Raw genomic sequence first — 44,928 nt, 5'->3', positions numbered from 1 at the left:
ACTCCCCATAATCTGCCAGGATCCTGCAAATGCATCAACCACTTTCGGCTTCAAATCCTTGCTGCACAGGGCCCTTCGAATTTTTCAGACCCGACTTCGTAGTCACTTGTGGGTGTTTTTTATTTGTGGCGGCGTGAATCTGTCCAGTGCGGTCGAGTTTCTTGCGCAGGCGGTCGCGAAGCCCGTCGTCACGCAATACTTTCGGCGGTAGCTTGCTGGGCTCGCCTCGGGGGCGGTAGCTTGCTCCGTGTGTGAAGAAGCGATGTAGACGGCCGCGCAGTTTGTTGTGGGCGTGACTGTACAACCTTTGGCGCGGACACGAAGGCTGACATGGCGTCTCTGACACTTGTTGACAGTACCGGAAAGTCAACGGGCATAACATGGAGTCATGTAAGAATTCGCTTAATCAACATGATTCCGCTACCCGCCGTTATCGTGGCTTCGATCTTTTTGAGCGCCGCCCTTTGCGTGCTCGGTCTGTTATTAATCGGCTGTCACCTGTAGGGAATCCTGGTCGCGCTCATCCCCGGATTGGACCTGAAGCGGCCAACGCGTACCCTTCGCCATCCAAGGGCAGTGCGGATTGCTCGCGAAAGCGTAGACGGGCCAGTCTGTCATTTGAGGCTGAATGTAGATTCAATCAGCGTGGCGACTTGATCCCAATAGACTCTGTCCTTAGCTGGATAAGAGAGGATAAAGAGCGCATCGTAGTCGCTGCCCTTGATCTGTTCTCGATACAGAATGGTGTCAGGTGACGTTGCTTCAACGCACGATAGCACCACCCAATCGGATTTTATAACTTTATAGGGATCGGTTCCTTGGAGGCAGGAGGCACGCCAAATTTCCAAAATTTTGCTAGTGGACTCAGGGCTGGTTTCCTTCTTCCAAACTGAAAAGCTGCCACCCTCGAATGCGGAGGTGGCGTTATATCCCGAACCCTCTTTGAAGCCAGGCATTTTGGTGAAACTAAAAAGCTCGTTCGGATACTGGAATTTAAATCCATCACCGTCTTCGAAAGCTACGGCGGGAGCCATTACGGAAGGTGGTGGGCGGGGTGCAGGCTGGGTAGCGGCTTGAGCCGGATTGACCGGGGCTGGGACAACAACGCGGAACAGCATCGCCAATGCGGCGATTGCGGCGAGTGCAAACGAGAAATAGGCCAGAACTCGTTGACCTTTGGCAAGTGAATACGCAATCAACAACGCATATGCGATAAGCGCATACGGGTTAGTGATGTACTTAAGAAAGTCCATAAAGCCTCCACGCGTCGGCTTACGTGGCTGCGATTCAATCGGCGCGATCTTCGGTTTTTGATTTTATATTTTGATGCGCACGCTAGCGGCCTTTTATCATTTCATATGTTCGGTTCTTAATAGATGTGAAGATAGGACAACGCGCGGCGCATCCGTTACGGTTTGCCGCTGCTCTGAGCAGTCTACTTGCGCACGTGAATCTGGCCCCAATTTGGCTGGGAAGGGCGGCTTGATTCGTCGCTTCGCGGACAACCTGACAAGACCTGCGCAGAAGCAGGCGAGGTAACTTCGGGCACCCCAGAAGGCAGATGCTCGGCCAGCCGACCCAGATCGGCCGGTTGCTGTGCGTCAGGCAGAAAAGTCAGGTGGCTGGATAGCATCGCTGCGCCAGGTTAACAGCTCGGCGCGTCGTTTATCACCACTTCCTGCCGCACAAACAAAAAATGCCGTTCAGGCTTAACTGAACGGCATTACCCTCGTAAGGGGCGTTACGACATCGGCAAGCGAGCGGTCTTTACCTGACCCGCATGCCCGGTTTCGCGCCGCTATGCGGTTCGAGGATGTACAGGCCCGGCTCGGCCTTCTCATCGGCGGCAGAAGCCGCGAGCACCATGCCTTCGGACATGCCGAACTTCATCTTGCGCGGTGCGAGGTTCGCGACCATCACCGTGAGCTTGCCCTTGAGGTCTTCCGGCTTGTACGCCGAACGGATACCGGAGAACACATTGCGCGTCTTTTCCTCTCCCACGTCGAGCGTGAGCTGCAGCAGCTTGTCCGAACCTTCGACGATGTTGCAGTCGACGATCAGCGCCACGCGCAGGTCGATTTTCGCGAAGTCGTCGATGGAGATGACTTCCGGCGTTTCGTCTGCGGCCGGTTTCTTCGCTTCCCTGGCAGCCTTCGACTTCCTGGTTGCCTCCGCAGCCGCGGCGGCAGGCGCTTCGGTTGCCTGCAGCGAATCGCGATTGGCGGCGAGCAGCGCTTCGATCTGCTTCGGATCGACGCGCGTCATGAGGTGCCTGTAGGCGTTGATCGGTTGCTGCGACGAGAGCGCCTTGCCTGCATCGGCCCAGGTCAGCGGTTCGATTGCCAGGAACTGTTCGACGCCTTCTGCGAGCGCGGGCAGCACCGGCTTCAAGGCGAGCGAAAGCAGGCGGAACGCTTCGAGGCTCACGCTACAGGTCTCGTGCAGCGCCACCGGGTTGGCCGGATCCCTGGCCTGCTCCCACGGCTTGGCCGTATCGACGTAACCGTTCACGGCGTCGGCGAGCTCCATCGTCTGGCGCAGTGCGCGGCTGTATTCACGTGCTTCGTAGTGCGCAGCGATTTGCGCAATGGCGGCGCGCAGTTGCTCGAGCAGCGGATGATGCATCGCGCTGTCCTGCACGCGGCCGTCGAAGCGCTTGATCAGGAAGCCCGCCGCGCGGCTCGCGATGTTGATGTACTTGCCGACGAGGTCGCTGTTCACGCGCGCCTGGAAGTCTTCGAGGTTCAGGTCGAGGTCTTCCATCGTGCTGTTGAGCTTCGCGGCGAAGTAGTAGCGCAGCCACTCTGGATTCAGTCCCGTGTCCACATAGCTTTGCGCCGTAATGAACGTGCCGCGCGACTTCGACATCTTCGCGCCGTCCACGGTCAAAAAGCCGTGCGCGAAGACGTTGGTCGGCGTGCGGTGGCCCGAGAACTGCAGCATGGCCGGCCAGAACAGCGTATGGAAATACAGGATGTCCTTGCCGATGAAGTGGTACTGCTCGGTCTTCGAGCCGGCCTTCACCCATGCCTCGAAATCGAGCCCGCGCTTCTCGCACAGGTTCTTGAAGCTCGCGTAATAGCCGACCGGCGCGTCGAGCCACACGTAGAAGTACTTGCCGGGCGCGCTCGGAATCTCGAAGCCGAAGTAGGGTGCGTCGCGCGAGATGTCCCAGTCGGCGAGCTTCGATTCGCCCGATTCGCCCAGCCACTCGCGCATCTTGTTGGTCGCTTCCGGTTGCGCGAGGCCGCTCACCCAGCCGCGCAGGAAGTCTTCACAGCGCGCATCGGAGAGCCGGAAGAAATAGTGCGTCGAGGTCTTGCGGATGGGGGTTGCGCCCGAGACCACCGAGTACGGATTCTTCAGGTCGGTCGGCGCGTAGGTCGAGCCGCACACTTCGCAACTGTCGCCATATTGATCCTTCGCGCCGCACTTCGGGCACTCGCCCTTGATGAAGCGGTCCGGCAGGAACATGTTCTTGACCGGGTCGTAGGCCTGCTCGATGTCGCGCGTCTCGATGAAGCCCGCTTCCTTGAGCGCCAGATACACCGACTCGGAGAGCACGCGGTTCTCTTCGGAGTCCGTCGAGTAGTAATTGTCGAACGACACGCCGAAGCTGTCGAAGTCGCGCTTGTGCTCCTGCCACACGCGGGCGATCAGCTGCTGCGGCGTGAGGCCTTCCTTTTCCGCGCGCAGCATGACGGGCGTGCCGTGCGTGTCGTCGGCACCGACGTAGTAGACCTCGTGGCCATGCATTCGCAGCGCGCGAACCCAGATGTCCGTCTGGATGTACTCGACCAGGTGGCCGATGTGGATCTGACCGTTGGCATACGGCAGAGCAGACGTAACGAGAATCTGGCGGCGGCCGCTTTGATTGGCATGCGCGCCGGCTGCTGCGAGGTCGGTGGCGGGTGCTGACATAAGTGAGGGGAAGTCCGATGTTGCGGGGGGAAAGCGCGATTTTAGCAGGGCAGGCGCACCGCCGTTCGGGGAGTCGGTGGACGCTCGCATGCGCAGTGCCTCGAGCGAGCGCGGGCTGCGCGGGCAACGGCCATGCTGTGTTGCACAAATCGGGGTCAAAAAAAACCGGGGCAAGAATGGCCCCGGAGCAACAACGACAAGAGGAGAATGGTGACGCGGCGGCGTTGCCGCACACGTACCGTAAAGACAGACAGCACGCTTTCCCGAGAGTTCGAAAATTTTTTCGATTCTCTGCAGGCGTTTTGAAGAGGGCGTCCGATGGCTGTCCAGCAAGGGATTCGGGGCGCGTCTTCAGGCCGCCCGAATTGCAAACGGGACGGCATGATGGCCGTCCCGTCGATGTGTCGCTGTTTTTACTGCGCAGTCGCTGGCTTAGCCGCCCTGGTGCTGCGCCGTGGCGCGCAGATAGATTTCCACGCGGCGGTTCGCGGCGCGGCCGGCTTCCGTGCTGTTGTCGGCGATCGGCTGGGTGTCGCCGCGGCCTTCGGCCGACATGCGCTGCATCTGGATGCCGCGCGAGGCGAGGTAATTCACCACGCTCTGCGCGCGGTTGGCCGACAGCGTCTGGTTGTACGCGGGCTGGCCGGTGTTATCCGTGTGGCCCACGACTTGCGCAACGACTTCCGGGTTCTGCTGGAGCGTCTGCGCGACCTGGTCGAGCACCGGCGCGAACGACGGCTTGATCGCGTAGCTGCTGGTGTCGAAGGTCACGTTGCTCGGAATGTTGAGCTTGAGCGAGCCGTCCGGTTGCTCGGTGATCTGCGTGCCCGTGCCCTTGGTGGAGCCCGAAAGCCTGTTCTTGATGTTCTGCCAGTTGTAGCCGGTAATGCCGCCGACCAGCGCGCCCGCACCCGCGCCGATTGCCGCGCCCTTGCCGCCGCCGAAGATGGCGCCGATCGCCGCGCCCGTGCCCGCGCCGACACCGGTGCCGAGGGCCGTGTTGGTGCCCTGCTGCGTCGCGCAGCCGGCGACGAGCGCGCCGGCAACGGCGAAGACGGACAGACGAGTCAGAATTCTTGTGTTCATTTGCTTTCCTTTCTTGAGTGGAACGGACGCTGCCCGCGGCGTTTGCGGCCCCGCATGCGAACAGGGTCTTCGAACGGCGCGCGGCGGCAGCTACTACAATGACGCCCTGAGGTTCGCGCCGCCAGGCGAAAAGCCGCTGGGTCGCGGCTTCGAGACCGCCTGGTCGGCACACAAAATCGATGCTGCCGCGAAGCGTGCCCTGTCGGGCAATTTTGCGCAATGCAGCTTAACAATTTTTTTCGATTTCCGGCGCGTAGGCGAGCAGTCTTCACTCGGACAGGCGCTAACGCAGACCGGCATTCTTCCCACGGAGCTTCAATGAGCATAGATCGGGCTTTGGTCGACACCGCGCTCGCGGCCTTGACGGATCCGAATACGGGCCATCCCTACACGATGGCCAAGGGCGTGCGCAACGTCACGGTCGAAGCCGATACGGTCGATGTCGAGATCGTGCTCGGCTATCCGGCGAAGAGCCAGTTCGACGCGGTGCGCACGCAGGTCGAAGCGGCGCTTGCCGCCGTGCCGGGCGTGAAGGCGAGCCGCGTCGCGCTCAGAAGCGAGATTACCGCGCATACGGTCCAACGCGGCGTGAAGCTGCTGCCCAACGTGAAGAATATCGTCGCCGTGGCCTCGGGCAAGGGCGGCGTGGGCAAGAGCACGACCGCCGTGAATCTCGCGCTCGCGCTCGCGGCCGAAGGCGCTTCGGTGGGCGTGCTCGACGCGGATATCTACGGCCCCTCGCTGCCGATGATGCTCGGCATCGAGGGCCGCCCCGAGTCGCCCGACGGCCAGTCGATGAATCCGCTCGAAGGCCACGGCGTCCAGGCCAACTCGATCGGCTTTCTGATCGAGCAGGACAACCCGATGGTCTGGCGCGGCCCGATGGCGACCTCCGCGCTCGAGCAGCTGCTGCGTCAGACCAACTGGCGCGAGCTCGACTATCTCGTGGTCGATATGCCGCCGGGCACCGGCGACATCCAGCTCACGCTCTCGCAGCGCGTGCCCGTCACAGGCGCCGTGATCGTCACGACGCCGCAGGACATCGCGCTGCTCGACGCGAAGAAGGGCCTCAAGATGTTCGAGAAGGTGGGCATTCCGATTCTCGGCATCGTCGAGAACATGGCCGTGCACATCTGCTCGAACTGCGGCCACGCCGAGCACATTTTCGGCGCGGGCGGCGGCGAGCGCATGGCGAAGGAATACGGCGTGGAAGTGCTCGGCAGTCTGCCGCTCGACATCGCCATTCGCGAGCAGGCCGATTCGGGCAACCCCACCGTGGTGGCCGCACCCGAGGGGCCGGTGGCGGCAATCTATCGCGCGATCGCGCGCCGCGTGGCGATCCAGATCGCCGAGCGCGCCCGCGACATGACCTCGAAGTTCCCGACCATCGTCGTGCAGAACACCTGATGTCCGGCGCGCGCCGCCGCGCTCGCGGCGCCCCGCGCATGGGGACAGATAGGCGCGCGCCGCGCCGCGTGCGCGGTATCATGTGGGCTTCATCGGGTCCGGCATGGCGGCAGCAACGGGGCGGCCGCCGCCCGGCAAGAGGATCGCATGGATAAAGGACACGACAGGCAAGCGGGGAATGCGCAGGTCGTCTCGAGGATCGCCCTCGTCGTGCTTTGCGGCTGCACGCTGCTGGCGGGCTGCACGAGCTTCATGGGCCAGCAGGACAAGCGCGCGGCCGCACAGCTGCTGCCCACCGTCGGCAGTCAGGCGCGCGGCACGGTTTCGTTCGTCGAACACTCGGACGGCGTGCAGGTGAGCTACAACCTTGCGGGCCTGCAGCCCGATAGCGATCACGCCTTGCAGGTGCACGAGCGCGGCGACTGCAACGCCACCGACGCCTCGAGCGCCGGCGCCGTGTTCGCGCCCGCCGCGGAGCGCCTGAAGGCCGGCGCGCGCGTGGAAGGCGATCTCGGCAATATCCATGCGGATTCGAACGGCGTGGCGTCGGGCTTTATCGTCGCCCCCGACGTCTCGCTCGACGGCGTGCGCTCCGTGCTGCAGCGCGCGGTGATCGTGCACCGGGACGCCATCGATCCCTACGCGTACCCGCAGCGCGGCACCGGCCCGGCGCTCGCCTGCGGGGTGATCCGCGCCCAATGAGCATGGCCGGACGTTGCATTTGCAACCGCGCGAAACGCAGTTCCAGGCATGCCGATCCACATCGCGTAAAATAGGCGCCTTTCGCACGCGGCGCCCGCCCGGTGGGTCCGTCCGCATGCTTTCCCGACCCGATTTTCTCGTTATCAAGTAGCGAACATGGCAATCAAGTCCGACAGGTGGATCCGGCGCATGGCCGAAGAGCAGAAGATGATCGAGCCGTTCGTGCGCGATCAGGTCCGTATGTCGGAAGACGGCCGCAAGATCGTGAGCTATGGCACGTCGAGCTACGGCTACGATATTCGCTGCGCCGACGAGTTCAAGATCTTCACGAACATCAACTCGACCATCGTCGACCCGAAGAACTTCGACGAAAAGTCGTTCGTGGACTTCAAGGGCGACGTCTGCATCATCCCGCCGAATTCGTTCGCGCTGGCGCGCACGGTCGAGTATTTCCGCATTCCGCGCAACGTCCTGACCGTGTGTCTGGGCAAGTCCACCTACGCGCGCTGCGGGATCATCGTGAACGTCACGCCGTTCGAGCCCGAGTGGGAAGGGTACGTCACGCTCGAATTCTCAAATACGACACCTTTGCCTGCGAAAATCTACGCGAACGAGGGGGTGGCGCAAGTGCTGTTCTTCGAAAGCGATGAGATCTGCGAGGTCTCGTACGCGGATCGCGGCGGCAAGTATCAAGGCCAGCACGGCGTCACCCTGCCGAAGACCTGACGCAACAGATCCTGGCACCGGACACAACGACATACGGGGACCGCTGCGCGTCATATGCAGCGGTCGTTTCTTTTGGAGAATCGCCCATGAAGTTTCGTTTTCCCGTCGTCATCATCGACGAAGACTTTCGCTCCGAGAACATCTCGGGTTCCGGCATCCGCGCGCTCGCCGAAGCCATCGAGAAAGAGGGCGCGGAAGTCCTCGGGCTGACGAGCTACGGCGACCTCACGTCGTTCGCGCAGCAGTCGAGCCGCGCGGCGTGCTTCATCCTCTCGATCGACGACGACGAGCTGCTGCCCTACGTGGAAGGCTCGGACGAGGAAGCGCCCGAGCACGCCCCCGCCATCGTCGCGCTGCGCGCGTTCATGGAGGCGGTGCGCAAGCGCAACTCGGACATCCCCATCTTCCTGTACGGCGAGACGCGCACCTCGCGCCATCTGCCCAACGACATCCTGCGCGAGCTGCACGGCTTCATCCACATGTTCGAGGACACGCCGGAGTTCGTTGCGCGCCACGTCATTCGCGAAGCGCGCGTGTATCTCGACGCGCTGGCGCCGCCGTTCTTCAAGGAGCTCGTCAAGTACGCCGACGAAGGTTCGTACTCGTGGCACTGCCCGGGTCACTCGGGCGGCGTCGCGTTCCTGAAGAATCCGCTCGGCCAGATGTTCCACCAGTTCTTCGGCGAGAACATGCTGCGCGCCGACGTCTGCAACGCGGTCGAGGAACTCGGCCAGCTGCTCGATCACACCGGCCCGGTCGCGGCCTCGGAGCGCAACGCGGCGCGCATCTTCAGCGCGGACCACGTGTTCTTCGTGACCAACGGCACGTCCACGTCGAACAAGATCGTCTGGCACGCAACGGTCGCGCCCGGCGACATCGTGCTGGTGGACCGCAACTGCCACAAGTCGATCCTGCACGCGATCACGATGACGGGTGCGATTCCCGTGTTCCTCACGCCTACGCGCAACAACTTCGGCATCATCGGCCCGATTCCGCGCGACGAGTTCAAGCCGGAAAACATCCGCAAGAAGATCCTCGCGAATCCGTTCGCGCGCGAGGCGCTCGAGAAGAACCCGAACGTCAAGCCGCGCATTCTCACGATCACGCAGAGCACCTATGACGGCGTGATCTACAACGTCGAGATGATCAAGGATCTGCTCGGCGACATGCTCGACACGCTGCACTTCGACGAAGCCTGGCTGCCGCACGCCGAATTCCACGCGTTTTACCAGGACATGCATGCGATCGGCGCGGGCCGTCCGCGCACCAAGGCGCTGGTGTTCGCGACGCACTCCACGCACAAGCTGCTCGCCGGCATCTCGCAGGCTTCGCAGATCGTCGTGCAGGATTCGCAAGACAGCGCGTTCGACCGCCACCGCTTCAACGAGGCGTATCTGATGCATACGTCCACGAGCCCGCAGTACGCGATCATCGCGTCGTGCGACGTGGCGGCCGCCATGATGGAAGCCCCGGGCGGCCCGGCACTGGTGGAAGAGTCCATCGCCGAAGCGCTCGACTTCCGCCGCGCCATGCGCAAGGTGGACGCCGAATACGGCGACGACTGGTTCTTCCAGGTCTGGGGGCCGGACGAACTGGCCGAAGAAGGCATCGGTTCGCGCGAAGACTGGATGCTGCGCCCGAACGATCACTGGCACGGCTTCGGCGCGCTGGCGGAAGGCTTCAACATGCTGGATCCGATCAAGGCGACCATCGTCACGCCGGGTCTGGACGTGGACGGCGAATTCGGCGAGACCGGCATTCCGGCCGCGATCGTGACGAAGTACCTGGCCGAGCACGGCATCATCGTCGAGAAGACGGGTCTGTACTCGTTCTTCATCATGTTCACGATCGGCATCACGAAGGGCCGCTGGAACTCGATGGTGACCGAACTCCAGCAGTTCAAGGACGACTACGACAACAACCAGCCGCTGTGGCGCGTGCTGCCCGAATTCGTCGCGCAGCATCCGATGTACGAGCGCGTGGGCCTGCGCGACCTGTGCCAGCAGATCCACAGCGTCTACCGCGCCAACGACATCGCGCGCCTCACGACCGAGATGTACCTCTCGAGCATGGAGCCCGCCATGAAGCCCTCGGACGCGTTCGCGAAGCTCGCGCACCGCGAGATCGACCGCGTGCCTGTCGACGAACTCGAAGGCCGCGTCACCTCGATCCTGCTCACGCCGTACCCGCCGGGCATTCCGCTGCTGATTCCGGGCGAGCGCTTTAACAGGACGATCGTGAATTATCTGAAGTTCGCGCGCGAGTTCAACGAGCGCTTCCCGGGCTTCCATACCGACATCCACGGGCTCGTGGGCGAGACCATCAACGGCCGCATCGAGTATTTCGTGGATTGCGTGCGCGACTGAACGCGCGAGGGAGGGGAATGTTGGGGGGTTCATCGGCGCGGCTAGCGCGTTATTTTGCTGCGATGGTGTCGGGGCTGTCCGCGGCCACGGTGCTGTTCGCCGTGGCGCCGGCAGCGCGCGCCGAGGTTGCGGCGGCCGATCCGATCGACACGGCCATGCGCACGTGTCTCGCGCGCGCGGACCGGTCAACGACGGCCGGACAGATCCAGTGCATGGACGACGCGCGCACCGCGTGGCGCAAGGCCGCCGACACCGCGCTCATGCAACTGCTCGCGAAGTTGCCGGCTGCGCAGCAAAAGCGCTGGCAGCTGAGCCAGCAGAAGTGGGTGGCCTGGCGCGACGCCGAGGACACCATGCTCGGCGCTGCGTTCGCCACCACGAGCGGCAGCACCTACCAGCTGTACGAGGCGGACATGCGCCTGCAGCCGGTGCGCGAGCGCGCGCTCGCGCTGCGCAACCAGGCGGCCGCGTACGACGGCGACACGCCGAAGGCGCGCGTCTGCAGCGCCGACGCGCGCTGCGAGCACGTGAGCTACGACCTCAATCGCTACTACCGTCAGCTCTATGCGCGCATGCCGAGGCACGCGCGGCCTACGGTCTCGCGCGCACAAGGCGACTGGCGCGCGTATCGCGATGCGACCACGCCGCTCATCGACGAGCACGCGCGGCTCGATCTGCTAGGCGCGCGCCTGGCGACCTTGAAGCGCCTCGCCGAAACGGTGAACAACCACTGAGGCTACGCCTTCAGTCGAGGATGAACTGCTCCGGTGCGCGCGCCGGCAGCGACGTGGGCTCGCCCATCAGGTCGCGCAACGCGACCTCGATGCCCGCCGACATCAGGTTGAGCGCGAGGTCGTTGTCTTCGGTGCCGAACGGGTCTTCGAGCTGCGAGGCGATCGCCTCGTGGGCCATGAACGCGTAGGCCACGAACACGGCGAAGATCGGCGTCAAGCCGCCGATGCTGTCGACGAGACCGAACGGCAGCATCGCGCAGAAGAAGTAGACGGTGCGATGAATCATCACCGTATAGGCGAACGGCAGCGGCGTGGAGACGATACGTTCGCACCCGCCGATCACATCCGAAATGCCATTGAGATTGTGCTCGAACGCGAGCACCGCGTAGCCGTCGAGGCGGCTTTCGTGCGTCTCGCGCCGGACCCATTCCGAGGCGCAGAGCATGAGCGTGGCCGGGCGGTAGCGCGAAGCCATCACGCGCTCGAACAGTGCGGGCGGCAGGCGGGGCTCGAGATCGGCGCGCGGGTCGGTATGGCGCAGTTGATGGCGCAGCGCGTGCGGCAGCGCAGCGAGCAGGCCGGCCAGTTCCCGCGCCCGCTCGCGCGTTGCGGCTTCGTCGCCGCCGCGCGGGAGCGTCAGCGCTTGCCGCACCAGCGAGCGCGTCTCGTTGAGCATTTGCCCCCAGAGCTTGCGGCCTTCCCAGTAGCGGTCGTAGCTCGCGCTGTTGCGAAAGCCGAGAAACACCGCGAGCGCAATGCCGATCAGCGAGAACGGCACGGTGCTCAGGTTGACCGTGAGCTTGAGGATGTGATCGTGCGCGGCCACTGCGATGATCGAGAGGACCAGCACGATGAAAAGGCGCGGCAGAAGCTGCGGCAGCACGGAACCGCGCCACGCGAGCAGCATGCGGAACCAGTGGAGATGCGGGCGGACGATCATGGGGCGGGGGTGCGGGCGCTTTGCGCCCGCTACGCTGCGCTTACCTGAGCGCTGCGCGCGCCGCCGCGATGGCCGCACGCACCTGCTCGGGCGCGGTGCCGCCCGGATGGTTGCGCGCCGAAACCGAGCCTTCGAGCGTCAGCACTTCGAACACGTCCTCGCCCAGCAGGTGTGAGACGGCCGGCAGTTCGCGGCGCATCTCGTCGAGCGTGAGGTCGGCGAGATCGCAGTTGCGGTCCACGCAGATACGCACCGCGTGCGCCACGGCTTCGTGCGCGTCGCGGAACGGCAGGCCCTTCTTGACGAGGTAGTCGGCCAGATCGGTGGCCGTCGAGAAGCCTTGCAGCGCCGCCGCGCGCATTGCCTGCTCCTTGACCGTGATGCCCGCGACCATTTCCGCGAAGATGCGCAGCGTGTCCGCCACGGTATCGACCGTGTCGAACAGGGGCTCCTTGTCTTCCTGGTTGTCCTTGTTGTAGGCGAGCGGCTGGCCCTTCATGAGCGTGAGGAGCGCCATGAGATGGCCGTTCACGCGGCCGGTCTTGCCGCGCGCGAGCTCCGGCACGTCCGGGTTCTTCTTTTGCGGCATGATCGACGAGCCCGTGCAGAAGCGGTCGGCCAGATCGATGAAGCCCACGCGCGGGCTCATCCACAGCACCAGCTCTTCCGAGAAGCGCGAGACGTGCGTCATCACGAGCGCGGCCGCCGCCGTGAATTCGATGGCGAAGTCGCGGTCGGAAACGGCGTCGAGCGAGTTTGCGCAGATGCCGTCGAAGCCGAGCGTCTTCGCCACGGCGAAGCGGTCGATCGGGTAGCTCGTGCCCGCGAGCGCCGCCGCGCCGAGCGGCAGACGGTTCACGCGCTTGCGGCAGTCCGCCATGCGCTCGGCATCGCGCGTGAACATTTCCACGTAGGCGAGCAGGTGATGGCCGAAGGTGACCGGCTGCGCCACTTGCAGGTGCGTGAAGCCGGGCATGATCGTGCCCGAGTGCTGTTCAGCGAGGTCGAGCAGCGCGCCGCGCAGGCCGCCGAGCAGCCCGCCGATGCGGTCGATCTCGCCGCGCAGCCACAGGCGGATGTCGGTCGCGACCTGGTCGTTGCGCGAGCGGCCCGTGTGCAGGCGCTTGCCCGCGTCGCCGATCAGGGCGGTCAGGCGCGCTTCGATGTTCAGGTGCACGTCTTCGAGGTCGAGCAGCCATTCGAATTCACCGCGCTCGATCTCGCCCTTGATCTTCGCCATGCCGCCCTGGATGGCGGCGAGGTCGTCGGCGGAGATGATCTTCTGCGCGGCCAGCATCGACGCGTGCGCGAGCGAGCCCTCGATATCGACGAGCGCAAGGCGCTTGTCGAAGAAGACCGACGACGTGTAGCGCTTGACCAGCTCCGACATGGGTTCGGAGAAGCGAGCCGACCAGGCTTCGCCTTTTTTGTGCAGTTGGGACGTCATGGTGATGGGGCGTGAACGAGCAAGCGGTGAGAAGGCGTGCCGCGCGGCGCATTGCGGTGCATTACGTCAGGCACGGCGGGAAAGATCCCGATTTTAACATTGGCGGTCTGCCAGAACGCCGCCAGGCGGACCGCGCCGCTCAGAGCCGCACCAGCACCACGAGCTTGAGATCTTCGCGGTGCGCGGGCTTGAAGGTGATCTGGTCGTAGGCGATGCGGCCGTGGCGCGGATGGTTGAACTCGCGCCGGCCGCCCTCGCGTTCGAACACGTCCTGCGAGGCCCAGAAGCGCGCGAACGCGTCGCTCGCGGCGATCAGCGAGTCGATCAGCGCGCGCGTGGGCGCGTCGTTCAGGTGGCGGATGGAGTCGGCGCGGAACTCGGCGGCGAGGCGCCGCGCGCGCGTTTCCCAATCCAGGATCAGCTCGCGTCCGAGCGGCTCGGTGAACGTGAAGCGCAGCAGGTTGCGGTCGTGCCCGCCGTCGAGCCAGCCCGTGAAGAGGTCCGCCGCATGCGCGTTCCAGGCGAGCGCGGTCCACTGGCGGTCGAGCACGTAGGCGGGGGCGTCCACGAGCTTCACCGTTTGCAGCAGCGTGGCCGGCGCGTCCGCGGCGGCGGCCGGATCGGGTTCGGCGGGGTCGCGCTGCGCGGCCAGCTCGAACAGATAGGCGCGCTCGGCGCGCGAGAGCCGCAGCGCGACGGCGATGCGCGCGAGCGCGTCCGCCGAGGCCGAGACGGGGCGCCCCTGCTCGATCCACGTGTACCAGGTCGGGCTCACGCCGCACAACTGCGCGACTTCTTCGCGTCGCAGGCCCGGCGTGCGGCGGCGCGGGCCCGGCGGCAGGCCGACCTCCGCGGGCGAAAGCCGCTCGCGATGGGCGCGGATGAATTCGCCGAGCGCGCGGGCGGGCGTCGCGTCGAGGGTTTTGGCGGAGCCGCTGGCGGCGGCAGGCGTGTCGAGGCTCATTGGGCGTGGGGCGGGTGGCGGCGATACCAGAATAATCGCTTAACTTGTACTGGTACAAAACGGCCTCTATTGTAGCGTCTGACGCAGCGACGGGCCGCCGCGTCAGACAGCCCGGAGATGGCCGAATCCGCGGCGCGCGGCGCTCGACGCTTCGCGCCCCACATAGAGCACTGCATAAGAACCCGCAAAAGGAGCATGCGATGAAGCATCACGATCAGGTCGCCGACGCATTCGGCTCGACCGCCGCCGCCTACCTCACGAGCCAGGTCCACGCGAGCGGCGCGGATCTGGAGAACCTCGCCGCGACCTTCGCGGCCACCTGCGGCAATGCGACGGTGCTGGACATGGGCTGCGGCGCGGGCCACGCGAGCTTCGCCGTCGCGCCGCACGTGCGCGAAGTCGTGGCCTACGACATTGCTCCGCAGATGCTCGCGACGGTCGAGGCCGCCGCGAAGGAGCGCGGCTTGACGACCGTGCGCACGCAGCAGGGCGCGGCGGAAGCGCTGCCGTTCGCCGACGCGAGCTTCAACTGGGCCGTGAGCCGCATGAGTGCGCACCACTGGCGCGATGTGCCGCGCGCACTGGCCGAAGTGCACCGCGTGCTCAAGCCGGGCGGGCGGCTGAAGTTCATCGATATCGCGGGCATCGACGATCCGCTTTACGACACGCATATTCAGGCGATCGAACTGTTGCGCGATGCGTCGCACATCCGCGACTACCGCGCCGACGAGTGGCTCGCGATGCTCGACGCCGCCGGCTTCGATGCGAAGGTGAGCGAGCGCTGGCGCATCGCGCTCGATTTCGATTCGTGGGTCGCGCGCATGCGTACGCCGCCCGAGCGCGTGAGCGCGATCCGCTCGATGTGGGAGCGCGCGCCGGATGAGGTGCGTGGATACTTCGATGTGCAGAGCGATTTGTCGTTCAAGCTCGATGCACTGATGATCGAGGCGACGCGGCGCGATTGAAGCCAGGCTGCGGCAACAAAAAACGGCGTCGTGCCCGCGAGGTCACGACGCCGTTTGCACATCAGCCCAGCGCGAACGCTCAACCCGTATTGCGCAGCCCCGCCGCAATCCCGTTGATCGTCAGATGAATACCGCGCCGCACGCGCGGGCTCGGGTCACCGGCGCGATAGCGTTTGATCAGCTCCACCTGCAAGTGATTCAAAGGATCGAGATACGGGAAGCGGTTCTTGATCGAGCGCGCGAGCAGCGGGTTATCGGCCAGCCGACCGGCTGCGCCCGTGATCTCGCCGAGCACCTTCGTCGTGCGCTCCCATTCGGCCACGATGCGCTCGAACACGAGCTTGCGCAGTTTCTTGTCCGCGACAAGCTGCGCGTAGCGCGAGGCCACCGCGAGGTCGGTCTTCGCGAGCGTCATGTCCATGTTCGAGAGCAGGTTCGAGAAGAACGGCCAGGTCTTGTACATCTTCTTGAACATCGCAAGTCGGCGCGCGCGCTCGGCGTCGCTGCCCGCGTCGTCGAGATACGAGGCCACCGCGCTGCCAAAGCCGTACCAGCCCGTGAGCAGCAGGCGGCATTGGCCCCACGAGAAGCCCCACGGAATCGCGCGCAGATCGTCGATCTTGCGGTTCTTCGGGTCCTGCAGCTTGCGCGAGGCCGGGCGGCTGCCGATGTTCAGCTCCGCGATTTCCGTGATCGGCGTCGAGGCGAAGAAGTAGTCGGTGAAGCCGGGCGTCTCGTACACGAGCGAGCGGTACGCGGCCATCGCGGCGTCGGAGAGATGCTGCATCGTCTCTTCGAACGCGGGCAGTTCGTCGGGCGCGTTGCTCGCGCCCCCCATCGGCAGCAGCGTCGCTTCGAGGGTCGCGGCGATCACCGTTTCGAGGTTGCGGCGGCCGATCTCCGGATTGCCGAACTTGCTCGCGATGACTTCGCCCTGTTCCGTGAGGCGGATCTGGCCTTCCACCGTGCCCGGCGGCTGCGAGAGGATCGCGTTGTAGGTCGGGCCGCCTCCACGGCCCACCGTGCCGCCGCGGCCGTGGAACAGGCGCAGCGTGATGCCGCGCTGCTTGTAGAGCGCGACGAGCGCCAGCTCCGCGCGGTACAGCTCCCAGTTCGAGGTGAGGAAGCCGCCGTCCTTGTTGCTGTCCGAGTAGCCGAGCATGATCTCCTGCTCGTTGCCCTGGTGCTCGACGATGCCGTCGATGCCCGGCAGCGCGAGCAGGTCGCGCATGATGCCCGGCGCGTGGCGCAAGTCGGGAATCGTCTCGAAGAGCGGGATCACCATCAGCGCGGCCTTCGCGGGGTCCTCCGCGTGGCCGAGGCGCCCGCGCATGAGGCCGGTTTCCTTCTGCAGCAGCATCACTTCGAGCAGGTCGGAAACCGTTTCGGTGTGCGAGATGATGTAGTTGCGCACCGCGCGCGCGCCGAACTTCTCGCGCGTCACGCGCGCCATTTCCAGCACGCCCAGCTCGCTCTTCACGAGGTCGGAATAGTCCAGGTACGGCGAGCGCAGCGTGCGCGGATCGGCGAGCTGCGCGAGCAGCACGATCTGCTTGTCCTCTTCGGACAGCGCCGCGTAGTCGGCCTCGACACCGGCGCGCGCGAGCAGCTCCGCAATCACGGCTTCGTGGATGTCCGAGCTCTGGCGCAAATCGATCGAGGCGAGATGGAAGCCGAACACGTCGACGGCGCGCATGAGCGGCGCAAGCCGCGTGGTGGCGAGCGACGCGCCGTGATGCTCGGCGAGCGAATCCATCAGGATATGCAGGTCGCGCGAGAATTCGTCCGCGTCGGCGTAGGGCGTGGCGCGCACGGGCGCGGCGTTGCGGCCCGCGCTGCGCACGGCCACCACGCCTTCGCCCAGACGCACGCGCGCGCTGGCGGCAAGGCGCGTGTACACGCCGATCAGCGCGCGGCGATACGGCTCGTCCACGCGATGCGGCGACTGATCGGGCGAGGCTTCGGCCAGCGCCTTCAGCTCGGCGCTTGCGCCCGCGAGCAGGTTCGACACCGAAAGCTCGGCACCCAGGCGATGCACTTCGTCGAGGTAATGCTGCAGGATCACCTGCGCCTGGCGCTCGCTCGCTTCTTCGAGCGTGGCGGCCGTGACGTTCGGGTTGCCGTCGCGGTCGCCGCCGATCCAGCTGCCCATCTGGAAGAAAGCGGGCAGGCGCGCCGAAAGGCCGTGCTCTTTCAGCTGCGTTTCGATCTCGCCGTAGAGTGCCGGGATCTCGGTGAGGAAGGTCGTGTGGTAATACGAAAGCGCGTTTTCGATTTCGTCGCCGACGGTCAGGCGCGACTCGCGCAGCATGCGCGTTTGCCAGAGCGAGGTCACGCGCGCGCGCAGGAGCGATTCGTTGTGCTCGAGTTCGCGATGCGTGAGCGGCTGGTCGCGCTCGGCGAGCAGGCGCGCGATGTCGTGCTGCGAGTCGAGCGTGCTCTTGCGCTGCACTTCCGTGGGGTGCGCGGTGAGCACGGGGACGATCAGCGCGTCGTTGAAAAACTGCTGGAGCACCGGTGTCGCGGCCGCGCCCGCAAGCGCGAGACGTTCGAGCGAATGCGCGATGGTGCCCGCCTGCGGCGCCGACCCCGCGAGGTCGTGAATGCGGCGGCGGCGGTTGCGGTGGCGGTCTTCAGCGATGTTCGCGAGATGCGAGAAGTAGCTGAACGCGCGCACGACGCTTACGGTCTGCTCGGGCGAGAGCGCGCGCAGCTGCTTTTCCAGGGCGAGCGCGTCGGCGTTGTCGTCTTCGCGGCGAAAGCGCACGGCGGTCTGACGAATGGTTTCCACGATGTCGAACACGGCGTCGCCTTCCTGCTCGCGCAGCACCTCGCCGAGCAGGCGGCCCAGGTACCGGATGTCTTCGAAGAGCGGCTGGTCCTTGTCGTCGCGCGCGCGGCCATTGCGCGAAGCGCCGGCGCCCGCTTTCGGCGCCTTCGCCGCCCGCGTGGCCTTCGTCACTTTCTCGGCCTTCGGCGTCTTCGCCGCCTTTGCAGCCTGGGCGGCCGGCTTGGCCGCCGTGGATTTCGTGGATTTCGTGGTCTTCGTCGTCTTCGGCGGTTTCGTGGACGGCGTGGCCGATGCGGCCTTCGAGGATGCGTTCTGCGATGCGGTGTTGCGGCGCTCTGCGCGCGCCGAGCCTGAAGACTTCACGATGTTTTCCTTGAGGCTTGCCAGGATATGGGCAGGTTAGTCGGAGAACTGCCAACTGCGCGGCCGCGGCGCGTGCCGGGCCGTGTACTGCGGGTGCAACCTGGGGAGGGTGGAAGGTGCCACCCTGTGCGAGCCGTGCGGATAATGCAGAGGCGGCGCGGCTCGCCAATGGCGGTGCGCCGGGTGCAGGCCTTGCTGGAGAGTGCGCCGCTGCGAAGGCGGACGCAAGCCGAAGCGGCGCCGCGGCGATGGCCGGGGCTGCGCGGGCCGTCTACATGCCACGCACGTGCCAGGCGCGCCAGTGTGCCTACGATGGGTACGGTAAGCGCCGCTGCAACGCCCGAGTCTCTTCCTTGCCGCCGCCCGCGCCTTGCCGGCCTGTCCCTGCGGGGAGGCGGTAAAAAGGGCGCGTGCTAACATTGCCTGTTATCCGATCCTGCTTTTCATCCCGTCATTCGATGTCCTTGCCATGAACTCCGAGACGTTATCCGCGCCCATGCCCCGCACCCTGGTGATCGCTTCGCGGGAGAGCCGCCTCGCGATGTGGCAGGCCGAGCATGTGCAAGCTGCGCTGCACAAATTATATCCAGCCTGCGACGTAAAAATTGTTGGAATGACGACACGCGGCGATCAAATTCTCGACCGCACGCTCTCGAAGGTGGGCGGCAAGGGTCTTTTCGTGAAGGAACTGGAGCAGGCGCTCGCCGAGGGCCGCGCCGATCTCGCCGTGCACTCGCTCAAGGACGTGCCGATGGAGCTGCCCGAAGGCTTTACGCTCGCGGCCATCATGGAGCGCGAGGACCCGCGCGACGCGTTCGTCTCCAACGACTACGACTCGCTCGCCGTGCTGCCGGCGGGCAGCGTGGTGGGCACGTCGAGCCTGCGCCGCGAGTCGATGATCCGCGCGCGCTATGCGCATCTCGACGTCAAGCCGTTGCGCGGCAATCTCGACACGCGCCTTTCCAAGCTCGACCGCGGCGACTACGCGGCCATCATTCTCGCGGCCGCGGGCTTGAAGCGCCTGGGCCTCGGCGCGCGTATCCGCGCGCTCATCGAGCCCGAGGACAGCCTGCCGGCGGCGGGCCAGGGCGCGCTCGGCATCGAGATCCGCGCCGATCGCGCCGATCTCGCCGCATGGCTCGCGCCGCTGCACGACGACGCGACCACGAAGGCCGTCGAAGCCGAGCGCATGGTTTCGCGCGCGCTGGGCGGCAGCTGCACGGTGCCGCTGGCGGCCTATGCGCAGTGGCGCGACGGCAAGCTCGCGCTGCGCGGCACGATCGCCACCCCTGACGCGAGCCGCGTGCTCGCCGCGCAGGAGGCCGCCGCGGCGGCCACGATCGACGATGCGGTGGCGCTCGGCCGCCGCGTTGCCGACGACCTCATCGCGCAGGGCGCGCTCGAGATCGTGCGCGCACTCGCGGACGCGGCCCAGGCCGCGGACGGTCCCGATGCGGCGCCCGCCAGGCGCGCCGCCACCCACAACCCAACCGGCGCGGGCAAAGGCCCGGCCTCCAGATGATGGCCGGCCCCTGGCAACCGCGCGGCAACGCAGGCCAGCCCGACGAGTGGGGCGGCCCGGGCGGCGCCTCAACCGGCGCGCAGCGCGCGTCGACGGCAAGCGGCGATAACGGCCATGGTGGCCATGGCGACGGTAATCCATTCACCGTCGTCATTACCCGGCCGGCTGGTCAGTCGGATGGTCTCGCCGCGCAACTCGCGCGGCACGGCATGCGCACGTTCGACTTCCCGCTCATCGCCATTGCGCCCGTGACCGACGAAGCGCCGCTGCGCGCTGCGCTCGGCGCGCTCGAACGCTACGCGCTGGTCGTGTTCGTTTCGCCCAACGCCGTCGATCGCGCGTTCGCATGCTACGGCTCGGTCTCGTCGATCTGGCCGCCCGCGCTGCCCGTGGCCGTGGTTGGCCCGGCGAGCGTGGCCGCACTCGGGCGGCACGGCGTGGCGGCACCCGAGCATCGCGTGGTGAGCCCCGCGGGCACGGGGGACGAAGAGCCCGCGCGCTTCGATTCGGAATCGCTCTACGCCGCGCTCGAAAAGACCTTCGGCGTGGACGCCTTCGCGGGCAAGTGCGTCCTGATCGTGCGCGGCGACGGCGGCCGCGAGTGGCTCGCCGAGCGTCTGCGCGAAGCGGGCGCCGAGGTGCAGACCGTGGCGGCCTACCGCCGCGTCGTGCCCGAGCCGCCCATCGCCGCCTGGACCCAGGTGCATGGGTTGCTCGAAGGCGCGCCGCACGCGTGGCTCGTCACGAGCTCCGAGGGCGTGCGCAACCTCGACGAACTCGCGCGCGAGCACCTCACGGCGGGCGAGATCGTCGAGCTGCGTCACGCGCCGCTCGTCGCGCCCCACCCGCGGATCGCCGAGACGGCGCGCTCAATGGGTTTTGATAGGATTACGGTGTCCGGCGCGGGCGACGAACGCATCGTCGAGACGCTGCTGGGCCTCGCTTCTTCCGTTGTTCAACCGGTTCAGAACACTCCGGCCCAGGCGCCGGCCAACCCACGCATGACAGATTCGAACAACTCGAGCAGCACAGTTAACCAGGGCGCCGTCGCGACGGGCGCGTCGGCATCGGGCGGCGCATCGGCGCGGCCGTCGTATGCTTCGTCGGGCGCAGGGTCTTCTGCGCCGCTGACCCCGCCGCCGGGCGCGGGCAACGGGCGGCGCGGCGCGGGCACGGCGCTGTTGTGGCTCGTCGTGGTGCTGGTCGCGGCGGGCTCGGGCGCAGGCGGCTATTTCCTCAATCGCAAGGTCGACAGCCTCGGCATGCAGGCCATTGAACGCCAGCAGGCGAGCGAGCAGCAGACCGCCGCGCTGCGCGCGCGCGCCGACCAGGCCGTTGCGGGCGCACAGCAGATCGACAAGCAGATCGCCCAGCTCGAAGGCAAGATCGCCGACGCGCAGAATTCGCAGCAGGCGCTCGCGCAGCAATACGCCGATCTGTCGAAGAGCCGCGACGACTGGACGCTCGCCGAAGTCGGCCAGATGCTCTCGAGCGCGAGCGAACAGCTCCAGCTTACGGGCAACACGCAGCTCGCGCTCTTTGCGCTGCAAAGCGCCGACACGCGCCTCGCCGCCTCGGAGAACGCGCAGGCCATCGCCGTGCGCAAGGCGATCGCACAGGACATCGACAAGCTCAAGGCCGCACCGTCCACGGACCTCACGGGTCTCGCCATCAAGCTCGACACCGCGCTCGGCCAGATCGACTCGCTGCCGCTTTCGGGCGAGGCGATCGTCGCGCATACGAAGCCGGAGGCTGCGCAACCCGCCGATATCGACCAGCTTGCCGCCGCGACTAACCAGCCGAAATGGAAGGTATGGATCGGCACGTTCGTCGACGGTGTGGGCAAGCAGATCGCGAGCCTCGTGCAGGTGCGCCGCATCGACAACGCGGACGCCATGCTGGTGTCGCCCGATCAAGGCTATTTCGTGCGCGAGAACCTGAAGCTGCGTCTGCTGTCGGCGCGCCTGTCGCTGCTCTCGCGCAACCAGGAAACGCTCAAGTCCGATCTCGCGGCCGCCGACGCCGCGCTCGCACGCTACTTCGACGGCGCCTCGAAAGACACGCAAACCGTGCGCGGGCTGCTCAAGGAAGTGAACGACGGCTCGGCCGCCGTCGCGCTGCCCACGCTCGACACGAGCCTGAAGGCGATCCAGCAATACCGGAGCCGGGGGTAAGACATGGCGATCCGTGGACTCCTCTGGCTCGCGCTTCTCTTCGCGATTGCCGTCGCACTCGCGACCGTCGGGCGCTTCGACACCGGGCAGGTGCTGCTCGTCTATCCGCCGTATCGCGTGGACGTCTCGCTCAACCTGTTCGTGGTCGGCATCGTCGTGGCCTTCCTGCTGCTTTACGCGATCCTGCGTTTCGCCCGCAATATCGTGACGATGCCGCGCCGCGTGGCCGCCTACCGCGCGCGCATGCGTGCCGAGAAGGCGAACTCGGCGCTGCGCGACGCCGTGGGCAATCTCTACGCGGGCCGCTTCTCGCGTGCCGAGAAAGCCGCGCGCGATTCGCTCGCCGACGCGAAGAATACGAGCGCTGCGGGCCTGATCGCCGCGACGGCTGCGCATCGGCTGCATGAATACGCGCGCCGCGACGAATGGCTCACCCGGGTCGACGACCCCGACCTCCAGGAAGCGCGCCTCATGGCGACTGCCGACATGCGCGCCGACGGCCGCGACGCCGATGGCGCGCTCGCCGCGCTCACCGAAATGCGCACGCAGGGCGGCCGCCGCATCCACGCGCAACAGATCGCGCTGCGCGCGCAGCAGCAGCTCAAGAACTGGAGCGAAGTGCTCAAGCTCGTGAAGACGCTGGAAAAGCGCGAGGCGTTGCACCCGGCCGTGGCCGTGCGTCTGCGCCAGCTCGCGGCGGAAAATCTGCTGCGCGACCGCCGTCACAACGCCGATGCGCTGCTCGAGCTGTGGCAGTCGCTCTCGAACGTCGAGCGTCACTCGCCGCGCCTTGCCGACTGCGCCGCCGAACTGCTGATCGCGCTCGGACGCCCGGCCGACGCGCGCAAGATCGTCGAGGAAGCGCTCGCGCAGAACTGGGACGCGCGCTTGCTGCGCCGCTATCCGGACACGGCGGGCAGCGATGCGTTGCCGCTCATCCAGAAGGCCGAAGCGTGGCGCAAGGAGCGCCCCGAGGACGGCGACCTGCTGTTCGCGCTGGGCCGCCTGTGCCTGAAGCAGCAGCTGTGGGGCAAGGCGCAGTCGTTCCTCGAAGCCGCGCTCAAGTCCGCCGACGCCACGCAGAACGAGCCGCTCAAGATCCGCTCGCATCGCGCGCTCGCGCGCCTGCACGAGCAGCTAGGCGACGGCGAGAAGGCGGCGTCGCACTACCGCGAAAGCGCACTGTCGATGAACGTGGTGTAAAGACGCTCGCCACGAATCCGAAGCCGCAAAGGACAAACGGCCGCCTGCAAAACAGGCGGCCGTTTGTCTTTGCCGAAGCCGTCATGCGTTTAGCGGTTCACGAGCTTCGCCGGTGCCGAAAGCGCGAGCAAACCGCCCAGGACCATGAACGCCGCGAGCATGTACATGCCCGAATCGTTGGCCTTCGTGGCCTCCTTGAGCCAGCCCACCGCATACGGGCTCAGGAAGCCCGCGAGATTGCCGATCGAGTTGATGAGCGCGATGCCAGCCGCCGCGCCTGTGCCCGCGAGCCAGGCCGTGGGCAGGCTCCAGAACAGCGGCAGCGTGGTGAGAATGCCCATGGTCGCGATGGTGAGCGCCGCCATGGCGAGCGTGGTGTCGTGCGCCCATGTGACCGACAGCACGAGGCCGAGCGCGCCGATGGCGGCGGGAACCGCGATGTGCCAGCGGCGCTCGCGCGAGCGGTCGGCGCTCTTCGCGAAGAGCACCATGCCGATCACGGCTGCCGCGAACGGGATCGCGGAAAGCAGGCCGATCGTGAGCGCGTCCTTCACGCCCGTCGCCTTGATGATGGTCGGCAGCCAGAAGCTCACGCCGTAGAGGCCCATCACGAAGGAGAAGTAGGTGAGACTCATCACCAGCACGCGCGCGCTCGTGAGCACGGTCATGAGCGGCGGGTCTTCCTTGGTGGCGTCCTCCATGGCGATGTTGCGTTCGAGCAGCGCGCGCTCTTCCTGCGTGAGCCACTTCGCTTTGCCGATGCGGTCATCGAGCACGAAGAACACCAGCACGCCGACGATCACCGAAGGCAGCCCTTCGAGCAGGAACAGCCACTGCCAGCCTTGCCAGCCGTTTGCGCCGTCGAAGGACTTGAGAATCCAGCCCGAGACCGGACCGCCGATCACGCCCGACAGCGCAATGGCCGTCATGAACCACGTGGTTACGCGCCCGCGGCGGTACGCCGGATACCAGTAGGTGAGATAGAGGATGATGCCGGGGAAGAAGCCCGCTTCGCACAGGCCGAGCAGAAAGCGCATCACGTAGAACATGGTCGGCGTGGTCACGAACATCGTCAGGATGGAGACGAGGCCCCACGTGACCATGATGCGCGCGATCCACACGCGCGCGCCCACGCGATGCAGGATCACATTGCTTGGCACTTCGAAAAGAAAGTAGCCGATGAAGAAAATACCCGCGCCGAAGCCATAAACCGCATCGGAGAGATTGAGCGCCGAACTCATCTGCAGCTTGGCGAAGCCCACGTTGACGCGGTCCAGGTACGCGACCACGTAACACAGCATGAGAAGCGGAATGAGGCGCCACGCGACTTTGCGGTAGGTGGCTTCTTCGAAGGCGGAGGGCGGGGCGCCCGCTCCCGCTTGCGGCAGATGATTCGCTGGACTGGCCATGGTGTCTCCAAGTCAGATCGGTCGTGCTTGTTGTATTGCCGCCTCGTGATGGCGGGTATTCGACGCGAAAGCACGATCATTCTATACGCGCCGCCGCGGCGCGACGGCACGCAAATCTCGGGGAAAACACCGATCAGTCAAGGGCTTGTTGAACGCCCACGACAGCCACGACAGCTACACGCAGCGCCCGCCATCCACTTCGATGCAGGTGCCGGTGATGAACGCCGCCTCATCCGAGGCGAGATAGAGACACGCGTTGGCCACGTCCTGCGGCGTGGAAAAGCGCCCGAGCGGAATGGTCGCGACGAAGCGCTGGCGGTTCTCGGGCGTGTCGGGCACGCCCATGAACTCCGCCGTGAGCCCCGTATCGCCGATCACGGGATTCACGCAGTTCACGCGGATCCGGTCGGGGCCCAGCTCGGCGGCGAGCGCCTTGCTGGCCACGATCATCGCGCCCTTGCTGCCGTTGTACCAGACGAGCCCTGGCCGGGGGCGGATGCCCGCAGTCGACGCGATATTGACGAATGCGCCGCCGCCGTGCTCGCGAAAGTGCGGCACGAACGCGCGCACGCTCCAGTAGAGGCCCTTCACGTTGACGGCGTACACGCGGTCGAACTCCGCTTCGCTCACTTCGAGCACGGGCTTGTTGCGATGCGTGGTGCCCGCATTGTTGACGACGATCTGCACGCTGCCGAAGTCTTCGATGGCCGCTTCGTGCAGCGCGTGCCAGTCGGCTTCGCGCGTGATGTCCCCCTGCACGGCGATGGCCTTGCCGCCTGCGAGCGCGATCTCGCTCGCCACGCGCCCGGCGGCGTCGCCGTTCAGATCGTTGATGACGACGTTCGCGCCTTCGCGCGCATAAGTCTTTGCAATGCCTTCGCCGAAGCCCGAACCGGCGCCGGTCACGACGGCCGTCTTGCCTTTGAGTCGCATGGTGTCTCCGTTCATGGTTATCGACAGGGTTCAGCCGTGCCGGATGGCAATGGTCTTGAGCACCGTGAAGCCATAGAGCGCTTCGAAGCCTTTTTCGCGCCCGTGTCCCGAGTGCCGCGTGCCGCCGAACGGCAATTCGACGCCGCCGCCCGCGCCGTAGTTGTTGATGAACACCTGGCCCGCGCGCACGCGCCGGGCGAGACGCATCTGGCGCGCGCCGTCGCGCGTCCAGATGCCGGCGACGAGGCCATATGGCGTGCCGTTGGCGAGCGCGAGCGCTTCTTCCTCGCTCTCGAAGGGCATGGCCGCGAGCACCGGGCCGAACACTTCCTCCTGGGCGAGGCGGCTTTGCGGCGGCACGTCGCGCAGGAGCGTCGGGACTTCGTAGAAGCCGCCGCTTGGCGCATCGGCTTCGAGCCTGCCGCTTGCCGCCGTGGCGATGCGGCTCGCGGCCGCCTCGTCGAGAAAGCCGCGCACGCGCTGGCGCTGCTTCTCGTTGATGAGGGGGCCGCAGTCGAGATCGGCACTGGCCGGTCCCACGCGCAGCTTGCCGAACGAAGCGGCGAGCCGGTCGATGAGCGGCTCGTAGGCGCCGCGCTCGATCAGCACGCGGCTGCCCGCCGAACAGGTTTGCCCCGCGTTCTGCACGATTGCGGCGACGAGCACGGGCAGCGCGGCGTCGAGATCGGCATCGGCGAAGACGATTTGCGGCGACTTGCCGCCCAGCTCGAGCGTGACGGGCACATGGTGTTCGGCGGCCATCTGCGCGACGAGCTTGCCCGTGTGCGGCGAGCCCGTGAACGAGATGTGGTCCACGCCGGGATGCGCGCTGAGCGCCGCGCCCGCCTCATGCCCGAGCCCGGTGACGAGGTTGAGCGCGCCCGCGGGCAGACCGGCAACGCGTGCGAGTTCGGCCACGCGCAGCAGCGACACGCAGGCGTCCTCGGCGGGCTTCACCACGCACGCGTTGCCGGTGGCGAGCGCCGCGCCCACGCTGCGGCCGAAGATCTGCATCGGGTAGTTCCAGGGCACGATGTGGCCCGTCACGCCGTGCGGCTCGCGCACCGTGAGCACCGTGTAGCCGCTCTGATAGGGCAACGTTTCGCCGTGCAGCTTGTCGGCGGCGCCGGCGTAGAACTCGAAATAGCGCGCGAGCGCGGCGGCGTCGGCGCGCGCCTGCTTGAGCGGCTTGCCGGTGTCGCGCGCTTCGAGTTGTGCGAGTTCCTCCTTGTGCTGGCCGACGAGGCTCGAGAGCGCGAACAGCACGCGCCCGCGCTCGGCGGCGCTCAGTGCGCCCCAAGGCCCCTCGAAGGCTTTGCGTGCGGCCGTGACAGCCGAGTCGACGTCGGCGGCATTGCCGCGCGCAAGCTGCGCGAAGGGCTGGCCGGTGGAGGGATCGATCGCGGCGAGCGTCTCGCCGCTGGCGGGCGATTGCCATGCGCCGCCGATGAAGTGCTTCGCTTCTTCCATGCATGCGCCTCGTAAATGGGGTGAAACGAGGGAGAGGGAACGCAAAACGGGAAACGCCGCCGGCGCGTGTCTCGAAGCGCCCGGCGATGGGCCGCGGCTGCAGGTCGATTATCGCGCCAATTGCAGGCGCTACGCGCAGGAATTCAGCAGGCGCTTCATCTGCGTGCGGGAAAGCCCTGGGCCGAACTGCCGGCCGCCCTGGCCGATTGGCTATAATGGCGTCCATCCTCCAACGTCCGGTTCTGCGCCGATTTTGCGCGCGAACCGCCGGTTTTCCCTTCTCAACAGAGAGCGCTCATGAGCTTTGCAAATGTCCCCGCCGGCAAGGATCTGCCGCAAGACTTCAACGTGATCATCGAGATTCCCGCGCAAAGCGATCCGGTGAAATACGAAGCCGACAAGGACCTGGGCCTGCTCGTCGTCGACCGTTTCGTCGGCACGGGCATGCGCTATCCCGTGAACTACGGCTTCATTCCGCAGACGCTCTCCGGCGACGGCGACCCGGTCGATGTGCTCGTGATCACGCCGTTCCCGCTGCTGGCCGGCTCGGTGGTGCGCTCGCGCGCGCTCGGCATGCTGCAGATGACCGACGAGTCGGGCGTCGACGCGAAACTGATCGCGGTCCCGCACGACAAGGTCTGCCCGATGACGGCCAACCTCAAGTCGCTCGACGACGTGCCCGAGTACCTGAAGGACCAGATCAAGCACTTCTTCGAGAACTACAAGGCGCTCGAAAAGGGCAAGTGGGTCAAGGTCGAAGGCTGGGTCGGCATCGAAGCCGCCCACAAGGAAATCACCGAAGGCGTGGCGAACTTCAGGAAGTAAATCGCGCATCCGGTTTGATCGAAAACCGCACGTGCCCGCGAGGGCCGTGCGGTTTTTTCATGGAAGCTCGATCAGGGCCTGTGATTAGCGTGAACACGCCCTAACCCACTTCGGCGACGTCGCGCAACTGCGGCCCGCGCAGCATGTCGAGCCGCGCGGGTTTGCCCACGCCGTAGCCCTGCGCGTAGTCCACGCCCATCGCTGCGCGGCGTTTGCTCAATCCGGCGCCGCGGCTTCCGGGGGCGTATCCGGGGACGCTTCCGGGGGCACATCCGGGGGCGTATCCGGGGGCGGCGGGGGCAGGACCGATTCGAGCGTGCGCGCGCCGGCCGCGAGCGCGCGCTTTTCGCGCGGGGTGAGGCGCTTGACCCAGTACTCGGCGCTCGAGGCGCACGCCCGGTCGGCGAACTCGAATTGCGCGAGCACCTGCACTGGCTTGCGCGAGCGCGTGTAGCGCGCGCCCGTGCCGCTCGCGTGCTGGGCGAAGCGGGCGGCGACGTCGATGGCGATGCCCGTGTAGACGCTGCCGTCGGCGCATTCGAGCATGTAGAGGAACCACGGCATAGTTCTGGAAGCGATGATCATGATGGGCGACGGTGTTTCAGGACACACCGCGCACGAGTTTTACGGATGAGTCATGACAACGCGCGAATCACGCACGAAAAGGATTGCGCTCATTGAGCTCGTGCATGTAGGCGTGAATATGGTTCGTCTCGCTTTCGAGAAAGCGCGCGACGGCATCGGAGAATGCCGGATGGGCGAGCCAGTGCGCCGAGCGCGTGGCGGTGGGCAGGAAACCGCGCGCCATCTTGTGTTCGCCTTGCGCGCCGCCTTCGAACACGTCGAGCTTTTCCTCGATGCAGAATTCGAGCGGTTGATAATAAGCGGTCTCGAAGTGCAGGCAGGGCACGTGTTCGAGCGCGCCCCAGTAGCGGCCATAGAGCGTGCCGCCTCGGCCATGCTCACCGCGCTGCCAGACCACGAGCGAACTCGCGATCGGCTTGCCTTCGCGCTCGGCGATCACGAGCAGCAGATTCTCCGGCATCGTCTCGCCGATCATGCGGAAGAAGTCGAGATTCAGGTATGGCGAAGAGAAATGCTCGCGGTAGGTCTGCCGGTAACAGCGGCTAAAGAAACGCCACTCGGTGTCGCTGATGTCTTCGCCGCGCACACGCCGCATCGTGACGCCCGCCTCGTGCACCTTGCGACGCTCCGCGCGGATGTTCTTGCGCTTTTTCTGCTCCAGCGTGGAAAGGAAGTCCTCGAAGTCGCGATAGCCGTCGTTGAGCCAGTGAAACTGCACGCCTTCGCGCTGCATCATGCCGAGGTCGGTCAGCGCCTCGGCGTCTTCGGCGGTCGGAAAGAGCACGTGCAGCGACGAGACATCGGCCTGCTCGGCGAAGGCGAGCAAGGTGGCGGCCAGATGGCGGCGCGCGGTGGCGTCGGCGGCGATCAGGCGCGTGCCCTGCACCGGCGTGAACGGCACGGCGCACAGCAGCTTCGGGTAGTACTCGAGACCGTTGCGCTTGTACGCATCGGCCCAGGCCCAGTCGAACACGTACTCTCCGTACGAGTGGCCCTTGAGATACACCGGCGCGGCGGCGGCGAGGCGGCCCGTGCGCGTGTCGGTGAGCGTGACGAATTGCGCGGCCCAGCCCTCGTTGGGCGTGGTGCAGCGCGTGGCGTCGAGCGCTGCGAAAAATTCGTGGCGCAAAAAGGGCGTGGGCTGCGCCTGGCGTGCGAGCAGCGCGTTCCATTCGGCGGCGTCGACCTCGGACGGTGAGCCGAGGATGCCCGTGCGATAATCGAAATGTTCCTGTTTCATGCGTGCCCGTTGGCGTGGGATGCGGCTTGGGTGGGTCAGCAGCGCCTGCCGCGGCAAACGGTCATGGTAAAGCAAACGTCCCGGGCGGGTGAGGACCGCCGCGTCTCGTTCAGCACGTCAGCCGGGCAGCATCGAGCCGTATCAAGCGATGTCAAGCGGTATCAAGCGGTATCAAGCAGCCCGAACGTCAGAGCGCGCGCTTTCGTGCGCAGCGCGCCCGCCTCAAGGTTATCGAAATGAAAGAGCGCTTCTTCAATCTCTATACGCACGGCTTTGCGCGCGTGGCCGTGGGCGTGCCGCGCTGCCGTGTGGCCGATCCCGCATTCAACGCCGCCCAGACGCTCGCGCTCGCGCGCGAGGCCGCCGCGCAGGGCGCGGCGCTCGTCGCGTTCCCCGAGCTCGGGCTTTCGGCCTATACCTGCGACGACCTGTTCCATCAGCAAGCATTGCTCGACGCCTGCGAGCGCGCGCTCGCGCAGATCGTCGAAGCGTCGGCGGCGCTGCCGCTCGTGATGATCGTGGGTCTGCCGGTGCGCGCGGGGCATTCGCTCTTCAACTGCGCCGCGGTCGTAGCGGGCGGGCGTGTGGCGGGCGTCGTGCCAAAGAGCTTCCTGCCGAACTACGGCGAATTCTACGAGCCGCGCCAGTTCAGCGCCGCCGATAGCGCGAGCACCGACACTGTGCGCCTTGCCGGCGCGGACGTGCCGTTCGGCGCGTCCCTGCTGTTCGAGGTGCCGCAGGTCGCGGGTCTGCGCTTTCACGTGGAGATCTGCGAGGACGTCTGGGTGCCGATTCCGCCGTCGTCGTTTGCGGCGCTCGCGGGCGCTTGCGTGCTCGTCAATCTTTCGGCGTCGAACGTCGTGGTGGGCAAGGCGGGCTACCGGCAGCAGCTGGTGTCGCAGCAGTCGGCGCGTTGTCTCGCCGCGTATCTGTACACCTCGGCGGGCAAGGGCGAATCGACCACCGACATGGCCTGGGACGGCCACGCGCTCGTGTGCGAAAACGGCGAACTGCTCGCGCAATCGGAGCGCTTCTCCGACGACTCGCACCTCATCTTCGCCGATGTCGATCTCGCGCGGCTGCAGCAGGAGCGTATCCGCCAGACCACGTTCGGCGATTCGATCCGCCGCCACGCCGATGAAGTCGCGAAATTTCGCGTGATTGCATGCGAGCTGGCGGGCGAGGGCGCCTGGCAGCGCGATACGCTCGCGCTCTCGCGCCGCGTGGAACGGTTCCCTTATGTGCCGGCCGATCCGAAACGGCGCGACGAGCGCTGCAACGAGGTCTACAACATCCAGGTGCAGGCGCTCGTGCAGCGGCTTTCGCAGGCGGGCATCCAGAAGGTGGTGATCGGCGTTTCGGGCGGCCTCGACTCCACGCATGCATTGCTCGTATGCGCGAAGGCGATGGATCGCCTCGGGCTGCCGCGCGCGAACATCCTCGCGTACACCATGCCCGGGTTCGCCACGAGCGAGCGCACGCTGCGCCAGGCGCGCGAACTGATGGCGCTCGTGGGCTGCACGGCGCGCGAAATCGACATTCGCCAGAGCTGCATGCAGATGCTCGAAGACCTCGGCCATCCGTACTCGGAAGGCAAGGCAACCTACGACATCACTTTTGAAAACGTGCAGGCCGGCGAGCGCACGAATCACCTGTTCCGCCTCGCCAACTTCAACCATGCGATCGTGATCGGCACGGGCGATCTCTCCGAACTCGCGCTCGGCTGGTGCACATACGGAGTGGGCGACCACATGTCGCACTACAACGTGAATGCGAGCGTGCCGAAAACGCTCATTACGCACCTTGTGCGCTGGGTGGCTGAAACGGGCCAGATTGGCCAGAACGGCGAGAGCGGCCGCGACGTGCTCGAAGCGATTCTCGCCACCGACATCAGCCCGGAGCTGATCCCCGGCAAGTCCGATGGCGCGCCCGAGCAGAAAACCGAAAGCACGATCGGCCCCTACGAGTTGCAGGACTTCAACCTGTACTACACGCTGCGCTTTGGCTTCGCGCCTTCGAAGGTCGCGTTCCTCGCGCGCCACGCGTGGGGTGACCGCGAAGCGGGCGCATGGCCCGAGAATGCGAAGGTCGCGCGCAATCAGTACGATCTCGCGTCGATCAAGCGCAATCTGCGAATTTTTCTCGACCGCTTTTTCCGGCAGAGCCAGTTCAAGCGCACCTGCATTCCGAATGCGCCGAAGATCGGCTCGGGCGGCTCGCTCTCGCCGCGCGGCGACTGGCGCGCGCCCAGCGATTCGGAGTCGGCGGTCTGGCTCGCCGATCTGGAGCGCGTGCCCGATGAAGCGGGCGCGGCGCCTGCGGGCAAGCCCTCGGCGTGAGCCCGGGCCGCACAGCGTAGAATCCCGATAGGTTCCGAAATTTCCGACAAATCCGATAACGAGACGAGGTTCGCCATGAAACGCATTACTGCCGTGATCAAACCGTTCAAGCTCGACGAAGTGCGCGAGGCGCTCGCCGAAGTGGGCCTCACGGGCCTGACCGTCACGGAGGTCAAGGGCTTCGGCCGCCAGAAGGGCCACACGGAGCTTTACCGCGGCGCCGAATACGTGGTCGACTTTCTGCCGAAAGTGAAGATCGAGGTGGTGGTCGCAAGCGGCCAGGCCGACCAGGTGATCGACGCGATCGTCGGCGCGGCGCGCACCGGCAAGATCGGCGACGGCAAGATCTTCGTGACCGACGTGGAGCGCGTGATCCGCATCCGCACGGGCGAGGAAAACGAAGCGGCGGTTTGAGGCCGCCTGCGTTGCACGACCGGCCCCCGGAGTCCACGCAGCACCGCATGCACCAATAGAAAAGGGGACGGCGCCGCTTGCGCGGTCCGTCCCCAGCATAAAAAACGGTGCGATACCCTTTCGGACATCGCACCGATACGCGCCTCTCGCAGCAGCGTGAAAACGTCGATGTAGCTGTTCTTTCTACACTCGCTTCGAATTAGAACGAGTGCTGGATACCTGCGTACACGCCCACCTGGCTGTGGCCCGGGAGCGGGTTGGTCGTGCTTGCAGCCGTACCGAAGTTGTTGGCGTTCAGACCGAAGTTGGCCGTCTTGCTGTTCTGCACCGTGCCAGCCTGGATGTCGAGCAGCGTGCGCTTGGACAGGTTGTACGAGCCGCCGATCGTGTACAGCGTGGCGTTGCCGCCGCCGTTGTTCGCATTGACGTGGTAGACCGCTGCGATCAGCGCGGCAGCCGGCGTCATTTGCCACGTCACACCGCCCCATTCGTGGTCGAGCGTGGTCGGCTGGCCGATGATGCCAGGGTTCATGCCCGACGAACGGATGGCTTCGTAGCCGCCCTGGATCTTGAACGCGCCGAGGAACACGTTGAACATGGCCATGTAGTCACGCGAGTACGCGAACACGCCATTGCCGTTAGCTTGCGTCGCGCCGATCGGCTTCGTGCTGCCGTCGAGCGGGCTGTAGATGCCGCCCAGCTGACCGTTGTCCGGATTGCGGATTTCGTCATACAGACCGCGGATCTGGAACAGCGAGCTCGTGTACGTGAGCTGCAGACCCGCTTCGCGGCCCTGGTTCGTCGAGCCGTTGCCGTTCCAGTTCGTCGCGTTCGAGAACGCGTACTGGCCGTACACGTCGAAGCCCATCCAGTTCGGCGACTGGTACGAAATGTTGTTGCTCGATTGCGGCCAGTTGCGGCCACGGACCATCGAAGCCGACGACCAGTTCGACTGACCGAACGGGTCGAAGTCCCAAATGCCGTTGGAGATGAACAGCATGCGGCCAGCGAGCAGCGTACCGAACTGGTCGTTCGCGATACCGACAGTCGCCCAGCGATTCCAGAGCGAGCCGGCCGAGCCGAGCGAGCCGTTCGCGGTGCTGAAGCTGCCTTCCAGGTGGAACAGAACCTTGTTGCCGCCACCGATGTCTTCAACGCCCTTCATGCCCCAGAGGCTGGTGCCCCAGTAGCCGCTTTCGAGCTGAACCTGGCTGGAGCCGTGGGTGGCCTGACCGTTCGCGCCGGTGCCCGCACCGATGCCGTTCATATAGGCCACACCGATGTCGAGGCGGCCGTAGAGCGTGACGCTGCTTTGCGCATGCGCGATCACGCCAGCCGACATCAATGCTGCGGCGAGTAATGCTTTCTTCATCTTCTCCTCCATACCCTGTCAAAGAGTCAACCTTAGTACTGCGAAAGACGTCCGTGCGCTTGGCGGCGCTGCGAACAGAAATCGTCGCGTGAGGGAGAATTACCCCGAGGACCGGCGTACGGGCTGGTGCCGCTGCATAACCCGGGCTGGGTCGTCTTGCAGATCCCCTGGTTGACTGGCATCTCCCGTTCTTTTTGAAGTGAAACTACTTTTAATGAACTTTGTTTTGCTACTTTGGTTACTAATTTAGCAAAAAAGGTCCGCGCTGGCGAACTAATTCGTGCTCGCACCCCAGGGTGTCGTCAAATTGCAATATGGCCTTCCTGGATGGTGGTCAGAGAGGTACTACAAATAGGTCGGAAGCCTGACGGAATAAGGGACTCACGTCGATTGAATGGCCGGGTTCAGGATTGCCACTATTGACGAGAGATTTCACAAGGAGTAATGCAAAAAACGCCGTTTTTGGGCATAAACGGGCGGCTTTTCGCGGGTAAAAGGCGAAAAAGGAAAAGGCGCCGTAAGCGCCTTGTAAAACTACTTTTACTACATCGCCGAAAGGCGGCGACTCGATGGGTCGTCTTACTTGAGGCTGCCTGAAAGAAACTGGCGCAGGCGCTCGCTTTTCGGATTGGCGAATACCTCGGCCGGCTGGCCTTCCTCCTCCACGAGTCCCTTGTGCAGGAACATGACGTGGTTCGAAACGTTGCGCGCGAAACCCATTTCGTGCGTGACCACGATCATCGTGCGGCCTTCCTCGGCGAGCTTCTGCATGACCTTGAGCACTTCGCCCACGAGTTCGGGGTCGAGCGCCGAGGTCGGCTCGTCGAACAGCATCACGTCGGGGTGCATGGCGAGCGCGCGGGCAATCGCCACGCGTTGCTGCTGACCGCCCGAGAGGTGCGAGGGATACTGCTTTTCCACGCGCGGCGCGAGCCCGACCTTCTCCAGATAGGTGCGCGCGCGATCTTCGGCTTCCTTGCGCGGCAGACCCAGCACGTGCACCGGCGCCTCGATCACGTTTTCGAGCACCGACATGTGCGACCACAGGTTGAAGTGCTGGAACACCATGGCGAGCTTGGTGCGCACGCGCTGGAGCTGCTTCGCGTCGGCGGGGTGCAGCGCGCCCGTGCGCTTGTCCGCGCGCGTGGCGACTTCCTCGCCATCCACCACGATGCGCCCTTCGTTGGGCTGCTCGAGGAAGTTGATGCAACGCAGCATCGTGCTCTTGCCCGAACCGGACGAGCCGATCACGCTGATCACGTCGCCTGCATTGGCTTTCAGGGACACGCCCTTGAGGACTTCGTTGTCGCCGTACTTCTTGTGGATGGAGTCGACGAACAGCTTCTGCTTCTGGGAATTCATCAATTGACCTTTATGGCGTGAACACGCCCCGGGGCTCACTTGCCTTGCGGTCGCAGGTAGGCGAGCCAGCGGTGCTCGGCGCGGCGGAACAGCCACACGAGCGTGAAAGAAATGATCAGGTACAGCAGGGCGGCGATGCCGAATGCGCCGAACGACTGATACGTCGCCGAGTTCACGTCGCGCGCGATCTTCAGGATGTCCGGCACGGTAGCCGTGAAGGCCACGGTCGTTGCGTGCAGCATCAGAATGACTTCGTTGCTGTAGTAGGGCAGGGCGCGGCGCAGCGCCGAAGGCAGGATCACGCGGCGGTACAGCGTGAATTGCGACATGCCGTAAGCGCGCGCGGCCTCGATCTCGCCGTAGGGTGTCGCCTTGATCGCGCCCGCGAAGATTTCAGTGGTGTACGCGCAGGTGTTCAGCGTGAACGCAAGCAGCGTGCAGTTCATGCCGCTGCGGAAGAACGCGCTGGTGAGTTCGTGGTTGCGCACGATCTCGAGGCTGTAGAGGCCCGTGTAGCACAGCAGCAACTGCACGTAGAGCGGCGTGCCGCGGAAGATGTACGTGTAGAGCCACACGAGCCCGGCGAGCCACTTCTTCTTCGACACGCGAGCCACGGCGAGCGGCACCGAGAGGCAGAAGCCGAGTCCGATCGAGACGACGAGCAGCCACAGGGTGATGGCCACGCCGCTGAAATGGTAGCCGTCGGAGAAGAGGTAGTTGCGCCAGTATTGCTGGATCAGTTGGACGAAGTCTTGCATGGTCTTGGCCTCGTGCGATTCAGAGATCCGCCTTGCGCACTCCGGTGGAGTAGCGTTTGTCGAGATACATCAGCACGAAGTTGGAGACCGTGGTGATGACGAGATAGATCGCGCCGGCGAGCAGCGTGAAGAAGAAGAAGCGCAGCGTGCCCTTGCCGGCGTCCTGGCTTGCCTTCACGACGTCGGCGAGGCCGATGATCGAGACGAGCGCCGTGGACTTCACGAGCACCTGCCAGTTGTTGCCGATGCCGGGCAGCGCGAAGCGCATCATCTGCGGGAACATGATGCGCGCGAACACCTGCCAGTTCGTCATGCCGTAGGCGTGGCCCGCTTCGAGCTGGCCGCGCGGCACCGCGAGGAACGCGCCGCGGAACGTCTCGGTGAAGTACGCGCCATAGATGAAGCCGAGCACGACCACGCCCGCGAGGAACGGATCGATGTCGATCTGATCCCAGCCGAGCATGTCGGTGAGGTCGTTCAGCCAGATCTGGATGCTGTAGAAGAGCAGCAGCATGAGCACGAGATCGGGCACACCGCGAATGAGCGTGGTGTAGAGCGTGCCCGCGCCGTGCGCGACGCGGTTTTTGGAGAGCTTGGCCGCCGCGCCGATCAGCCCGAGCACGAACGAGAGCGCGAGCGACAGCACGGCGAGCTTGACGGTCTGCCAGGTGCCGGCGAGGATCAGCGGGCCGTAGCCTTGAAGAAACATGGGCGAGTCCTTGTCGGTGCGTTTCCCACACCGCGAAAGGCGCGGCGCTTGTTTGCCGCGGTTCAAATCCGTTCATGGCCGCGCGTTTTTGCCTGTTCGCGCGGCCGATGCGATTGCGCTCGTGAGCGCGCCTGTGACTGTATACGAAGCCCGGTGGCGGTCTATCGGGGAGCCCCCGGCTTTCACGTGTCCTGGCGCGAGGCGCGAGCGGTGGTGTCTCGTTGTTTATTTACCTGCGTGTGCTTCCCCGTTCACTTGCCTTTGTAGATATCGAAGTCGAAGTACTGCTTCGCGATCCTGTCGAACGTACCGTCGGCATGAATCGCGGCCAGCGCCGTGTTGAACTTCGCCTTGAGGTCGGCGTCGTCCTTGCGCAGGCCGATCGCGGTGCCGTCGCCGATCGTCGCCGGATCTTCGACTTCCGGGCCGGCCCACGCGAAGCCCTTGCCGCGCGGCGTTTTCAGGAAGCCGAAATCCGCCTGGACCTCGTCTTGCAGCGTGGCGTCGAGGCGCCCGGCGATCAGATCCTGGTAGACCTGATCCTGATTCTGGTACGAGATCACGTTCACGCCCTGCGGCGCCCAGTGCGCCTTTGCGTACGCTTCCTGGGTCGAGCCCTGCTCGACGCCCACGTTCTTGCCCTTGAGCGAAGCCGGCGTGGGCAGAAGCGGCGAGCCTGCGCGCGCGAGCATGCGTGCGGGCGCATCGAACATCTTCGCGGAATAGTCGATTCTCCGGGCCCGCTGCGGCGTGATGGTCAGCGACGACACGATCGCGTCGAACTTGCGGGCCTTGAGCGCCGGGATGATGCCGTCGAGGTCGTTCTCGACCCAGACGCACTTCACGTTCATGCGCGCGCACAGGGCTTTCGTGAGGTCGACATCGAAGCCGACGATCTGTCCGTTCGGCGCTTTGGATTCGAACGGCGCATAGCTGGCATCCACGCCGATGCGCACGGTTTTCCACTCTTTGGCGGCGGCGCTGCCCGCGATCAGGGCGAGCGCCACGCACACTGCAAACTTCTTCATCATTCTCCTGTCGAGCCGGAGCGAGTGCCCTTTTAGCACTGACTCCGTCCCATGCGCGGCTGATACGGTCGGCGCGCCGCGGTAAGGGGCGCGGCCGACGCAAGGCGGACCGGCTCAGGGCCGTTGGCCGCCATTCTAGGCGATCAAAAATCCGGGTCGGAAAGCGCGACGCACTGCGGCCCCCGCGCCAGCACCAGCGCGCGCTGGCGGGGCGGGACAGGCCGCCACGGGGTGCCCACCCCGGTCCGTCTGGCTCGCGCTGGCCGAAAAGCGCGGTATTTTACCCGAAGCCGGAGGACGTGCGGGTCTGGCACAGGGCGGCGCCGGCAGCGCAGCCATTGATGTTGCTGGCGAAACGATGCGGTGCGCCGCTGCGGATTGTGCAAGCGGGCCGCCGCCCTTACCTTCGGACATCGACATGATTGAGCGGAGATTGCCATGCTGACTATCCGACGCGCCGACGAACGCGGCCACGCCAACCACGGCTGGCTCGACTCGTACCACAGCTTTTCGTTTGCCGACTATTTCGACGAAGCGCATATGCACTATGGCGCGCTGCGAGTGCTCAACGACGACCGTATCGCGGGCGGCCGGGGCTTCGGCGCGCACGGCCACCGCGACATGGAGATCGTGACCTATGTGCTTTCCGGCGCGCTCGCACACCGCGACAGCATGGGCAACGGCTCGACCATCCGGCCCGGCGACGTGCAGCGCATGAGCGCCGGCACTGGCGTCATGCACAGCGAGTTCAACGGCTCGAAGGAAGAGGAAGCACACCTGCTGCAGATCTGGCTGCTCCCGCGCGAGCGTGGCGGGGCGCCTGGCTACGAGGAAAAGCGCTTCGACGACGCCGACAAGCGTGGGCGGCTGCGTCTCGTCGCCTCGCCCGACGGGCGCGACGGCTCGGTGACCGTGCAGTCGGACGCCTCGATCTATGCGGCCCTCGTGGACGGCGAGGAGCGCGTCGAGTATGCGGTGCCCGCCGGGCGGCGCGTCTATCTGCATGTGGCGCGCGGCGCGCTGGACGTGAACGGCCAGCGCCTCGAAGCCGGCGATGCCGCAATGATCGAGGCCGAGGCGGAGGTCGCGCTCGCGAGGGGTGCAGCGGCCGAAGTGCTGCTGTTCGATCTCGCCTGAGCCGTTGACCGGCGGCGGCCGGCAACCGCCCGCGCCATGAAAAAAGCGCCGCGGGGTGCGAATCCCGCGGCGCTTTGTCGTGTGTGCATTGTCGCGTGTATTGCGCGCGTGTACCGGTTACTGCTGCGCGGCCGGTGCCGAAGCGTCGCCCTTGTGGTGCTGCTCCCAGCGCTCGCGCATCTGCTCGTGGCGCTGCTCCATCTTCGCGAAGCGCGCCTTGATCGCCGTGCTCACGGTCGTCTTCTGCTGGTCGTTCAGGCCGTTGTAGAAGGCGAGCCACGCTTGCGTGGTTTGCTCGCGCAGCTGCTGGTTCTGCTGCTCGACCTGCTCGTGCGCCGTGTGCATGGCGTTCAGGTCGAGGATCGGCTGGTTCTTCATCGCATCGAACTGCTGCTTCATCTGTTCATGATTCTTGCGCATGGCCTGGCCGTTCTGCTTCATCGTGTCGAGTGCGGCCTGCCATTGCTTTTCCTGCGCGGCGTTCAGGTTCAGCTTGTCGTGCAGTTGCCTGAAGCCGAGCATGAAGTCGCCGTGCATGCCGGGACCGCCATGCATGCCCGGACCGCCGTGCATCATGCCGGGGCCGCCGGGGGGCGGGGGCGAGGTCTGGGCGTTGGCGGCGGTGGCGCCCACGGTGAGCGCGAGCGAGGCGGCGGCGATGGCGAGAAGGCGCGAAGTCGTCTTGTACATGGTGATGCTCCTGACAAATCCATGAGGGTTTTATCCGGTCTGGCGCGGCGCTTTCCGAAAGTCGTGGCGCTCGCAACCGGTGTCCCCAGCGTATCGACCCGGCAGACAGGGCGTGTTACGCGGCGGGTCGCCGAGATTACGCGACATTACACGGGCCTTTCGCGGTAACACCTCGTAACCCGGCTGCAAGCGCTGTAAGCAAACGGCCCGTGCGCGCGCGCTACACTTCATCCCATGGCTACTCAAATCCTTGTCGTCGACGACGACCTCGAACTACGCGACCTCCTGCGCGACTATCTCGCGCGCCAGGGCATGGAAGTCTCGGTGCTGCACGACGCCGGCTCGCTGGAGCGGCGGCTCGAGCGCGAGCGCCCGGACCTGATCGTGCTCGACCTGATGATGCCGGGCGTGGACGGCCTGACCGCGCTGCGCAAGCTGCGCGCAGCCGGCGACGACATCCCCGTGATCATGCTCACGGCGCGCGCGGACGACGTGGACCGCATCGTCGGCCTCGAACTCGGCGCGGACGACTACCTCGGCAAGCCGTTCAACCCGCGCGAGCTGCTCGCGCGCGTGCAGGCGGTCCTGCGCCGGCGCCGCACCGTGCCTTCGGCAGCGGCGCCCGAGCAGCGCGAGCCGTACGCGTTCGGCCGCTTCACGCTCGACTTCCAGTCGCGCACGCTGCAGCAGGAAGGCAAGCCCATCATGTTGTCGGGCAGCGAGTTCGCGCTCCTGAAGATCTTCGTGAATTACCCCATGCGTACGCTGACGCGCGAGCGTCTGCTGGAATTGCTGCACGGCCCCGAGTATGACGGCACCGACCGCGGCATCGATGTGCAGGTGTGGCGTCTGCGGCGCATTCTCGAGAGCGATCCGTCCACCCCGCGCTTCATTCAGACCGTACGCGGGCGCGGCTACGTGTTCGTTCCCGACGGAGAGCAGGGCAACCATGCGCCGGCCAGTTGATTCACTGTTCGGGCGCCTCGCGGTCATCTTCATCGGCGTTCTGCTGGTGTCGCACGTCGCCTGGTTCACGCTCATGCGCGTCGAACACAATCAGATGCAAACGCGCTACGCCGTCGAGGAAGCGACCTTCCTCGTCGACGCCGTGCGCCAGCACGTCGAGCGCGAGCCCGACCAGCCGCTGCCTTCGCGCGTGCAACTCGTCGATCCGGCGAGTCCCGCCGTGCCGCCGGCCACCGCACGCATGCCCGAGCCGCTGCGCCGTTTCATCGACGACGTGCGCGAGCGCATGCCGCCTGGCACCGACGTACGCATCGGGCTGCCTGGCGGGCCGCCCACGCTTTGGGTGCGCGGGCCGCAGGACGCCCGCTGGATCGTCCTGCCGGGCCAGCCGCTGCGCATCATGCGGCCGCTCGACAAGTTTCTGCCTTGGGTCATCACCATTTTCGCCACCGCCGTCATCGCTGCGCTCGTGGGCGCGTGGATGCTGCAGCAGCCGCTGAGCGCGCTCGCACAGGCCGTGGGACGCTTTGGACGCGGCGAGCCCGTGCCGCCCGTGCCCGAGCGCGGGCCGCGCGAGCTGCGTCAGCTCACGCTGGGCTTTAACCAGATGGTCAAGCAAGTCGAGCGCACGGAGAAAGACCGCGCCGTCATGCTGGCGGGCGTTGCGCACGATCTCAAGACGCCGCTTGCCCGGCTGCGCCTGCGCGCCGAAATGATGGACGAGCAAAAGGTGCGCGACGGCGTCGTGCGCGACGTCGAGTCGATGGCGCACATCGTCGACCAGTTCCTCGTATTTGCGCACGACGGCGCCGACCGCAGCGAGCCCGTCGAGGTCGACGACCAGTGCGAGCGCATCGCGCGCAACCACCGCACGGCGAGCGGGGAGGCGATTGCGATCGAAACGCATCTGCGCGCGGGTCCGGAGTTTCGTCTGCCCGCAGCCACGCTCGAGCGCGTGGTTTCGAACCTGCTCGACAACGCGCATGCGTATGGCGCACCGCCCGTCGTGATCGAGAGTGGACGCGGCCCGACGAGTTTTTCGCTCACCGTGCGCGACCACGGCAAGGGCATTGCCGACCAGGATCTGACGCAGGCGAGCCGGCCGTTCGTGCGCCTCGATCCTGCGCGCGGCGGCAACGGCCACAGCGGCCTCGGCCTCGCGATCGTCGAGCGGCTCGTGCGCCGCGCGGGCGGCGAACTCTCGATCGGCAACGGCGAGAGCGGCGGCCTCGCGGTGCGCATGACGTTTGCGTTCGACGTGGTGGAGCGCACCGTGTCCGAGGCGGCGCAGATCTGGTAAATCGCGTTTGAATGGCCGGATGGGCGTGAGCGGACGTTCGGCCCGAAGGCGCCGCCTCAGCGACGCCGCGTTCATCCAGACGAGGTCGGGCGCAGTCTCTCAGGCCGTGAAGAGCGTGTCGAGTGCGGCGGCGGCCTCGTTGTCCACCGTGTTGTAGGTCACGGTGTCGGCTTCGAAGATGTAGTGCGTGGTGTACTTGCCGAGGCGGGCAAGAATCTCTTCCTGAATCAGCTCGGGCGTGGCGTCGAGTTTCAGATACCACGCGGTCGATGACAGGCGCGTCTGGAACGCGCCGTACTCGACCATCAACTGGTCGAACGCGAGCGCGTCCTGATCGCGGCAGACAATGACCAGATTTCCCTTCATGCATGCCTCCAGATTTGTGCGGAACACCGAAGTGGCGCGGTTTGACTCATGCGCCCCTTATGGACTGGCGCGCACCGTTCGCCCCATGATACCGCGCCTCGCCGGTTGAGCCGGGCGAGCCCCGCAGCCTGGCACGGGCATCCTGTGACTGATCGCGCAAGCGGGTTGTGCGCTCACCAGGTCGGCGCCGCGGCGCGCGGCGGCACGACGCCCTCGGCCGTCATGGCCTCGCAACGGTCGCGCCCGGCCGCCTTCGCCATATAGAGCGCGAGGTCGGCGCGGCTCATCAGACGCTCGGGCTGATCCTGCGCGGCCGCAAGTTCGGTCACGCCGATGCTCACGCTCACGCTCGCTTGCTCGGGCAGTTCCACGCAAATGCGTTTGCCTACCTGCTCGCGCAGGCGGTCGAGCACGACGAGGCCCGTGGCGAGCGAGGTCGAGGGAAGCAGGATGCCGAACTCCTCGCCGCCCAGGCGTCCGACGGCGTCGTCGGCGCGCAGTTCGGCGCGGCAGGTCTCCACGAAATGCTGGAGCGCGCGGTCGCCCGCCGGGTGGCCGAAGCGGTCGTTGATCTGCTTGAAGTAGTCGAGGTCGGCAATCGCCATGCACAGCGGTTTGCCTGCCGCATAGGCCGTGTCGATCTCGTGGCGCAGCAGGTCGAGGAAGTAGCGCCGCGAAAGTGCGCCGGTCAGGGCGTCGTGGCGCGCCTCGGCGGCGAGCAGGGCGTTCGCGGCCTGCAACTGCCCGGCGAGATCGCGGCTCGCGTGGTGCAGACGCCGCTCGCGTACCCACGAGACCGAGATTACCGCCGCGAGCGCTGCGGTGCCCGCGAGCGTGAGGAAAATGAGAAGCCGGTCGCGCCGATGGTTCGCGATCAGCTCGGACCACGCATTGACCGGATCCACGAGGTGCGCCGAGAGCCCGGAGTTCAGACCGCCGCGCTGTTCGTAGAGGGCAGGCGCGCGTTGGTCCGGCAACCCGATCATTTGCGCGGCGTCGGCCCGCGGGACCCACGGCGCCTCGTTCAACGCGGCCTTCGATGCCGGGCGCAGATCGAGCGGCGCGAAGCGCTCGCGCAGATAGGTGTTCACGCGGTCTACCGCGTTCATTTCGGCCACGTGCGAGCCCGGCAGGGCGCGTCCTTCGAGCGCGCTGTCATGGGCCATGATGATGACGCCATTGTTGTCCGCGACGAAGGTGCCCGGGTGAGCGACCCAGTGGCGCAGCCGGGCGATGCTGACCCTCGCGACCACGGCGCCGACCAGCAGGCCGTCGTCATAGGCGGGTGCAGCGACGAAAATGCCGGGCTCGCCGCTTGCCGTGCCCACGCCATAGGCTTCGGAGAACGCCCCGAGCAGCGTGTCGTTCAGATAGGCGCGCGGACGCATGTCCACGCCGACGTAGGAGATTTTTTCGAGCGCATTGCTCGACGCGATGCAGATGCCATTCGCGTTCACGAGCCAGATTGCATCGAGCCCGGAGAAGCCCTGGGCGTCGTGGAGAAAGCGGTCGACCCCGGCGAGCGCCGGCACGCCTTGCAGCGCCTTGCGCCGCGCCAGTTCCGTCGAACCGCTCGACGCGGCATAATGCGCGGCCCCGGTGAGCGCCTGCTGGACGACGCGGGTTTCGGCCATCGTCGCCGGAATGGCGCGCGACATGGCGAGGTCGCTGGCGATCACTTCGGCCATGTTGTCCACCACCGAGCGCATCACCTGGCGTTGTGCGGCGAGCGCGGCCTCGAACTCCTGGCGGACCATGCGGTCCGCGAGCCAGTTGGCCGCCGCCCAGCAGACGAGCGCGACCACCACGACCCCGAGGGGTCCGGCTGCCTGACGCAAGAGTCTCCTGTTCATCGGCCTTCTGGTGCGTGACTGGTATGGAGGTGTGGTTATTGGCGCCCCTGGGTGTCGGAGCGCCATTGACGGAGCGTGTCGATTTTACCCCTCGAACTGGGCTGGCGAACCCGCTCCCGAAGCGTCCACACGGGGTCGCGAGGTGATGCGAGCCGGCGGCAGCGCGAGCGAGGGACGCCAACATGCAAGGCGCATGCCGTCAGCACGGCCATACGCGGCGATGAGCGGCGATGAGCGGGGCGCAAGCGTGGCCGGAGCGGTGTCGTGCGCGAAGTTCGCGCGAGAGCCGGCATGTGGCGCGCAAGCGACGCCCACTGGCGTTAGCGGCCCGAATGAGGCAGGAGTTGGGGAAAGCGCGGCGTCGTCGTGTCATCAAGGCGTCATCGATGCGTCATCACGATGACGTGCAGAGGCCGCCCGCGGCGTGTTCCGGAAGGTCTCCAGAAGGCCGGCGAAAGCGTGTCGAAAGCCCGTCTGGTCTGGCTTTCGCGACGCGCCGGGGCGCGGTTGTGAGTGTCATCAAGGTTGTAGTAGTGTCGTGCCGTTTCACTCGAGGCAAGCCCAGCCGCCAGCCGCCAGTTGCAACGACGGCGCGGGCGGTGCGTACCGCCGCGGCATCGCCGCCGTGTCATCAACGCCAACAAAATTCTCTGTCCATGCGCCTTGCCTTTGTCGATCCGCCATCCCCGCAGCGTGTGCAACGCCTGTCCAGCGGCACGGGCGCCACGTCGTCCGCCTTTCCGAAACCCGGCGCGGAGGGCGTCTGAATGGAGTTCAGCTTCAACCTGAACCGCACGGCCAACGCCTCGGCGTGGCGCGTGCTGCCCAATCGCTGGGACTTCGTGGCGTTCCCGCTGATGA

General features: G+C 65.9%; 37 protein-coding genes. 17 read left to right on the top strand and 20 right to left on the bottom strand.

Annotated elements, in window-relative coordinates; genetic code table 11:
• The coding region (locus C7411_RS37920) for a hypothetical protein (protein ID WP_207786585.1) at positions 1 to 211 on the top strand (211 nt) is incomplete at its 5' end.
• Positions 212 to 614: 403 nt separating this feature from the next.
• Here C7411_RS37920 and C7411_RS35380 read toward each other — a convergent pair.
• From C7411_RS35380 to C7411_RS35365, 3 genes are all read right to left on the bottom strand, one after another.
• A complete protein-coding gene (locus C7411_RS35380; protein WP_110388783.1) occupies positions 615 to 1,253 on the bottom strand; it encodes a hypothetical protein in 639 nt (212 codons plus the stop codon).
• A gap of 514 nt (positions 1,254 to 1,767) precedes the next feature.
• On the bottom strand, positions 1,768 to 3,921 hold the full coding sequence (gene metG, locus C7411_RS35370; protein WP_110388781.1) for a methionine--tRNA ligase: 2,154 nt from the start codon (positions 3,919 to 3,921) through the stop codon (positions 1,768 to 1,770).
• Between the two features lie 432 nt (positions 3,922 to 4,353).
• Positions 4,354 to 5,007, bottom strand: coding sequence for a YiaD family glycine zipper/OmpA-like lipoprotein (locus C7411_RS35365; RefSeq protein ID WP_110388780.1), 654 nt, complete (start codon positions 5,005 to 5,007; stop codon positions 4,354 to 4,356).
• 318 nt (positions 5,008 to 5,325) lie between these two features.
• Here C7411_RS35365 and apbC point away from each other — a divergent pair, with 318 nt between their 5' ends.
• The 5 genes from apbC to C7411_RS35340 all read left to right on the top strand — a co-directional run bounded on the left by apbC (position 5,326) and on the right by C7411_RS35340 (position 10,942).
• Positions 5,326 to 6,414, top strand: a complete 1,089-nt coding sequence (gene apbC, locus C7411_RS35360) for an iron-sulfur cluster carrier protein ApbC (RefSeq protein WP_110388779.1) — start codon at positions 5,326 to 5,328, stop codon at positions 6,412 to 6,414.
• 147 nt (positions 6,415 to 6,561) lie between these two features.
• Complete coding sequence (locus tag C7411_RS35355) at positions 6,562 to 7,116, top strand: superoxide dismutase family protein (RefSeq protein ID WP_110388778.1); 555 nt, start codon at positions 6,562 to 6,564, stop codon at positions 7,114 to 7,116.
• 156 nt (positions 7,117 to 7,272) lie between these two features.
• Positions 7,273 to 7,842, top strand: a complete 570-nt coding sequence (gene dcd, locus C7411_RS35350; protein ID WP_110388777.1) for a dCTP deaminase — start codon at positions 7,273 to 7,275, stop codon at positions 7,840 to 7,842.
• A gap of 86 nt (positions 7,843 to 7,928) precedes the next feature.
• On the top strand, positions 7,929 to 10,208 hold the full coding sequence (locus C7411_RS35345; protein ID WP_110388776.1) for an arginine/lysine/ornithine decarboxylase: 2,280 nt from the start codon (positions 7,929 to 7,931) through the stop codon (positions 10,206 to 10,208).
• Between the two features lie 17 nt (positions 10,209 to 10,225).
• Positions 10,226 to 10,942, top strand: coding sequence for a lysozyme inhibitor LprI family protein (locus tag C7411_RS35340; protein ID WP_243413456.1), 717 nt, complete (start codon positions 10,226 to 10,228; stop codon positions 10,940 to 10,942).
• A 10-nt stretch (positions 10,943 to 10,952) separates the two neighbouring features.
• Here C7411_RS35340 and C7411_RS35335 read toward each other — a convergent pair whose 3' ends face one another.
• The 3 genes from C7411_RS35335 to C7411_RS35325 all read right to left on the bottom strand — a co-directional run bounded on the left by C7411_RS35335 (position 10,953) and on the right by C7411_RS35325 (position 14,293).
• Positions 10,953 to 11,882, bottom strand: coding sequence for a bestrophin family protein (locus C7411_RS35335; RefSeq protein WP_110388774.1), 930 nt, complete (start codon positions 11,880 to 11,882; stop codon positions 10,953 to 10,955).
• A 40-nt stretch (positions 11,883 to 11,922) separates the two neighbouring features.
• The gene (argH, locus tag C7411_RS35330; RefSeq protein WP_110388773.1) at positions 11,923 to 13,329 is read right to left on the bottom strand and encodes an argininosuccinate lyase; all 1,407 of its coding nucleotides are present in this window, start codon (positions 13,327 to 13,329) and stop codon (positions 11,923 to 11,925) included.
• Positions 13,330 to 13,468: 139 nt separating this feature from the next.
• Positions 13,469 to 14,293, bottom strand: coding sequence for a helix-turn-helix transcriptional regulator (locus tag C7411_RS35325; protein WP_110388772.1), 825 nt, complete (start codon positions 14,291 to 14,293; stop codon positions 13,469 to 13,471).
• 170 nt (positions 14,294 to 14,463) lie between these two features.
• Between C7411_RS35325 and C7411_RS35320 the strand changes: the two genes are divergently transcribed.
• Positions 14,464 to 15,258: a class I SAM-dependent methyltransferase gene (locus C7411_RS35320; RefSeq protein ID WP_258365453.1), complete on the top strand. Its 795-nt coding sequence runs from the start codon at positions 14,464 to 14,466 to the stop codon at positions 15,256 to 15,258.
• Positions 15,259 to 15,337: 79 nt separating this feature from the next.
• Here the strand turns inward: C7411_RS35320 and ppc are convergent, their stop codons facing one another.
• Positions 15,338 to 18,220, bottom strand: a complete 2,883-nt coding sequence (gene ppc / locus C7411_RS35315) for a phosphoenolpyruvate carboxylase (protein WP_243413455.1) — start codon at positions 18,218 to 18,220, stop codon at positions 15,338 to 15,340.
• On the opposite strand from ppc, the gene C7411_RS38520 reads away from it, so the two are divergent.
• The 4 genes from C7411_RS38520 (at position 18,207) to C7411_RS35300 (ending at position 23,311) form a co-directional block, all read left to right on the top strand.
• Positions 18,207 to 18,452 carry a hypothetical protein gene (locus C7411_RS38520; RefSeq protein ID WP_243413454.1) on the top strand — a complete coding sequence of 82 codons (246 nt, stop codon included), beginning with the start codon at positions 18,207 to 18,209 and terminating at the stop codon, positions 18,450 to 18,452. The two genes, ppc and C7411_RS38520, sit on opposite strands and share 14 nt — an antisense overlap.
• Before the next feature lie 429 nt (positions 18,453 to 18,881).
• Entirely contained in the window at positions 18,882 to 19,934 is a 1,053-nt protein-coding gene (gene hemC / locus C7411_RS35310) for a hydroxymethylbilane synthase (RefSeq protein ID WP_110388769.1), read from the top strand.
• Positions 19,934 to 22,108, top strand: a complete 2,175-nt coding sequence (gene hemDX, locus C7411_RS35305; RefSeq protein ID WP_110388768.1) for a fused uroporphyrinogen-III synthase HemD/membrane protein HemX — start codon at positions 19,934 to 19,936, stop codon at positions 22,106 to 22,108. The genes hemC and hemDX overlap by 1 nt, the downstream gene beginning before the upstream one ends.
• Positions 22,109 to 22,111: 3 nt before the next feature.
• Positions 22,112 to 23,311, top strand: coding sequence for a heme biosynthesis protein HemY (locus C7411_RS35300; protein WP_110388767.1), 1,200 nt, complete (start codon positions 22,112 to 22,114; stop codon positions 23,309 to 23,311).
• Positions 23,312 to 23,400: 89 nt separating this feature from the next.
• Here C7411_RS35300 and C7411_RS35295 read toward each other — a convergent pair whose 3' ends face one another.
• The 3 genes from C7411_RS35295 to C7411_RS35285 form a co-directional block, all read right to left on the bottom strand.
• On the bottom strand, positions 23,401 to 24,720 hold the full coding sequence (locus tag C7411_RS35295; protein ID WP_110388766.1) for an MFS transporter: 1,320 nt from the start codon (positions 24,718 to 24,720) through the stop codon (positions 23,401 to 23,403).
• A 174-nt stretch (positions 24,721 to 24,894) separates the two neighbouring features.
• Positions 24,895 to 25,653, bottom strand: a complete 759-nt coding sequence (locus C7411_RS35290) for an SDR family oxidoreductase (RefSeq protein WP_110388765.1) — start codon at positions 25,651 to 25,653, stop codon at positions 24,895 to 24,897.
• A gap of 30 nt (positions 25,654 to 25,683) precedes the next feature.
• Positions 25,684 to 27,123 carry an aldehyde dehydrogenase family protein gene (locus C7411_RS35285; RefSeq protein ID WP_110388764.1) on the bottom strand — a complete coding sequence of 480 codons (1,440 nt, stop codon included), beginning with the start codon at positions 27,121 to 27,123 and terminating at the stop codon, positions 25,684 to 25,686.
• 297 nt (positions 27,124 to 27,420) lie between these two features.
• On the opposite strand from C7411_RS35285, the gene ppa reads away from it, so the two are divergent.
• Positions 27,421 to 27,948: an inorganic diphosphatase gene (ppa, locus tag C7411_RS35280; protein WP_110388763.1), complete on the top strand. Its 528-nt coding sequence runs from the start codon at positions 27,421 to 27,423 to the stop codon at positions 27,946 to 27,948.
• 216 nt (positions 27,949 to 28,164) lie between these two features.
• Here the strand turns inward: ppa and C7411_RS35275 are convergent, their stop codons facing one another.
• The gene (locus C7411_RS35275; protein WP_110388762.1) at positions 28,165 to 28,512 is read right to left on the bottom strand and encodes a GIY-YIG nuclease family protein; all 348 of its coding nucleotides are present in this window, start codon (positions 28,510 to 28,512) and stop codon (positions 28,165 to 28,167) included.
• 88 nt (positions 28,513 to 28,600) lie between these two features.
• On the bottom strand, positions 28,601 to 29,773 hold the full coding sequence (locus tag C7411_RS35270) for a GNAT family N-acetyltransferase (RefSeq protein ID WP_110388761.1): 1,173 nt from the start codon (positions 29,771 to 29,773) through the stop codon (positions 28,601 to 28,603).
• Positions 29,774 to 30,009: 236 nt separating this feature from the next.
• On the opposite strand from C7411_RS35270, the gene C7411_RS35265 reads away from it, so the two are divergent.
• Entirely contained in the window at positions 30,010 to 32,112 is a 2,103-nt protein-coding gene (locus C7411_RS35265; RefSeq protein ID WP_110388760.1) for an NAD(+) synthase, read from the top strand.
• Positions 32,113 to 32,187: 75 nt separating this feature from the next.
• Entirely contained in the window at positions 32,188 to 32,526 is a 339-nt protein-coding gene (locus C7411_RS35260; protein WP_110388759.1) for a P-II family nitrogen regulator, read from the top strand.
• A 199-nt stretch (positions 32,527 to 32,725) separates the two neighbouring features.
• Here the strand turns inward: C7411_RS35260 and C7411_RS35255 are convergent, their stop codons facing one another.
• The 5 genes from C7411_RS35255 to C7411_RS35235 form a co-directional block, all read right to left on the bottom strand.
• Positions 32,726 to 33,898: a porin gene (locus C7411_RS35255; RefSeq protein WP_110388758.1), complete on the bottom strand. Its 1,173-nt coding sequence runs from the start codon at positions 33,896 to 33,898 to the stop codon at positions 32,726 to 32,728.
• A gap of 579 nt (positions 33,899 to 34,477) precedes the next feature.
• Positions 34,478 to 35,260, bottom strand: a complete 783-nt coding sequence (locus C7411_RS35250; RefSeq protein ID WP_110388757.1) for an ABC transporter ATP-binding protein — start codon at positions 35,258 to 35,260, stop codon at positions 34,478 to 34,480.
• Between the two features lie 35 nt (positions 35,261 to 35,295).
• Positions 35,296 to 36,018: an ABC transporter permease gene (locus tag C7411_RS35245; protein WP_110388756.1), complete on the bottom strand. Its 723-nt coding sequence runs from the start codon at positions 36,016 to 36,018 to the stop codon at positions 35,296 to 35,298.
• A 19-nt stretch (positions 36,019 to 36,037) separates the two neighbouring features.
• Positions 36,038 to 36,727 (bottom strand): ABC transporter permease, encoded by a 690-nt coding sequence (locus C7411_RS35240; protein ID WP_110388755.1) that lies wholly within the window; start codon positions 36,725 to 36,727, stop codon positions 36,038 to 36,040.
• 251 nt (positions 36,728 to 36,978) lie between these two features.
• Entirely contained in the window at positions 36,979 to 37,755 is a 777-nt protein-coding gene (locus tag C7411_RS35235) for an ABC transporter substrate-binding protein (RefSeq protein WP_110388784.1), read from the bottom strand.
• 438 nt (positions 37,756 to 38,193) lie between these two features.
• On the opposite strand from C7411_RS35235, the gene C7411_RS35230 reads away from it, so the two are divergent.
• Positions 38,194 to 38,892 carry a pirin family protein gene (locus C7411_RS35230; protein ID WP_110388754.1) on the top strand — a complete coding sequence of 233 codons (699 nt, stop codon included), beginning with the start codon at positions 38,194 to 38,196 and terminating at the stop codon, positions 38,890 to 38,892.
• Between the two features lie 117 nt (positions 38,893 to 39,009).
• Here the strand turns inward: C7411_RS35230 and C7411_RS35225 are convergent, their stop codons facing one another.
• Positions 39,010 to 39,582 carry a Spy/CpxP family protein refolding chaperone gene (locus tag C7411_RS35225; RefSeq protein ID WP_110388753.1) on the bottom strand — a complete coding sequence of 191 codons (573 nt, stop codon included), beginning with the start codon at positions 39,580 to 39,582 and terminating at the stop codon, positions 39,010 to 39,012.
• A gap of 234 nt (positions 39,583 to 39,816) precedes the next feature.
• Between C7411_RS35225 and C7411_RS35220 the strand changes: the two genes are divergently transcribed.
• Positions 39,817 to 40,548 (top strand): response regulator, encoded by a 732-nt coding sequence (locus C7411_RS35220; RefSeq protein WP_042271649.1) that lies wholly within the window; start codon positions 39,817 to 39,819, stop codon positions 40,546 to 40,548.
• On the top strand, positions 40,532 to 41,848 hold the full coding sequence (locus tag C7411_RS35215; protein ID WP_110388752.1) for an ATP-binding protein: 1,317 nt from the start codon (positions 40,532 to 40,534) through the stop codon (positions 41,846 to 41,848). The genes C7411_RS35220 and C7411_RS35215 overlap by 17 nt, the downstream gene beginning before the upstream one ends.
• A 99-nt stretch (positions 41,849 to 41,947) precedes the next feature.
• Here the strand turns inward: C7411_RS35215 and C7411_RS35210 are convergent, their stop codons facing one another.
• Together C7411_RS35210 and C7411_RS35205 are read right to left on the bottom strand one after the other, a co-directional pair.
• Positions 41,948 to 42,214, bottom strand: a complete 267-nt coding sequence (locus tag C7411_RS35210; RefSeq protein ID WP_028207711.1) for a double-stranded DNA-specific endonuclease — start codon at positions 42,212 to 42,214, stop codon at positions 41,948 to 41,950.
• A 173-nt stretch (positions 42,215 to 42,387) separates the two neighbouring features.
• Positions 42,388 to 44,067: a GGDEF domain-containing protein gene (locus tag C7411_RS35205; RefSeq protein WP_110388751.1), complete on the bottom strand. Its 1,680-nt coding sequence runs from the start codon at positions 44,065 to 44,067 to the stop codon at positions 42,388 to 42,390.
• Between the last annotated feature and the right edge of the window lie 861 nt (positions 44,068 to 44,928).

The organism is Paraburkholderia silvatlantica, from assembly GCF_003096715.1.
Lineage (GTDB): Bacteria > Pseudomonadota > Gammaproteobacteria > Burkholderiales > Burkholderiaceae > Paraburkholderia > Paraburkholderia silvatlantica.
Note: the sequence above shows the minus strand (reverse complement) of the source record. Positions and strands in the feature narration are given on the sequence as shown.

Excerpts from the sequence above, each read along its gene's own strand:
- C7411_RS35380 (WP_110388783.1), bottom strand. The coding sequence starts at position 1,253 with ATGGACTTTCTTAAGTACATCACTAACCCGTATGCGCTTATCGCATAT.
- metG (WP_110388781.1), bottom strand. The coding sequence starts at position 3,921 with ATGTCAGCACCCGCCACCGACCTCGCAGCAGCCGGCGCGCATGCCAAT.
- C7411_RS35365 (WP_110388780.1), bottom strand. The coding sequence starts at position 5,007 with ATGAACACAAGAATTCTGACTCGTCTGTCCGTCTTCGCCGTTGCCGGC.
- apbC (WP_110388779.1), top strand. The coding sequence starts at position 5,326 with ATGAGCATAGATCGGGCTTTGGTCGACACCGCGCTCGCGGCCTTGACG.
- C7411_RS35355 (WP_110388778.1), top strand. The coding sequence starts at position 6,562 with ATGGATAAAGGACACGACAGGCAAGCGGGGAATGCGCAGGTCGTCTCG.
- dcd (WP_110388777.1), top strand. The coding sequence starts at position 7,273 with ATGGCAATCAAGTCCGACAGGTGGATCCGGCGCATGGCCGAAGAGCAG.
- C7411_RS35345 (WP_110388776.1), top strand. The coding sequence starts at position 7,929 with ATGAAGTTTCGTTTTCCCGTCGTCATCATCGACGAAGACTTTCGCTCC.
- C7411_RS35340 (WP_243413456.1), top strand. The coding sequence starts at position 10,226 with ATGTTGGGGGGTTCATCGGCGCGGCTAGCGCGTTATTTTGCTGCGATG.
- C7411_RS35335 (WP_110388774.1), bottom strand. The coding sequence starts at position 11,882 with ATGATCGTCCGCCCGCATCTCCACTGGTTCCGCATGCTGCTCGCGTGG.
- argH (WP_110388773.1), bottom strand. The coding sequence starts at position 13,329 with ATGACGTCCCAACTGCACAAAAAAGGCGAAGCCTGGTCGGCTCGCTTC.
- C7411_RS35325 (WP_110388772.1), bottom strand. The coding sequence starts at position 14,293 with ATGAGCCTCGACACGCCTGCCGCCGCCAGCGGCTCCGCCAAAACCCTC.
- hemC (WP_110388769.1), top strand. The coding sequence starts at position 18,882 with ATGAACTCCGAGACGTTATCCGCGCCCATGCCCCGCACCCTGGTGATC.
- hemDX (WP_110388768.1), top strand. The coding sequence starts at position 19,934 with ATGGCCGGCCCCTGGCAACCGCGCGGCAACGCAGGCCAGCCCGACGAG.
- C7411_RS35300 (WP_110388767.1), top strand. The coding sequence starts at position 22,112 with ATGGCGATCCGTGGACTCCTCTGGCTCGCGCTTCTCTTCGCGATTGCC.
- C7411_RS35295 (WP_110388766.1), bottom strand. The coding sequence starts at position 24,720 with ATGGCCAGTCCAGCGAATCATCTGCCGCAAGCGGGAGCGGGCGCCCCG.
- C7411_RS35290 (WP_110388765.1), bottom strand. The coding sequence starts at position 25,653 with ATGCGACTCAAAGGCAAGACGGCCGTCGTGACCGGCGCCGGTTCGGGC.
- C7411_RS35285 (WP_110388764.1), bottom strand. The coding sequence starts at position 27,123 with ATGGAAGAAGCGAAGCACTTCATCGGCGGCGCATGGCAATCGCCCGCC.
- ppa (WP_110388763.1), top strand. The coding sequence starts at position 27,421 with ATGAGCTTTGCAAATGTCCCCGCCGGCAAGGATCTGCCGCAAGACTTC.
- C7411_RS35275 (WP_110388762.1), bottom strand. The coding sequence starts at position 28,512 with ATGCCGTGGTTCCTCTACATGCTCGAATGCGCCGACGGCAGCGTCTAC.
- C7411_RS35270 (WP_110388761.1), bottom strand. The coding sequence starts at position 29,773 with ATGAAACAGGAACATTTCGATTATCGCACGGGCATCCTCGGCTCACCG.
- C7411_RS35265 (WP_110388760.1), top strand. The coding sequence starts at position 30,010 with ATGAAAGAGCGCTTCTTCAATCTCTATACGCACGGCTTTGCGCGCGTG.
- C7411_RS35260 (WP_110388759.1), top strand. The coding sequence starts at position 32,188 with ATGAAACGCATTACTGCCGTGATCAAACCGTTCAAGCTCGACGAAGTG.
- C7411_RS35255 (WP_110388758.1), bottom strand. The coding sequence starts at position 33,898 with ATGAAGAAAGCATTACTCGCCGCAGCATTGATGTCGGCTGGCGTGATC.
- C7411_RS35250 (WP_110388757.1), bottom strand. The coding sequence starts at position 35,260 with ATGAATTCCCAGAAGCAGAAGCTGTTCGTCGACTCCATCCACAAGAAG.
- C7411_RS35245 (WP_110388756.1), bottom strand. The coding sequence starts at position 36,018 with ATGCAAGACTTCGTCCAACTGATCCAGCAATACTGGCGCAACTACCTC.
- C7411_RS35240 (WP_110388755.1), bottom strand. The coding sequence starts at position 36,727 with ATGTTTCTTCAAGGCTACGGCCCGCTGATCCTCGCCGGCACCTGGCAG.
- C7411_RS35235 (WP_110388784.1), bottom strand. The coding sequence starts at position 37,755 with ATGAAGAAGTTTGCAGTGTGCGTGGCGCTCGCCCTGATCGCGGGCAGC.
- C7411_RS35230 (WP_110388754.1), top strand. The coding sequence starts at position 38,194 with ATGCTGACTATCCGACGCGCCGACGAACGCGGCCACGCCAACCACGGC.
- C7411_RS35225 (WP_110388753.1), bottom strand. The coding sequence starts at position 39,582 with ATGTACAAGACGACTTCGCGCCTTCTCGCCATCGCCGCCGCCTCGCTC.
- C7411_RS35220 (WP_042271649.1), top strand. The coding sequence starts at position 39,817 with ATGGCTACTCAAATCCTTGTCGTCGACGACGACCTCGAACTACGCGAC.
- C7411_RS35215 (WP_110388752.1), top strand. The coding sequence starts at position 40,532 with ATGCGCCGGCCAGTTGATTCACTGTTCGGGCGCCTCGCGGTCATCTTC.
- C7411_RS35210 (WP_028207711.1), bottom strand. The coding sequence starts at position 42,214 with ATGAAGGGAAATCTGGTCATTGTCTGCCGCGATCAGGACGCGCTCGCG.
- C7411_RS35205 (WP_110388751.1), bottom strand. The coding sequence starts at position 44,067 with ATGAACAGGAGACTCTTGCGTCAGGCAGCCGGACCCCTCGGGGTCGTG.